General features: G+C 55.5%; 48 protein-coding genes (1 of these 48 cut by a window edge). 18 read left to right on the plus strand and 30 right to left on the minus strand.

Annotated elements, in window-relative coordinates; genetic code table 11:
• Positions 1-37 precede the first annotated feature (37 nt).
• Positions 38-685 carry an AP2 domain-containing protein gene (locus K239x_RS15500; protein WP_145419157.1) on the minus strand — a complete coding sequence of 216 codons (648 nt, stop codon included), beginning with the start codon at positions 683-685 and terminating at the stop codon, positions 38-40.
• On the minus strand, positions 682-1,062 hold the full coding sequence (locus K239x_RS15505; RefSeq protein WP_145419158.1) for a hypothetical protein: 381 nt from the start codon (positions 1,060-1,062) through the stop codon (positions 682-684). The genes K239x_RS15500 and K239x_RS15505 overlap by 4 nt, the downstream gene beginning before the upstream one ends.
• 1,359 nt (positions 1,063-2,421) lie before the next feature.
• Between K239x_RS15505 and K239x_RS15510 the strand changes: the two genes are divergently transcribed.
• Positions 2,422-2,724 carry a hypothetical protein gene (locus K239x_RS15510; protein ID WP_145419159.1) on the plus strand — a complete coding sequence of 101 codons (303 nt, stop codon included), beginning with the start codon at positions 2,422-2,424 and terminating at the stop codon, positions 2,722-2,724.
• A gap of 49 nt (positions 2,725-2,773) precedes the next feature.
• Complete coding sequence (locus K239x_RS15515; protein ID WP_145419160.1) at positions 2,774-3,232, plus strand: hypothetical protein; 459 nt, start codon at positions 2,774-2,776, stop codon at positions 3,230-3,232.
• Between the two features lie 958 nt (positions 3,233-4,190).
• Here K239x_RS15515 and K239x_RS15520 read toward each other — a convergent pair.
• The 6 genes from K239x_RS15520 to K239x_RS15545 all read right to left on the minus strand — a co-directional run bounded on the left by K239x_RS15520 (position 4,191) and on the right by K239x_RS15545 (position 12,104).
• Complete coding sequence (locus K239x_RS15520) at positions 4,191-4,898, minus strand: recombinase family protein (RefSeq protein ID WP_145419161.1); 708 nt, start codon at positions 4,896-4,898, stop codon at positions 4,191-4,193.
• Positions 4,899-5,706: 808 nt separating this feature from the next.
• Positions 5,707-6,978 (minus strand): 5-methylcytosine restriction system specificity protein McrC, encoded by a 1,272-nt coding sequence (locus K239x_RS15525; protein WP_419189002.1) that lies wholly within the window; start codon positions 6,976-6,978, stop codon positions 5,707-5,709.
• Positions 6,979-6,997: 19 nt separating this feature from the next.
• Positions 6,998-7,912 carry an McrB family protein gene (locus K239x_RS28705; protein WP_419189003.1) on the minus strand — a complete coding sequence of 305 codons (915 nt, stop codon included), beginning with the start codon at positions 7,910-7,912 and terminating at the stop codon, positions 6,998-7,000.
• A gap of 623 nt (positions 7,913-8,535) precedes the next feature.
• On the minus strand, positions 8,536-9,702 hold the full coding sequence (locus tag K239x_RS15535; RefSeq protein ID WP_145419164.1) for a DNA cytosine methyltransferase: 1,167 nt from the start codon (positions 9,700-9,702) through the stop codon (positions 8,536-8,538).
• A gap of 98 nt (positions 9,703-9,800) precedes the next feature.
• Positions 9,801-9,983, minus strand: a complete 183-nt coding sequence (locus tag K239x_RS15540) for a ribbon-helix-helix domain-containing protein (RefSeq protein WP_145419165.1) — start codon at positions 9,981-9,983, stop codon at positions 9,801-9,803.
• Between the two features lie 681 nt (positions 9,984-10,664).
• A complete protein-coding gene (locus K239x_RS15545) occupies positions 10,665-12,104 on the minus strand; it encodes a hypothetical protein (RefSeq protein WP_145419166.1) in 1,440 nt (479 codons plus the stop codon).
• A 198-nt stretch (positions 12,105-12,302) separates the two neighbouring features.
• Between K239x_RS15545 and K239x_RS15550 the strand changes: the two genes are divergently transcribed.
• Complete coding sequence (locus K239x_RS15550) at positions 12,303-12,722, plus strand: glutathione S-transferase family protein (protein ID WP_145419167.1); 420 nt, start codon at positions 12,303-12,305, stop codon at positions 12,720-12,722.
• 449 nt (positions 12,723-13,171) lie between these two features.
• Here K239x_RS15550 and K239x_RS28710 read toward each other — a convergent pair whose 3' ends face one another.
• Both K239x_RS28710 and K239x_RS15555 read right to left on the minus strand, forming a co-directional pair.
• A complete protein-coding gene (locus K239x_RS28710; RefSeq protein ID WP_419189004.1) occupies positions 13,172-13,333 on the minus strand; it encodes a hypothetical protein in 162 nt (53 codons plus the stop codon).
• A 258-nt stretch (positions 13,334-13,591) separates the two neighbouring features.
• The gene (locus K239x_RS15555; protein ID WP_145419168.1) at positions 13,592-14,293 is read right to left on the minus strand and encodes a transposase; all 702 of its coding nucleotides are present in this window, start codon (positions 14,291-14,293) and stop codon (positions 13,592-13,594) included.
• Positions 14,294-14,660: 367 nt separating this feature from the next.
• On the opposite strand from K239x_RS15555, the gene K239x_RS15560 reads away from it, so the two are divergent.
• Complete coding sequence (locus K239x_RS15560) at positions 14,661-15,227, plus strand: hypothetical protein (RefSeq protein WP_145419169.1); 567 nt, start codon at positions 14,661-14,663, stop codon at positions 15,225-15,227.
• A 491-nt stretch (positions 15,228-15,718) separates the two neighbouring features.
• Here the strand turns inward: K239x_RS15560 and K239x_RS15565 are convergent, their stop codons facing one another.
• The 3 genes from K239x_RS15565 to mntR all read right to left on the minus strand — a co-directional run bounded on the left by K239x_RS15565 (position 15,719) and on the right by mntR (position 18,283).
• Entirely contained in the window at positions 15,719-16,603 is an 885-nt protein-coding gene (locus tag K239x_RS15565; RefSeq protein ID WP_419189005.1) for an alpha/beta hydrolase family protein, read from the minus strand.
• A 700-nt stretch (positions 16,604-17,303) separates the two neighbouring features.
• A complete protein-coding gene (locus tag K239x_RS15570; RefSeq protein WP_419189006.1) occupies positions 17,304-17,741 on the minus strand; it encodes a transposase in 438 nt (145 codons plus the stop codon).
• A 134-nt stretch (positions 17,742-17,875) separates the two neighbouring features.
• Complete coding sequence (gene mntR, locus K239x_RS15575; RefSeq protein WP_145419171.1) at positions 17,876-18,283, minus strand: manganese-binding transcriptional regulator MntR; 408 nt, start codon at positions 18,281-18,283, stop codon at positions 17,876-17,878.
• Between the two features lie 273 nt (positions 18,284-18,556).
• Between mntR and K239x_RS15580 the strand changes: the two genes are divergently transcribed.
• Both K239x_RS15580 and K239x_RS15585 read left to right on the plus strand, forming a co-directional pair.
• Entirely contained in the window at positions 18,557-19,690 is a 1,134-nt protein-coding gene (locus K239x_RS15580; protein ID WP_145419172.1) for a DUF1559 domain-containing protein, read from the plus strand.
• Positions 19,690-20,052 (plus strand): hypothetical protein, encoded by a 363-nt coding sequence (locus tag K239x_RS15585; RefSeq protein ID WP_145419173.1) that lies wholly within the window; start codon positions 19,690-19,692, stop codon positions 20,050-20,052. Before K239x_RS15580 ends, K239x_RS15585 begins: the two co-directional genes overlap by 1 nt.
• A 115-nt stretch (positions 20,053-20,167) precedes the next feature.
• Here K239x_RS15585 and K239x_RS15590 read toward each other — a convergent pair whose 3' ends face one another.
• Positions 20,168-20,356, minus strand: a complete 189-nt coding sequence (locus K239x_RS15590; protein WP_145419174.1) for a hypothetical protein — start codon at positions 20,354-20,356, stop codon at positions 20,168-20,170.
• A 960-nt stretch (positions 20,357-21,316) separates the two neighbouring features.
• Between K239x_RS15590 and K239x_RS15595 the strand changes: the two genes are divergently transcribed.
• Both K239x_RS15595 and K239x_RS15600 read left to right on the plus strand, forming a co-directional pair.
• Entirely contained in the window at positions 21,317-21,733 is a 417-nt protein-coding gene (locus K239x_RS15595; protein ID WP_145419175.1) for a hypothetical protein, read from the plus strand.
• A 270-nt stretch (positions 21,734-22,003) separates the two neighbouring features.
• The gene (locus K239x_RS15600) at positions 22,004-22,540 is read left to right on the plus strand and encodes a hypothetical protein (RefSeq protein ID WP_145419176.1); all 537 of its coding nucleotides are present in this window, start codon (positions 22,004-22,006) and stop codon (positions 22,538-22,540) included.
• Positions 22,541-22,791: 251 nt separating this feature from the next.
• Here K239x_RS15600 and K239x_RS15605 read toward each other — a convergent pair whose 3' ends face one another.
• Complete coding sequence (locus K239x_RS15605; protein ID WP_145419177.1) at positions 22,792-23,346, minus strand: hypothetical protein; 555 nt, start codon at positions 23,344-23,346, stop codon at positions 22,792-22,794.
• 256 nt (positions 23,347-23,602) lie between these two features.
• The gene (locus tag K239x_RS15610) at positions 23,603-23,968 is read right to left on the minus strand and encodes a DUF2513 domain-containing protein (protein ID WP_145419178.1); all 366 of its coding nucleotides are present in this window, start codon (positions 23,966-23,968) and stop codon (positions 23,603-23,605) included.
• A 409-nt stretch (positions 23,969-24,377) separates the two neighbouring features.
• Here K239x_RS15610 and K239x_RS15615 point away from each other — a divergent pair, with 409 nt between their 5' ends.
• A complete protein-coding gene (locus tag K239x_RS15615; RefSeq protein ID WP_419189007.1) occupies positions 24,378-25,172 on the plus strand; it encodes a pirin family protein in 795 nt (264 codons plus the stop codon).
• A 108-nt stretch (positions 25,173-25,280) separates the two neighbouring features.
• On the opposite strand, the gene K239x_RS15620 is transcribed toward K239x_RS15615, so the two are convergent.
• The 4 genes from K239x_RS15620 to K239x_RS28715 form a co-directional block, all read right to left on the minus strand.
• Positions 25,281-25,478, minus strand: coding sequence for a hypothetical protein (locus K239x_RS15620; RefSeq protein ID WP_145419179.1), 198 nt, complete (start codon positions 25,476-25,478; stop codon positions 25,281-25,283).
• Positions 25,479-25,907: 429 nt separating this feature from the next.
• On the minus strand, positions 25,908-27,821 hold the full coding sequence (locus tag K239x_RS15625) for a S1 family peptidase (protein ID WP_145419180.1): 1,914 nt from the start codon (positions 27,819-27,821) through the stop codon (positions 25,908-25,910).
• Between the two features lie 236 nt (positions 27,822-28,057).
• Positions 28,058-29,065 carry a DUF1571 domain-containing protein gene (locus K239x_RS15630; RefSeq protein ID WP_145419181.1) on the minus strand — a complete coding sequence of 336 codons (1,008 nt, stop codon included), beginning with the start codon at positions 29,063-29,065 and terminating at the stop codon, positions 28,058-28,060.
• Between the two features lie 129 nt (positions 29,066-29,194).
• On the minus strand, positions 29,195-29,362 hold the full coding sequence (locus K239x_RS28715; RefSeq protein ID WP_419189008.1) for a hypothetical protein: 168 nt from the start codon (positions 29,360-29,362) through the stop codon (positions 29,195-29,197).
• 180 nt (positions 29,363-29,542) lie between these two features.
• Here K239x_RS28715 and K239x_RS15635 point away from each other — a divergent pair, with 180 nt between their 5' ends.
• Positions 29,543-30,766 (plus strand): serine hydrolase domain-containing protein, encoded by a 1,224-nt coding sequence (locus K239x_RS15635; protein WP_145419182.1) that lies wholly within the window; start codon positions 29,543-29,545, stop codon positions 30,764-30,766.
• A gap of 46 nt (positions 30,767-30,812) precedes the next feature.
• Here the strand turns inward: K239x_RS15635 and K239x_RS15640 are convergent, their stop codons facing one another.
• The 4 genes from K239x_RS15640 to K239x_RS15655 all read right to left on the minus strand — a co-directional run bounded on the left by K239x_RS15640 (position 30,813) and on the right by K239x_RS15655 (position 36,514).
• Positions 30,813-33,095 (minus strand): efflux RND transporter permease subunit, encoded by a 2,283-nt coding sequence (locus tag K239x_RS15640; protein WP_145419183.1) that lies wholly within the window; start codon positions 33,093-33,095, stop codon positions 30,813-30,815.
• A 317-nt stretch (positions 33,096-33,412) separates the two neighbouring features.
• Entirely contained in the window at positions 33,413-34,231 is an 819-nt protein-coding gene (locus K239x_RS15645) for an alpha/beta fold hydrolase (RefSeq protein ID WP_145419184.1), read from the minus strand.
• A gap of 280 nt (positions 34,232-34,511) precedes the next feature.
• On the minus strand, positions 34,512-34,865 hold the full coding sequence (locus K239x_RS15650) for a hypothetical protein (RefSeq protein WP_145419185.1): 354 nt from the start codon (positions 34,863-34,865) through the stop codon (positions 34,512-34,514).
• Positions 34,866-34,915: 50 nt separating this feature from the next.
• Positions 34,916-36,514 carry a hypothetical protein gene (locus tag K239x_RS15655; protein WP_145419186.1) on the minus strand — a complete coding sequence of 533 codons (1,599 nt, stop codon included), beginning with the start codon at positions 36,512-36,514 and terminating at the stop codon, positions 34,916-34,918.
• Positions 36,515-36,900: 386 nt separating this feature from the next.
• Between K239x_RS15655 and K239x_RS15660 the strand changes: the two genes are divergently transcribed.
• A complete protein-coding gene (locus K239x_RS15660; protein WP_145419187.1) occupies positions 36,901-38,349 on the plus strand; it encodes a TolC family protein in 1,449 nt (482 codons plus the stop codon).
• A 181-nt stretch (positions 38,350-38,530) separates the two neighbouring features.
• On the opposite strand, the gene K239x_RS15665 is transcribed toward K239x_RS15660, so the two are convergent.
• The 5 genes from K239x_RS15665 to K239x_RS15685 all read right to left on the minus strand — a co-directional run bounded on the left by K239x_RS15665 (position 38,531) and on the right by K239x_RS15685 (position 44,077).
• The gene (locus K239x_RS15665; RefSeq protein WP_145419188.1) at positions 38,531-39,184 is read right to left on the minus strand and encodes a DUF4332 domain-containing protein; all 654 of its coding nucleotides are present in this window, start codon (positions 39,182-39,184) and stop codon (positions 38,531-38,533) included.
• 178 nt (positions 39,185-39,362) lie between these two features.
• Positions 39,363-40,121, minus strand: coding sequence for a polyprenol monophosphomannose synthase (locus tag K239x_RS15670; protein ID WP_419189009.1), 759 nt, complete (start codon positions 40,119-40,121; stop codon positions 39,363-39,365).
• A gap of 138 nt (positions 40,122-40,259) precedes the next feature.
• The gene (locus tag K239x_RS15675; protein ID WP_145419189.1) at positions 40,260-40,703 is read right to left on the minus strand and encodes a hypothetical protein; all 444 of its coding nucleotides are present in this window, start codon (positions 40,701-40,703) and stop codon (positions 40,260-40,262) included.
• A 171-nt stretch (positions 40,704-40,874) separates the two neighbouring features.
• The gene (locus tag K239x_RS15680) at positions 40,875-43,052 is read right to left on the minus strand and encodes an ExeA family protein (RefSeq protein ID WP_145419190.1); all 2,178 of its coding nucleotides are present in this window, start codon (positions 43,050-43,052) and stop codon (positions 40,875-40,877) included.
• Positions 43,053-43,369: 317 nt separating this feature from the next.
• Positions 43,370-44,077 (minus strand): hypothetical protein, encoded by a 708-nt coding sequence (locus K239x_RS15685; RefSeq protein WP_145419191.1) that lies wholly within the window; start codon positions 44,075-44,077, stop codon positions 43,370-43,372.
• 26 nt (positions 44,078-44,103) lie between these two features.
• Here K239x_RS15685 and K239x_RS15690 point away from each other — a divergent pair, with 26 nt between their 5' ends.
• From K239x_RS15690 to K239x_RS15715, 6 genes are all read left to right on the plus strand, one after another.
• A complete protein-coding gene (locus tag K239x_RS15690; protein ID WP_419189010.1) occupies positions 44,104-44,883 on the plus strand; it encodes a phosphoribosylanthranilate isomerase in 780 nt (259 codons plus the stop codon).
• Positions 44,884-45,143: 260 nt separating this feature from the next.
• Positions 45,144-47,060 (plus strand): calcium-binding protein, encoded by a 1,917-nt coding sequence (locus K239x_RS15695; RefSeq protein ID WP_145419192.1) that lies wholly within the window; start codon positions 45,144-45,146, stop codon positions 47,058-47,060.
• Between the two features lie 389 nt (positions 47,061-47,449).
• Entirely contained in the window at positions 47,450-48,796 is a 1,347-nt protein-coding gene (gene ahcY, locus K239x_RS15700) for an adenosylhomocysteinase (protein WP_145419193.1), read from the plus strand.
• A gap of 590 nt (positions 48,797-49,386) precedes the next feature.
• The gene (locus tag K239x_RS15705) at positions 49,387-49,869 is read left to right on the plus strand and encodes a transposase (RefSeq protein ID WP_145419194.1); all 483 of its coding nucleotides are present in this window, start codon (positions 49,387-49,389) and stop codon (positions 49,867-49,869) included.
• Between the two features lie 1,005 nt (positions 49,870-50,874).
• Positions 50,875-51,621 (plus strand): ParA family protein, encoded by a 747-nt coding sequence (locus tag K239x_RS15710; protein WP_419189011.1) that lies wholly within the window; start codon positions 50,875-50,877, stop codon positions 51,619-51,621.
• The gene (locus tag K239x_RS15715; RefSeq protein WP_145419196.1) at positions 51,614-52,576 is read left to right on the plus strand and encodes a ParB/RepB/Spo0J family partition protein; all 963 of its coding nucleotides are present in this window, start codon (positions 51,614-51,616) and stop codon (positions 52,574-52,576) included. Before K239x_RS15710 ends, K239x_RS15715 begins: the two co-directional genes overlap by 8 nt.
• Before the next feature lie 288 nt (positions 52,577-52,864).
• Here the strand turns inward: K239x_RS15715 and K239x_RS15720 are convergent, their stop codons facing one another.
• Entirely contained in the window at positions 52,865-53,476 is a 612-nt protein-coding gene (locus K239x_RS15720; protein WP_145419197.1) for a sigma-70 family RNA polymerase sigma factor, read from the minus strand.
• A 411-nt stretch (positions 53,477-53,887) separates the two neighbouring features.
• Here K239x_RS15720 and K239x_RS15725 point away from each other — a divergent pair, with 411 nt between their 5' ends.
• On the plus strand, positions 53,888-57,671 hold the 5' end (the start) of the coding sequence (locus K239x_RS15725) for a beta strand repeat-containing protein (RefSeq protein WP_419189012.1). 3,998 nt of this gene lie beyond the right edge of the window; 3,784 of the gene's 7,782 nt are visible here — the first part of the coding sequence; its start codon is at positions 53,888-53,890; the stop codon falls past the right edge of the window.

The following is a 57,671-nucleotide window of genomic DNA, read 5'->3' on the forward strand; positions in this document are numbered from 1 at the left end:
TGCGGCTGCGAGCATATCAACGAAGTCATTGGTGAAGCTAAGCATTGAACACCTCCACCAACGCGGCTGCAACGTCTCGGGCGTACTGGTCGCAGACTTCGCGGCATCGGACATTACGACTATCAACATTGGGTTGGAACACGACAACGGCTGTCGTCGCGTCGATGTCGTGGATGTCGATTCGGTGGTCCGCAAAGTTGATCTTCGCTTGGTCGCCGTACAGCTCGCGTGCGGCTGCGTCATACGCCTGGGCTGCTTGGACTTCGTTGTGGAAGAGACCAAGGTAAAGTTGCTTGCCTGATGGATTCCGGATTTCAGCTTTCCACTTGCTTGACTGCTTGTTCCACGACACCCCACAAAATCTTGACGAGCCGCTGACGCGTTTGCCCCGTAGATTCTGGCGGTGGGTCATCGGTTGCAAGTTGAAGCCGCAATTATTGAGTCCATCGCCGTCGCGATGATCGACGTGTTTGAGACACTCGACCCCTCTCAGTTCCAATATCAAGCGGTGCAACTTTTGCATTTTTCGCTTGCCATCGATCGTCACGACGTGAACCGCGTAGGTCGTGCGTGGTTTGACAGCCGGATACCATCCGCCACCAATCGCATCCACCAAGTCGATGTCACAGTACGTCACAAGATCAGGATATTTTTTCGATGACAGTTCTATTCTTGCAATTTTCATCGTGACACCTCCGACAACATGGCTACGGTTTCGCGACTCAGTTGATGTCCAAGTTCTGTCAAGATCTTGAACTGATCTGCTGGCCGTTCTTGACGATCGTAATCGTGGTGGTAGACGAAGCCACAGCCGACACGGAACACGTTCAGGCGTCCGGTCACAATCGAATGACTCATACCGATACCCGGTGCAAAGTCGCGTTCAGTCACGTCGATGGCGGTCACGTACAAGTAGCGGTCAGCCGGACGGCTGGCCAACGTGTGGACACGTGCCAACGCACGCGGCGTCAACTCTGTCGTATCGGTGACGCGATCAGGACGCGGACGGTGAATCTGGGCGAGGGAGCGGGCGGTCAGAGGTGTGGTGTCTGAGTGGGCCAATCTGGAGGGTCTGGAATCCGAAAAGTGCCTCATATCACCCCGCAAATTACCGGGTGAAATGTTACACAAATCAAGAGATACCCTATCGGGAGTCGAGTCGTTGACGGCTTCCTGCTTTTCTTCCCGGTACGCCTGCAACCTTTCCCGTGCGATCTCGAAAAGCGGTCGGGATTGATACGCCCGTTGATACTCGCGGATCTTGTCGCGGTTGGCGTTCTGGTACTTCTGTGTCGACAATCGAACGCTATCAGGGTTCGACTGACGATATTTTCGCCCGTCCTCGCGTTCGCAGACTATGCAACGAGAGCGTGCCCCGTCCTTACTCTTGGTTCGCTTCCCAAAGTCGGTGACGGGTTTGGACTGATGGCACTTGGTGCAGATTTTCAATGGATCGGCAATAGATAAGAGGAACGGCAACGACATCTGTCGTTGTTGGTTCCTCCCTTCCGATTCAGTCTGACAACCAGTCAGTACGCGGGAGAAATTGAAGCCGTGTCGACGGTTCAATAGTCAAAGTCTGGCCGACATCGTGTCGGACGCCGCAACTTAATTTGCGGTATGGCGGGTGAGGGTGATTTATCCTGGTGCTCGGCGATGAAGCAGTTTTGCTACTTGAACTCTACCACACAAACTGGGTCGGGTCAAATGATTTGGCACAAATTTTGCATAATCGCTGAGACCGATTCTAAGCGACCTTGGCTACCGCGTGCAATGAGTTCCAATGATTGTGATCCGATGCCCTTACGGGCGACGTGAGGTGCCTTTCTGGGCACGCAGGCGTGTGGATTGACGATTGCTTTTCAAGCTAAGCCAAACTCGTGTGGTGCCTGGGCACCTTTACTCCGCCGCCTGGGAAATGCTGGATTGGTCAAAATCCGTCGAATGTTATGAAAATTCCACCAAGCAGTGAACTTGTGGCCCCTATGGTGTCCGTTCGCACACCTAAAAGAGGGCCTTCCCGGCCAGGTCCGCTCAATCCACACCTCTGGTGGGTGGTAAGGTAGCGAGCACTTCTGCCAGCAATCCCCTTCAGATCGCGTGAGACACGAGAGTTAGTGCATTTCGCACTCGCGACCTCCAATCTACCTTCTATACCTAATCGGGTGAGATCAAAGAATAATAAAGAAAGGAAGAAAGAAAGGTACATTTGTGCCGCGAGTGGTGAAAGTGACTATTCCTCGTGTTTGAGGCGATCTGAAGGGGATTTCTGGCAAAAGTGCTCGCTAGCACACCACCTATTATGGGGTGCCGCAGCATTATTTCGACAATTCTTTTGCAGACGGTGACGAAATCCTTTCGCGACGAACAAGTTACGGATAGGGAATCGAATCAAACCAATCCGAACGAGGAAAACGACCAATGTCCGAAGAACAAACCGACGCAGCCGATCAACCGGCAGCCGAACCAGATCTGAACAAACTGGTCGCAGACCACGAGCGAGTCCTGGCAGAGAATGCAGCTCTCAAAGCCGAACTGGCCAGCAGCCAAGACATCACAGCCACGGTCACAGCCACCGTCCGCGATGCCATCGCGAATCCACCACAACCGCTGTTCAATCCCAAGACGATGACCACGGAAGAGTACATCGCGAACAAGGATGCTGTGCGAAAGCAGATGGGATTCCAGCGTCGGTCAAACGGTCAATTGACCAGCAACCAGTGACCGGATTCCGGCAACCAGTAGTCCAACGATCCCAACAGAGAAAAACAGCATGACAGAACGACGCCGCCCATACCCCGTCACACATGAAGGTGAGACCCTATTCTTGGCCGACTGGTCCGAGCGTCTAAAGATTTCGTACCATACCCTTTATGGAAGATTGATTCGAGGCTACACGGATTCAGAGATCATCCTGGGGAAGCATAACGAAGCAGACCCATTGATTATTTTGGGCGCGTGGAAAAGGCCCATGTCCTGGTGGTCGAGAGTGTTCCGCGTCAAACCAACGTTGATGCGAGAGCGTCTCAAGCGAGGCCTCCAGCATGAATTTGTTGTGTTCGGAAAGCCCCGATCCAAGCCCGTCAAACCGGTCTACCTGCGTGTGGGCGACGTTGCCAAGACTTGCGGTTGGTGGAGCCTCCGAACGTCACAAAGAGCCACAACAATCGAGCGACGAATCAAAGACGGTCTCTGTCCAGTGGATGCAATCTTCGCGGTCGACCCAGAATAAGCCGGACTCGTTGCCGCTGTTTCCGCATTGGTCCGTAAAGACGGCGGCAGCTTTGAGTCCTGATAGCAGCACCGTCGTCGGTTTCAATACTCCCGGCGACGGTGCTTTTTAGAACACCGACTTCGCGTTATGTGATGCTAGCCGAAGTCGAGCCCGTCAAAAACGGGCACTTATACAAGTCACTTGAATCTTTGAAGCTGGATTCAGGATCGACGTTTTCATTCCGAAAATTGACGACTTGAAACCCTGCATTTCGCCATTTTTGAGACACGCTGTAGCCATCGTGCAAAATGATCTGGCGAAGCTGGACGGGAGGTGGTGAGAGAACACACGAAACCTGTCTGCCGTAGCCGACAGCTTGGCTCCGTCGCTATCGGCTGCGGTTTTGTCACACATTGAAAATTCCGCATTGATCAGCGGCTATCCATAGACACGGCTTTGGTGTGCGGTGTCTAAGAATCCAAGCACTAAAATGCCATCTGTGATGAATTGACATCGTCAATAATCAAATCAATCGCCGAGCGTTGCGATATGATCCCAACCATGATGAAAGAGGCGTATCGAGTGTGTAGCATGGTTCAGTAGCGTTGCAACAACCCGAGGTCCAATAATGTTAGCAAGTGCGTTGGACGCGGTTTCAATGTCTGCAATAGTTGAGAATCATTTGAGTACTTCGTTGCAGCCATTGGCCTGATTCAAAGTGTTTCCCATTCGATCGACAAAGTGGACAACCCCAATCGATACGGCTCGTGTATCCGACGATGGGAAACGAAAAAACAGCAACAAGCAAACCGGACAAGAGTCCGTTTTGTTGAATTCCACCCCTTGGAATTATCCCTATGGGCATTGTCGGAACGTGCTGGAATTTACGTTGAGAATTTACGTTGCCAGCTAAATAATGGACAGTGCGTTCCCCCGCCCCTCACCGGTCGCTACGCGTCGACCAGCATTCAGGCGGCTATGCTGCCTGTTCTCTTGCTGCCTGTTCTCTTGCTGCCCGCTTGAGAATGCCGCTAACAGCCGTGTGCGTCCATTTCAGCCGCCCCTCTTTGGTGACGATTCCACGGTCGGTCAACGCTGCCGCAATCTGGCGAAGCGTCAAGCCGTCGCCCCGTAGATCTTGCATCCAAGCTATTGCGTCTTGCTCCGATGCGTTGGGTTGTAGCGTCTTGCCATCGTCGCCAAGATCGTAGCCGTATCGGATCTTGCCCACACGCTCGCCATTGTCGATCTTGTGGCGTAGGGCGTCCCGTGTGCGTTCCCCAATCGCTTCGCGTTCCCACTGGGCAACCGATAGCAGAATGTTCAAGACCATTCTGCCTGCGGCTGTCCTGGTGTCAATGGAATCGGCAACGCTGAACAATTGCGACCGGCTACCGAAATGGTCGTCGATAAGCGTTTGCCAATCGCCCACGCTTCGCGTCAATCGATCCAATTTGACGACGGCTAGGCCTTCCGCTTCGCCGCTGCGTAGCATTGCTAGGGCACGTTGTAGACCGGGCCGTTTAAGGCTCTTAGCAGACTCGCCAGCGTCTTCAATGACCGCAACGACTTCCAAGTCGTAAAGGCTTGCGTATGCTTCTAGCTTCGCTCGCTGGGCGTCCAGTGAAAGACCGCTATCGGCTTGGTCTTTGGTGCTAACTCGGATGTAGAGAATGATTTTCAAGGTGCGTCTCGCGTTGGTGTTGTCTTACACTCAACACTATGCCGACACGCAAAAAGCGCAAATCGTTTTCGTCGATTCTGGACACAACCGGTCGTCTGTAGACACGGGCGGTTGAATAATCGTCACAAGCCGAAATCCATCGAATGCGCCATTTTGGCAGTCTGCCGGAATCCGGTTGCAAACCGTTGGGACTCGCCATCGTCCGCCCTCGCTGCGTTGTGCTTGGCTGCTGTTGAGCGTGACCGGCTCCGCTTGTGTTTGGGAGACCGCTGCCTGAATCCGGCAAACACGTGTGGACAACGTGTTCACGCACTGTCTAAGGATGTACGCTGCCGGAATACGGTCACGCGTTGGGCGAGTGTTGGCGTGTGGGTATCGGGTCCGAACAAGAGAACGCGGTGGGCCGTTGCGTTGTGGTAGTCGTGCGGGTCGTGCTGGCTGTTAGGCCGGTAGCAGTGTTATCAGTCGGTGGGGTCGGTTGGGGGTGCAGGGTTTTAACGGTGCGGTGATGAGCAGGGGTGCTGCCGATGGTGACGGGTGCCCTATCCTAGCTGCCGCCTATCGTCAGCCGGTCCGGTGTTGGGGTGGTCGGTTTTCAACTGCAACACTGTGGGCGTTGATGGGTTCCCGTCCAACGCTCACACAACGCGGGCGATAATCCTGAAACCAGACGCCTCTGCGGCGACCAGACGGCGTGTCAGCTCACGAAAGGCCTTTTCTTCGACTGGTGTGGGATCGCTCGTCGCACGAGCCTGGATTCCGGTCGGCTGCTGGTAGCTTAGCACGGTAGAACGGGGATTGCAGGAGACTACGTGGGCAATGTTGCTAGGCGAGCTTCGACCGTCATGCGAATGTTATTCACAAATTCGGACTCGGCTGATTCGATATCTCGACGCCCCAAATCGATTTTCAATTCGTGCAGTTCCACACCTCCCGCCGTAACGCCCAGAAATCGACTACCGGACTCCGATCGATTTGATGGCGAAATGAAGATGGCGAGCTTCGATTGTAGAGCCTCACAGAACGCCAATACTTCGTACCGGTCCGCAGCCTTTAATTTTGGCTTGTACTTGGCGTCAAGTACGATTGGGCGGACTCCAGGTTTCCGAATATAAATGTCAGGTTTCACTTGGTTGTCGCCGCCATGAACGTACAGCGGCACTCGGTGAACGTTCCCGTCGAAAACTTGACCGCCCGGCAAAATACCCGAGATTTGCTCTTGGATTAGTTCTCGCACATAAGCCTCAAATACATCGTCTAAACGTATCACCAAGGACTCGATCTGAACCTTTCCAAACGATTCGAGCGAAACACCTTGTTGCGTAGCGATCAAATAGCAAAGCCATAGCAGACGCTCGTATGCCCTGTGGCTACCGGGAAGCTTGACTATTTGCCCTGCAACCTGCCGAGACGCTTTCTCCGCATTTTCCGCAAGAGGACTGACCGTGTCGAAAAGCTCAACGAGACGCGAGGCATGCGTGGCAAGCGATATGCTGTCCTTGCCGGTGAGTTGCTGGAGGTAGCGGACCAGATGTTCCAATGTGTGTTTGACTAATCGATTCTCTGGTAAATCACTCGTGAGGAAACTTACGTCACGAACATGCCTGTATCGATATCCTTTCGCGATGAAACGTGAGACCGATTTTCCGAACTGGATTCTTCCACGAAAACCGTGCGTCGTCTCTTTTGTAACATACTGTCGCAGTAGGCCGTCGCGTTGCACTACCGATAGAGCCTCAATCACTGCTCGACCGAAAAGGTCTTCCGCACTTCCGGCTTTCAGTGGTTCGGCTGCGTACTTCCTCAAATGGCTGGGCAGTGCTCCTAGCGATTTCTTCGCCTTCTGCACAAGGTACAAAGCATTTTCGATTGGAAATCGCGGGCGGACGTGAATCGCAACACGCGAATTGATTGGAATTACACCAATGTAGCTCTTCGCGATCAAACGCAACTCACCACCACGGTAGTCGATGTCGAAGTATCCCCGTCCGGTGATCTCTGGGAACACGTCAATCTTGCCATCAACAATCAGATTTTCGATTGGGACAACGACTTCCCCATGTTCAAGGCATGGGTACACGTTTTTTGGAAACGGTGTGCTAATCATCGGATTCTTGCTGACCAGACAAGCGTCTCTCTAGTGCTTTGAAGCTCTGGCTAACGTGTCCCAATTTATCTGGCTCAAACTCCAATACACTTTCGCAGAATGGAAGAATTCGATACCTCCACACTTGAGCTAGTCGACCATTATCGCCCACGTTGAGGAAATATGTGTGCCCCATGCCAAATGGAAGCAATTGCTGCATCTGCTCGAACCACTCAGTAATTTTGGAAGCATCAGTGGCCACCATGCCAGCGTCAATAAGAAATTGATTCGTAAGATCGGATGAAGGATAGATGTCGATGTGATCGAAACGCCGTAACATCGCCATGTCTAACTGTGTGATGCTCCGGTCATGTTGGTTCATGGTCGCGAGTAGAATAAGGTTTCGTGGTATCGATACCGGCTCTCCTCGGAATGGAGTAGTGAACTGTACGCCCCTCCATCCGTCTTCAATGTAAGTAAGGAGTTCACCGAACACTCTTGACGGATCGCCGCGATTTATTTCGTCAATGATGAAGACGACCGGCTTGTCTGTTCCGTTCGCAAGTTCGACGGTTTGCAGAAACGTTTTGGGGACAACTTCGAATCCTGACTTCGAATTTTGAGTCGGCTTGTATCCTTCGACGAAATCCTCGTATCCCATCGACGAATGAAATTGCACGCGGACGATCCGTGAAGGATCGTTGTCAGTCAGTTTAAGTGCAACTTGCCATGCGTACCAAGTTTTGCCCGTTCCTGGACATCCTCTAAAGATAATCCCTGATGAACCCATCCCAAGGACCGCACTAACTTCCTGCATCAGCGAATCGTCGTCGGATAACACTGACGATTGCGATTCTTGTGTCGGTGAAACTGGCAACTGTTTCGGTGTCGAATCAATGACAAGCGATGCGATGATTTCGTCAGCCACTTCATCCGTGAGTGGACTATCCGAGAACAGTTTCTCCGCTGGCTCGTCTCGAAACTCAAAAAGACGATTGTAAGCGTCGTCGGCAATGGGGAATTCATCCCGGAATTTGTTCTCCAGGGTGCGGGCGTCAGCTCCGTCGTCAAACTTATCGACTCGGAAAAGCCAAGCTGCACAATCGACAACGTTCGGTCGGTTTAACTCTCCACCCTTCGTCATCACCCGTTTTGCGAACGTGTCTACCCAGTCGATACCAAGTTTCCATTCCGATTCGTTATCGTCGGTTCTACGGCTCTCGACTGCTCCCCAGCGATTCTCTAGCGTGTTTTTGCGTGCGGTGGATATGTTGCTGTGAGGGTGGGAATGAATCCGCATCTTTCTAAGCAATGGATCGAAATACGGATTCTGTTCGTCGCGTCCAGCACGAAAATACCTGTCAAAGAAGGCGAAATCGTCCTGCTCTTCGTAGTGGGTCCAATCAGAAGTGTTGACGCCCGCCGCGATGATCGAAAGCGTAGGGAAAAGATGAGCAGACGCCTGCGACTGAGCCTTTGCTCTCCACTCGGATAGGTTAATTATCGCGGACTTAAGTCGATCCTTCGATATGTAACGCGACATGCCGTGTCCTAGCCAGAGGCAGTAAGCTCGCCTTGATATTCAGGGTTGAGCAATTGGTTGTAAATGTGCCCTCCCACAGCCTTGGCAAGCAACGGGGGCACAGCATTGCCAATTTGTCTTGGCAATCCAGTGCCTCGGAACTTGTATCGATCCTGAAAGGACATCAGTCGTGCCGCTTCCCGGTGAGACAAACTTCGATCCTCAAGCGGATGTGCGAAAGGTCCAGAGGCAACGTTTCGATAGTAGCAGGTGATTGTATAAGCCGGGCGCTGTCGGTGTAAACGATGGTAAAGCGTCGTGCAGTCTTGACGAAGCTGACCATTGCTAATTCGACGCATCTTGCGAAATCTCGCTGGCAAATGCTCCGTCGGAACGGACCTAAGACCTTCACCTTCGCCAACGTGACGAAGGACGCCTGCCGACATTTCAGATACACCGTTGGCCTGATGCAACGTTAGCTTTGGGTTGTACCGTCTTGCGTAACGTTGAAAGTCGGACTTTGGTCGCGATTTGTAGATCCACTCATCACAGTTCAGCTCTCCCTTAAGCAGCGGTAGATCGCCGATAGCGTCGTCAACTGTGACGTACGGATTGGCAAGCCATTCGTCATCGCCGTGAGTGGGCTGCGGGAATGTAATCGGGCATCCAATCCGATTTGCTAGAAAGAAAATCCGATGTCGTAACTGCGGAACACCGTAATCGGCCGCACATAGTACCTTGGCGTCTACTTCGTATCCGATGGACTCTAAAGATTCCGTAATGAGATTGCGAAAATGCCCTTTGCGAAACGTTAGAAGCCCTCGAACGTTTTCGATCAAGATCCACTTTGGACGTAGCTCTTCGCCCAGTCGAATCATGTGTCGGAAAAGAAAGTTACGCGGGTCGTCTTCAATTCGTTTTCCGTGCGTGCTGTAGCCTTGGCAACTTGGGCCACCTGCGAGTAAGTCAAGCTCTTTGCCCCCCAGTAACTCACGAACGCTGTCGCCTGTGATGTTAGCGATGTCTTCACACGCTGTTGCCGTGTCTGGGTGGTTCGCTTCATAGGTCGCGATTGCATTGGCGTCATTGTCAACCGCCAAGACTGGGTTAAAACCCGCTTGACGTAAACCGTCTGAAAGCCCACCCGCACCGCAAAATAGATCGACACACGTGGGCTCGAATGAACTTGATGACATACGTATTCCTCAGACTACTTTTCGTTGTGGTATTGATGAAAGTCGTCTTTGCGTCCGCTCAACGCAGCTGTCTACGATGTGGACAATTTCCGGACTTCTCATGACTCGTCTCGCGATAAAAGCGGGCGTTTGTTTTTGAGATATTGCTTAACGGCTTCACGAATCATCCATGACATGGAAACCCGATGTTTTCGGGCCATTGCTTCTAATTCCCGATAGTCGTCCGGATCGATTCCCACCGACGTGCGAACCTTCCGCTTGTCTCGACTTGTAGCATTCATGTCTGGTCCTCCAAGTTGCACCACGTTACACCACTTTGGTGCAACTTCGCAAGATGGCGAGCCATGTACGTGCTATCATTCGCTGCGTGAATGACACGTGTGGTCAATAATTTGTTTTTACCGCTGATTCCGTCTCGCCTTGGCGTTTGCCTTTCGTGCGGCAACCGCTTTACCGATCGAATCCGCCCATGGCTGACCATAAATCGGCGAAATCTCCGCCCAGTCAAACCGCCGATACATTGCTTCATTGGGACAAACCCCGTGCAACGTCAATCAGGTCAGCCCGTGCGTCGGTGTCCAGCGACCGCCACAACTTCACCAACTCTGACAATGACACCACCGATGACACCACATTTTCGGAAATGTTGCTCAAGCACGGTGTTTCAGGCGATTGTCGCTGTCCTTGCGGGGTAGCTAGATAAAGCCCGCGTCTGCGTAAGTCAGCCGCGGGTTTTTTCGTTGGTGCGACTGTTCTCCCATCGGGCCCTGGCGGAACTATGTTGCCATATCAGGCCTCGACGTGACCGAATAACAATCCGTGCACATCGGTCTCTGTCCAACATCACAGCGCGTCAACGAAACGGCCGTCAACTATGGCGCACTTGGTCGGCGGCTAGCGTCACCAGTCGTTCGGTACTATGCGACTTGTTGGCTCGGCTGTAGAAGGTGACATCGGAGCGGTTACTTCATCTGGTCTTCCCTCAATCCCATCGCCGCAGACATTGTTCGCTTGATGGAACTCTTCTTCGGAACGAGGCTTTGCGTATAGCTAGTCGCTACGACACTAAACCGCATGAAGCAGAGCGAGTACCAGAAAACCTTCATGAAGTCGTCGGCGATGCTTGGCTTATCTCCCTCGAGCGCTGGCGATCCAGATCGCTTCCATAGATCGCGGTGAGCAAACAAGCCCAGTAGGTGTCCCGTACGCGTTTCCTCAATCGTCACGAGTTGTTGCTGGTTGTTCAATAGAGCAGGATTCCAAATCGCGATGCCAAAAACGTCACCCAGCTTTGCCTTGTGAAGGCGTTCAAAGAATGCTTTTGTTGACGGAGCTGCCTCCGGAGTGCATCGCAAATTATGTTTTTGAACAAAATCCGACTGTAAAAAATCAAGGTAGCTCACGAAACCGGTCGCTCGATTTAGATAAACAACTGGCAGTGGCGATTTCGATGGGAAATCGAATGAGTCCGGGTTTTCTCTCTGTTGTTTCCTTTGCGTATCGCTGAGCCCTGCGACCGCGATAGCTTGCTGGATATCGTGAACCGGCATAGCAAATACATAGTTCAACGCATTTGACGAGGCGTTGAGCAGCATCGTTAGGCACGCGATGAGTGCAAGGTCTGGTGGATTGGACGAGTTCAGAAGCTGAACGGTCGGAACGGTCGCGTCGGTATGTAGTATTTCCAAAAGGTTTAAACCAAAACGCTCGGTCATCCACCCAAACAATGCAGTGCTAAGTGCGCTAACACTCGGAACGGCAACCGTAAGACGCAATCCGCGAATTCGCGCGGCCGCTGAGACAGCTTCGTGTGAAGCGATCGCTAATTGTTCAGGCGTTCCAAACGCATCTGCTCCGTACCACGGGCGGAAATAGTCCGTCGGTTGTTCGCGGAAACACGCTTGAAGTGCCTTCTTTGTGTCAACATCTCCAAGACCGAGTTCACGGTGTTCACTACTCGATAGCGACGCGACGTGTGCAGAGATTTCTGCCATCCGGGAATGGGCCTGCTGGCACATTTCAAAGGACGTGCGTGAAGAGAAAAAAGGACTGGAAGGGTCAACATGTGGGCCACTGGAATCGCAAACTGGTGAACTTTGCATGTCACGCGTTAGCTGTTCACCGGCCAGAACGACAAGCGAATCGACCACAGGCACATTGAGCTTCTTCGCCAACAACAACAACTCGTCTGAACACTCATTGCGCTTCGTCGCTGAGATTGGCACCGGTTCGCCAGCCGTACTTCGAGCGATCCACTTTTGAAGCGTACGAGCGTGGATGGAAAGACGTTGTGTAACGTACTTTTGCTTCAGCGTTTTCTCGGCGATCGCCTCCCCAATGGCAACAAGGAGTTGCCTTAGCTCTCCATCGCTTATCTCGGTCAAACCTTTTTTCTCGCTCATACTGGTCTCTCTGGATGTGAATCACACGGAGTAGATAACGAAATAAGCACAAAACACAATAGAAATAGCCTGACAATCGCTCGGGAATGCTCTCTAGTGAAATAAATCGGCACATTCGTGCGTCTTTTGTGCACATTCGTGACTATTTCGTGATACAGTGGTGCCGCTTTGGATTTCTTACCCCTTGGAGACGATTTGATGTGTAAAACGATTGCTTCACTGAAATTCTGGATTTGCACGTTGGCTTGTGCCGGCGCGATTTTCACGACGTCAACGCTTGAGGCTTATGTTTCGAGCGATCCGAATGGAAGTGGTACGGATTATTTCAGCGCGAACGTGCTGCTGAACGGAAACGTTCCCTACGACTGGTACCTGTCGCCCAATTGGGGGGGGCAGGGAAACCTAGTGCTTTGGGCTTCGGGCTTGCCAATCACGGGCACCTACTACGATGTCGGCATTTACCGAGTGGTCGAACTCGACCAGTTCGGGGCGTGGTTCGTCTACTACGTGGAAATTGACCCCAACACACAGGCACCTTCGGCGGTGCTGCTTCACTTCAGCGATTCATTTGGGAATTTCGTGGTTCCTGGGCAGAATGTTTTGACCGAAGCGCTCTGAGCGACCGGGGATTTAGTCGACCGGCAGCGACGAAAGTCGGTGCCGGTTTTTTTGCATTTCGCCAGGGTCTGGCGAAACTTCGATCACAGCTCAGTGACAAAGCCAACGTCGCACTACCGACAAGTGGTTGAAAGCGAACGGGCTGCCGCCTGCGACTTTCTACATTGACAAGGCAACAGTCGATAACACTGACGATGCTGCGCTGGCACGACTTCAGCGAGACGTTTTCGATGGCAAGTGAAAGAAACGGTGTCAGGTACCGTTTCTCTATGCGATCAACGGTACCTGCACCTTTCTCTCGCGATTGATGCTGTCGGTTGAAAACCGAAAACCTAGTTTGACCCCGGCGAATGCCGCCCCCACTTTCAAAAGACATGCAAGCCGTCCTTCCGTGCATGTGATGGTTCTGTCTTCGGTCTTCACAGCCTCTGGTGAGACTGTTGGTGGAGTTAGCTGTTGAGCCCAAACGCGTCTCCGCGTACGTCGTACATGGCGCTATCCAGAATCTTCTGAATCGCAATGTTGAGTTCGTCGGGAGTCCGTCGTTCAGGCGGTAGGCCCATCCAAATGAGATACAACAGAATACGGAGCTGCTGCTCACTTGCCCTCATGGTTGTCGCAGGATCTGCGGTCGACTGGTCACTTGCGTCTGTAGACGCTTAAAAGGGGTCAGACGCTCAAAAGGGGTCAGACGCTTAAAAGGGGTCAGACGCTTAAAAGGGGTCAGGCCTCTTTGTTTGCTCCTGATGGCAAGTTGCGCAGACGCTTAAAAGGGGTCAGGCCTCTTTGTTTGCTCCTGCAGACGCTTAAAAGGGGTCAGGCCTCTTTGTTTGCTCCTGATGGCAAGTTGCGCAGACGCTTAAAAGGGGTCAGGCCTCTTTGTTTGCTCCTGATGGCAAGTTGCGGACTCGCGGTCGGCCGCGTGGTCGCATGGTGGATTCTAAATTCAGCCGACGTGCAATCGACTCGACCCAACCTTCGTCACCAAGTGGTTGACCTCGTTGCGCACAAAGCTGCACGGCTTCGAGCTCAGGCTTTGACAATGCTTCGTTGACGCGGCGGACCCAGTTCGGCAATCTTGCTAGCGGCCATGTCGAAAGCAGCTTTGGGGCAGGCTCCGGCTTTTGCAACCAGCGCCACAGCGACCCCCATCGCCAGTCTTCCGCTCGCTTGACAAGTCCAGCACGGAGTGCATTCCGCTCAACGTATCGACAAACGACGAAAAAGTGTTCGTCATCTTGAATCGGGAAGCTCTTGTATCTTTGCTGATAAACGTGCCCCATTCCGCTGGTATGATAGTGAGCGTGATAACGCATCGTGTGCGTCCCTCCAACCCAGCCCATGAATCGACTCATTTCTCCATCGACAAGAGGTCGCAGGACAAGGTGATAGTGGTTATCCATCAACTGATAGCTGTAGAGCTCCACTTGGTGGATAGCAAGTCCTTCATGAAGAATCCGCTCGAACGCTTCGAAGTCCGCTTCCTTTTTGAAGATCTTCGCGCGCAGGTTCCCACGGTTGAGTGCGTGATACAGTCCGCCTGCTTCGTCAGCTCTTGGTGGTCGTGGCATCCTGAGAGGATAGCACAGTCAACTACCGCAACAAAGAGGCCTGACCCCTTTGTTGTGTTCAACTACCGCAACAAAGAGGCCTGACCCCTTTGTTGTGTTGACCCCTTTGTTGTGTTGACCCCTTTGTTGTGTTGACCCCTTTGTTGTGTCCTGACCCGTTTGTTGTGTCCGGTCGTCGCGTCTTGCAACGAAAGCTTGCCGATTCAACGGTCCCTGATTCGTTTTCGTACAAAAGCGATCGTAGCCAATCGAAACCCGTTGGTTGCGGTCTTTGTGTTGTCTATCCTTGATAGTCCGCGCACGCTTGGACCATCCCATCAACGCCACATTTCTGCTTCGGCCCCTTTTTTAAATTGAGCAACGCACTGTGAAACGCATCATCGGTTCCCTGCTGGTTCTTTGCCTATTGAGTGGATCGCTAGTTGCTGGTGACTGGGATCCGAATGACGATACGTTTGATCCAAGTATCAAATCGGTTGTAGTTGAAAACACGACCTGGCTGGGCGACCCATCTCCCTTCGTTCATCTGGGGATACCGCGAACTGGCTATACCCACGTCAACCAGACCAACTGGGATGGGTTCGATCCGTCCGTCCAAATCTCTTTGATGGTTCCGCTGAAACCGGGAGAGACCAAGCCACGCGCAGGCGGAATGCTAATGATGAATCAAGCCCAGACGACGGAACTGATTCAGGTCATTGAGGGCGCGCTGAAGTCCGAGCCAAAAGAAGAGCGAATTCAGATCAAAACAGGAATGAAGGATGCTGACTGGGCGTTGACGTTTGCGACAGACAAAGAGAGCCGATTTCTTCAGCTGGAAAATAAGACCAAAGACAAAGTCGACGCCTATCGTTTCTCGATCAATGCATCAAAAAAGCTGCTCGGAGCCATTCGCCATTCGTTGAAACAGCTGGAGTCGACGATCAAGAAGTAAACGTGCGTTATGCACGAATCGTTTCCAAAGACACCGCAGATCAGCATCAACCTGCGCCAACGCCGTTCGATCACACCAGCGTCCGTCACTAGCAATTGCGTCCCTTCAGCGATGCGTCGCACTTTCATCAGTCCGCCTTCCACGAAGTCGCGAGCCAATCGGAAAACAAACGCGGGTCAGGTGCGCTTCGGCCTCCCCATGGCACTCCCCAAGCTCGAGTGAGCCAAAGATTCAATAGTTAGCCACCAAAAGAATAAATGAAACGGTACCTGCACCTTTTTTCTCGCGATTGATGCTTTCGGTTGAAAACCGAAAACCTAGTTTGACCCCGGCGAATGCCCCCCACGCCTTGCGATCGTTCCAGCAGCAATTCCGCGTCAGCGGTAACAATCATGCGAGCATCTCCGCAAGATCGAAGGCAGGCCGTAAGGTCAAAAGGCCGGCCGATTCGCCTTTCCAAAATGTGATTGTGCTTTGAGCACGAAGGCGGCCTACTTTTTCAACAACTGGATCTTGTCCGCAATTCCGCGTTCGTACTTTCGAAGACTCGATTCACTTAACGATACGCTTGGCTGCTGCTTGAGGTGCTGATCCAAGAAGAGTAACGTGGCCGCGCGCGAAATGCGTTGAACGTCCTCACGTCGTGAAGCCAACGCTTCGGAAAGTCGGTTTGATCGGCGTGACTTGCTCCCGGTCGAATCGGAGAACGAAAGGTGGTTCGCGTTGTTGATCCACAAAAGGTGATGTGGGCCATCTGGCCACCATTGAAATCCGACTTTGCGGTGTTCTGGCTGAAAGTTTTGCTGTTTATCTTTGCTGCCGGATATTCCTAGCAACGGAACACAAATCGACGCATAGCTCTCTTTTAAGAAAAACGGATCACCTGGTCCCTGAGGTGAAAGGGCCACTCCGCATCGAATCCGTTTGTCGTGCAAGTCCGGTCCGAGTCCCCGGCCGTTGACGATTCGTGGCCGCATCCAATCCAGTGCTGGGCGTGCGCCACAAACGACTAGCGTCGTAAATGCACCAAATGAATGCCCCATTGCCCCGATTCGTTTCAAGTCAAAATGATTGTGGAGCTGCGTGTGTTCACCATTCCATCGCATCACCTGATCGATTGCGAAACTGACGTCTTTTGGACGGTTCAAGACTTCGTCAGAGTCTCGAGTCATCGCGGCGATCGTTTTTCCGATGCGCAATCCCCCTGCCAAAGCCTGCTTTGTGTTACTGCCGACATGTTCGATGCAGACGACGATGTAACCATGTGTCGCTAGGTGCCGTGCCTGTGCGAAATTGGCATCTCGGTTGCCACCGGCGCCGTGTGAAACGATCACGACGGGAAAAGGTCCCGGTCCATACGGAACGTGAACCTTCAACGGGACCGTTCGGTTATCACGTTCTGGATCGACTATTGAAGGAAAATCAATCTCGGATGAGCTAAGGCTTCCGTGCGCAGAAAGATCTATTGTCGTGCCGCTCCGAACATCTTGTGCAATGCCTGCCGAAGCCGTTGAAAATAGCGCTACCGATAGCACGAATCGAATTGGGATCGTTTGCATACTCATCGCATCCACTCGTGTCGTCGACTTTATCAGCTTGAAGAATCCTATCGACGATCTATTCGGTCGCTGCCTGAATTTCTTGGGAAGAAAAAGTACTTTCGTAGTCACAAGTTTTCCGGAGTCCTAAAAAGGGGACGAGTCCTAAAAAGGGGACGGGGGCAATAGTGTTCGGCACGGCGATTGCTGTGCTGCGTGCTTTGCGATGATATCAACTTTGCAGAATTTGAAACTGTCGGTGCCCGTTTGAATTGTTGCCCGACTGATTTATCAATCCATGAAACTCCGCCGACTTGCTCGATACTCGAAAGCAATGAGGGCACCGAATGTGAAACGCGAAACGCATGCATGAACTCTTTTCAGTTTGCGGTCTGGTCAGGCATTTGGTGGACGCGATGCTTGGGGTGCTATGCCCACGAAAACAAAGAAAACATCGAAACGCTCCAAGAAACGCTTAAAAGGGGTCAAACGCTTAAAAGGGGTCAAACGCTTAAAAGGGGTCAACGCTTAAAAGGGGTCAGGCCTCTTTGTTTGCTCCTGATGGCAAGTTGCGGACTCGCGGTCGGCCGCGTGGTCGCATGGTGGATTCTAAATTCAGCCGACGTGCAATCGACTCGACCCAACCTTCGTCACCAAGTGGTTGACCTCGTTGCGCACAAAGCTGCACGGCTTCGAGCTCAGGCTTTGACAATGCTTCGTTGACGCGGCGGACCCAGTTCGGCAATCTTGCTAGCGGCCATGTCGAAAGCAGCTTTGGGGCAGGCTCCGGCTTTTGCAACCAACGCCACAGCGACCCCCATCGCCAGTCTTCCGCTCGCTTGACCAGTCCAGCACGGAGTGCATTCCGCTCAACGTAGCGACAAACGACGAAAAAGTGTTCGTCATCTTGAATCGGGAAGCTCTTGTATCGTTGCTGATAAACGTGTCCCATTCCGCTGGTTTTGTTGTTCCACACAGTGCGCGTGTTCTGCCGCGCGTGCGTGTCTTCGTCGGGGACGAAGGATCACCGCGACGGGTTCCAATTCCTAACCGGCGGCGAGTTTGCGATTTTGGAAAGGCGTGCGGCGGTGGCTCAGGAACTTTGTGCGCTTAGCTTGGATAGCCGTGGTCGATGATGCGTTTCATTGCGGCGAGGGTTTCTTTGCTGACGTGGTGTTCGATGCCTTCGCTGTCGATTTCGGCGGTTTGGGGGCTGACGCCGATGGCTTCTAGAAATGATCGGACGATTTCGTGGCGTTTACGCGACGCGGTTGCCAGTCGCTTGCCGGCCGTTGTCAATTCGATCGGCTGATAGGGTTTCGTCGTCACTAGACCATCACGCTGCATTCTCGCTACGGTGTTGTTGACCGTCGCGTGCGTGACCGCAAAATGATTGACCAGGTCCATCGATCGGCACACGCCGCTAGCGTCGATCGCCTTCGCGATCGCTTCTACGTAGTCCTCCGCCACCTCGCTCGCGTGGTCATCGCGTGTTCGCTTATGAACTCGTTCGGCCAAAACTGAATCTCAAGCAGGGAAAAGAGGGACGATCGAATTTCCCTGCCGCTGATTGGCTGGAAAACTAACGGCTCCCATCTTAACGAACCGAGAATTTCCCCAGTACCCCTTCCTAAATACCGCCGTGCCTCTTATTCTTGCCGTAAGTTAGCCGCAGCTAACTTACGATCCGAAGCGAATTCGCACACCGAGGAGCGACCGCTTTGGTTTTTACTTGGCCCCTTAAGTTAGCCGCGGCTAACTCCAAATAGCCCCTTGTCATCTGGAGAAGAGATGAATCACGACGAACTGTTTCGCCAACCAAGTCGATCGGTGGCGGGCGTGCGAAAGCACGTGCAAATCCAACCGCGCGGTTTTACGCTGGTCGAACTGCTGGTCGTGATTTCGATCATCGGCATTTTGGTGGGACTGATGCTGCCCGCCGTGCAAGCTGCCCGCGAAGCCGCTCGGCGTATGTCATGCAGCAATAACCTGCGGCAAATCGGACTTGCCAGCCATAACTATCATTCGGCATTCAAACGGCTTCCCGCTGGATACGTTTCATACGCAACGAACAGCGGCATCGCTCCACCGAGCGTGATGATGGATGCGGTGACCTGGGATGCGGGGCCAGGATGGGGCTGGGGAGCGGGAATTTTGCCTTATGCAGAGGGAAACGCGATCGCGGGCGGGCTGCGCATGGATCATCCGATCTGGTCCTCGGTCAACGAGGACGCGATAGGCTCTCGCGTGCCCCTGTTTCTGTGCCCCAGCACGACGGGCGGCGATGATGCATTTCTGATCGCGGACTCTGCCAACAATCCGCTGTCGATTGATGGACGCCAAGTCAGGGTCGGACGCAGTCACTATGTGGCCAGCCACGGTCAAGAGAGCTGCTGGGGCGAATGCGGTTCCGTAGCCACCGGCGAAGTCTTTACGAACATCTACACGTCGGCGACCAAGATCGTCCCAATCGACGGGGATGCCGGACGCGTCGCCGATGGTCCGTTCTTTCGCAATTCCCGCACACGTTTTCGAGATGTTCAAGACGGTCTGAGTAACACGATCTTCTTTGGCGAGCACAGTTCTGCCTTGAGCGACAAGACTTGGGTGGGCGTCGTTCCGGGGGCGTTTACCCATCCGCGGTTTTCGTCACCCGAGAACGGACCGGACGCCGCGGCGACACTGACGCTTGTCCACGCCGGACCGTCGGGTGGCGAATTGGATATCACCGGCAGTCCCATTATTCATCCGGTTAACTTTCCGACTTACCACGTCGGGCAAATGTATTCTCAGCATCCCGGGGGCGGTTTCGTCTGCATGGGCGACGGGTCCGTGCGTTTCGTCAGCAACTTCGTCGATCTGTACTTGTGGGCCGAAATGTCCAGTATGGATGAACACGAAATCATCGATTGGGAGCAACTGTAATGGAACGCAATCAACCACCCAAGTCTTTTGCACTGAAGCGGTCGAGTGCTGGGAAAATGATCGTTGGGGCAACGGTCATCGCCGCAATCATGGTCGCAGGTGCTTTCTGGTTCAGTCGATCGAAGGTCGAGCTAAGCAAGGACGACTACGCGATCACATTGGCGCTCTACCGCGTCTGCAATCAGCGTAGCGAACAAGGCCTAATCGAACTCGAAGCGGTTTGGCGCGAGTCGGAACCGCCCGAGAAAGACACGGCGTCTGGGCGAGTCATTCGATCCATCATCGCTGATGCTCGGTCTCAACAGTGGCAAGACGCCGCGCGAGCGTGCCGGCAAATCCTTGTCGACCAAGTTAAGCATTGACGGGATCGATCGACATTGCCTCTACGAGCAAACGCTCGCCCCTTCAGCACCGCTGAGACTGGCACCACTCTGTCGGGACCAGCTCGTGATGATTGTCCTGACATGTGACGTGGTGCTACCAGCGATACCAAGTATGGTCATCGCTGCATTTGTGTTTTTGAGCAGTATTGTGCTCGCGAACGCATTCCTTTCCACAGGTCGGGCACTTTGACGTGCAATCCCATTCGGGCTTATTTTCGGGACGCTTAAAAAGCGTTTCCCCTTCTTCTGAATCGTCGTCGGACTGAGGTTTGTCATCGGTCATGATCGGCTCTCTCAACGTTTCGATTAGGTAGTCGGATGGTGCAACTAGTCTTAAAAGAAGCTCGGATACCTTGGGTCACCTGCGGCTACGCCGACGCCAAGTGACTTCGGCATATTCTCATGCGTTGGAGCTGGCGTGTCAATTTTTTAGCACAGCCGTTCAGGGCAAACCACTTTGTGAAACGGGGCGGTTGGGATCGCCGAGGATTGCGGCCCAGTGCCTCGCATTTCAGGCCATCGTTTGTCTGGTGTTGGATCGGCGGAACGATCGACAACACTGTTTACACAAATGAAAGACTGATTTTCCCAGCACTGCTGTTTGAGCGCGGACGCCGCTGAACGCACTGCCACTATATTTCAGTCGCTCTTGGACGAACGAAGCATCCACGGCGGGACGTTTGGCCGCAACGCTCGGTGACTTTCTTGACCGCAAGTTGGGTCCAGATCTGGAACGAAGCTGAGCCTAGGTTTGCGTCGGCGAGTGCTTGCTTTGCGCTGGCCCAGATTTTGTCACTGACAAGGTTGTCGGCAAAGATTAAAAGGGGTTAGGCCACTTTGTTTTCTTCTGCCGTCAAGTTGCGGACTCGCGGTCGGCCGTGTGGTCGCTTTTTGAAGAATTTCGCGCGCACGTTCCCGCGGTTGAGTGCGTAATCCAGTCCGCCTGCTTTGTCAGCTCTTGGTGGTCGTGACATCCTGAGAGGATGTCACCGTCATCTGTGACCCTTGACCACGTCATTCTGCGTCAACCCGTAGCTCCAACTGTGCGAAAATGTCGCTCTCTTGCGCGCTTATTTGCGCGTCACCCAATTGACGGTTCTTAACGCCACGCTCGCAAGCGATGAATCGCCTGTCGACACCGTATTGGTACACGCCTTGCATCCCGTTACTCATTCTATCTCTAGCCGAGTGTAGTGAGTTCTTTTGTTCGCGTTTCATTTTCATGAAAGTGTGAGGAGATGTTATGAGTAGTGACCAAGCTGGCAAGATAATCCGGTGCACATCTGATGGTGACGTAACTACGAACACCGAAGATGCCGTGTTGACGGAAATAGGAGGCGAGAAGGAGTCAGGCACGATTCAGGCGGCAGTTGCTTCTCATATCAACTGGTACTTCTCCTCCGGCGATGGCGACGAAATTTTGTTCAAACAAGGCGTGAAAGCCATGAAGAATTGTGGGGTCAACGTAGTCAAAGAAAAGTATCCTTTTGCCTTTGGGCGGGTGTCCGATCATCTTGTGACGTGGTGGGCGAAGAAGACACGTGGCAACGGGCAATACACCCACCAATGTGTACTGCAAGTGTCTGGTCTTCGTATTTCTGTTTGCATTGAAAACAGGGATCAAATTTGGGATGAGCTAAAGCGTTTGATCGGCGCATGAAGAATGTACCGAAGCTTGGAATCGAAGTATGATGATTCAAGGCTGTCGCGGGGTAGCTGAACAGCCCTGCTCGGTTAGGCGAGTGGTGCCACTTCCGGCCTGCGTATGCGTTAGCATTTCGTCTACACCGCGAAATGCTAAAAAGGGGCAAAGAGGCCTGCCCGCTTTGATGTGTTCCCTCTGAGCCAAAAGGGCCCACAAAATGCGCCCCTGATTTAGTCCCATTCAGCCTAGAGAATGGAAACCGCAAATCACCCAAAGGACGCTCAAATGAAATTCGACGAGTGGATATTGGTCGGACAACTAGTTGCAACTGCGTTTACTGGAGCCGCCGGCGCGATCTTGGCTCTTGCAGTCTACCGTCTGACATCTCGCCAAAGAGAAGACGCCTGGGACCATCATTTCGCTTCGATTCATCATTCTTTTTGGGATGATCCGGACTACCAACAAGTGCGAGAGTGGGTCGCTTCACCAAAATCGTATGTTGAACTTAGCGAGGTGCTGGCCAAGCGACGGTCGGCAGAGGCACAACAGCAACTAACGAGCGATGAGTACAAGAAGCTGGACCAGCTAGACAAGTTTCTAAATCTACTGGCAAGAGTGGTTGCCTTGAACCGTAAAAAGGGCGGCAAGAACGATGGGCTCGTCAACGCATTGTTCTTCGTCTACTGGGCGAAACGTGTCACCGATAGCAGTTCGATGGGGTCGGAGGATGCAAATCAGTACGACGATCTTTATTGGTATGTCGAAACCTACTACCGCGAATTCTGGAGCTACTTTCAGTCGCAGGCCAAGTCTGTAACGTAACCTAAGAACAGCTCTTTATCGAATCCTAGCGAAAGGCAAGACTGAGACAGCTTTCACCTTTGGACCACAACGCAATCGACACGAGCGTCGAGGGGGTCTCTGTGACTACTCGCCACGACATCGTCATCGGAAGTAAAGGCGACGCCGATCAGGATTCTGCCCCAACTGTCTGGCGTCTGTTGGCACATCACGACCGAGCGTGACGTTGTCGCAAGCCGCGTTACAAGTTGGGTGCTTCCCGGGTTGCGTTCTTAGGCGTTGCTCTTGTGGGGACTTGGGCTTGTCGGATTGGCTGCCGTACCGCTGCCGATGGCGATAAACGACTTTGGCGTTGGTTGCAGAAAGGCCCAGGATGCTTTGTCCGAACCGCCGGCGGGTTCGTTGATGCCGTAAGCGATGTAATAAGTACCTGCGGGGGTCTGTGTCAAAACAAACTGCCAAAACGCAAACGCCGCAATGGGCTGGGGGACTTCCAACGTGTCTTCGCCGTGGTACTGGCGAATTGTCGGCACGCCGACGATCGTCTGATCGACGAACTTGATCAAAGCATTCTTGATAGTTGCGTTGCAGCCAGTGGTAAGGTTGTCGAAACCCAAAGCGGCAAGACTGCCATCTGCGTTGGTCATGGACTTGGCCAAGTCGTCATGTTGAACCTTGCATTCATTTTTATCGACCGAGCTTCCCTGGATCCAAATCACGGCGCCAAACGTTTGACACGGACCGCCGCTAGGGTAGTGATTGTGAACGGCCTCGATACGAAATTCTCCGTCAAGGGTGATCGAACCGCTTCGTCTTTGATGAGTCATTTTCGTCGCTCGAGGATTGAAAGTGCTGGAACGTTTTGCAGTCGTGCCACTGAGATCGACTGGAATTTGAAACTGGCAAAACCGAATGGCAAGTCAATAGATCCGCCACCTCTCTGAAAAGTACTGTTGTCAGTTCATCGCGGTCACCGAGATTATGTTTGAACAAGAAACTGGATCACTTCTCTGCCGGATTGCTCTTTGCTCCCCGGGCAGGTGAGCCCAGCGGTCGACGGTGGTTTCGAGAGCGATTAGCAGCTTAGCCACAACGCTGGGTGATTTTTTTGATGGCCAGCTGGGTCCAGATTTGGAACGAGGCGGCGTCTAGATTGGCTTCGGCGAGCGTTTGCTTTGCGCTGGCCCAGATTTCGTCACTGACAAGGTTGTCGGCAAAATCTTGCCCCGCCCAGGTGAGTGCCAAGTTGGCTTTACCGTAGCGGTCTTTGCGAGGACTGGTGTCGACCGCGGTGATCAGGTCGCCTTGGATCAGCAGTTCGACGTGATAGCTGTAGACTCCGTTGTCTTCATCGCTAATCAAAGCCTGCACCTCACTGGCTGACGGCCGGCCTTCGTGTTGGCGAATCGCAAGCACCATTGCGCGAATCAATTCCATGTTGCGTATCATCGGTTGGGCTCACTGGATGCTGTTGTTGATGCTTTGATGCAGGTAGAGGAACACAATCGACTGCCGGCGACAACATCAGTCCGTTGGCTTAGCGTCCGCTTTCGCGATCGCGGGATGACGATCCGATGACGAATGTCAACTGAGGGACACCGGGTCTTGAGAGTCAGCGATCAGATTGCCCCGGCTTAATTTGTGCTTGGCCGGTTCATAGAAGTACGTCAGAGTGAATCTTTCAGACAGGCTGGCTGGCTACAACGCTGGCTGACAGAACTGCTGGCTGATTGACGGCAACACAGTGGCGACGCCACCCCTTCCGCGTAGGAAAACAAACAGAGAAAGCACCATGCCCAAGAAAATCCAACACATCATCCGCGATGTACCGCAGCACTGAGTCGGCGACGGCTTTCCGATGCGAATTTTGTTTTCGTACGCCGATAGGAACCAGTTTGATCCGTTTCTGTTGCTTGACTACGCCGGTCCGCACCAGTTTGCTCCCGCCGAAGCCAAACGGGGTGTCGGCAAACATCCGCATCGCGGGTTTGAGATCGTCACGATTCTTTACTCGGGCGAACTGGAGCATGGTGATTCCAACGGTCGTCGTGCCAAGATCGGGCCGGGCGACGTGCAATGGATGACGGCGGCGTCGGGGATCGTGCACGAAAAATTCCACAGCGAACGGTTTGCCAAAGAGGGCGGGATGCTGGAAATGGTGCAACTGTGGGTCAACCTGCCCGCAGCGGACAAGATGGCACCGCCGAAGTACCAGGATCTGCTGGGTGATCAGTTCCCGTCCGTGACTTTTCCGAGCGACGCGGGCACGGCGTGCGTGATCGCGTGCGAATTGCTGGACGCGAAATGCCCTGCATCGACGTTTACGCCCATCAACGTTTGGGATTTGCAACTCAGCGCCAGTGGCGTGGTGGACCTGCAGCTACCAGTTGGACACATGTCGCTGTTGATTGTTCAGTCGGGCGATGCTCGCGTGAACGATAAACGGGTCAAAGCGGTCGAACTGGTGTTGTTCGATCGAGACGGATCGGGCGTCCACGTTGCAGCGGATTCCGACACACGCATGCTTGTGCTGATGGGCCAGCCGATCCGTGAACCGGTGGTCGGGCAAGGACCGTTCGTCATTGCATCGCGAGCAGAAATTCAAGAAGCAATTTGCGACTATCGAGCCGGCAAAATGGGAACGCTTTCTTGATCGCAGCGTAACGAAGACAACACTACGGCGCGGAGTAGTTGAGAAAGAATCCCCCGGTGGCTGCGGGCTGTCGATGGCGGCTGCAGCTTGTCGCTAGGAACTTGGCGTTTAAACGCCAGGGGGTGCCAGCGTTTGAATTTGCTGTTCGTCCGTAAAGGGGACAAACATCGGGCAGCTTGGTTCTTTGCCGGTTTCGTCGCGAACGACGCGTGCTAAGTCCGGAGCCGTTTTGCGATAGACACGGTATTCGTAGATGAACACGTCTCCTTCATCAAGCGTTCGAAAGGCGTGTGCGTGCAGGGCCATGGTTGCTGACTCGTGATAACGCAACGCAACTTCTTGTCACCTTGCTTCGTATGAACATTGCAGAACCCGCACCTGTTGAAACGTACGTCACGAACTGGCTTGATGCATCCAAATTATTCCGCGCATGCAAACAAATTTCGTTCACAAACAAAACGCAGGCGTGAATAGGTGAACAGTAGATAAAGAAGTTTTGGTAACTAGCGTAGTAAGTGGCGATCAGAAGCTTTCCCGCACATGGTCGCCGGCCCCTCCTGCCCCGCTGCGATTACATCCCGTTTCGCAGTGGGGTTTTTCATGCGCGAGCGGCAGGCTCTCTTCGATTTCACGTGCGCATCGCTTGCTCGTTAGAACCGTCTCGCATCATTGCAACGATGCGACAAAGCGGGCACAGAAGTCACGGAGCTAAAAACAATCGCCAGACTTCTAAAATTACTTCAGCCGACCGTCCTTACAGTGCGGACAGATTTGACCACCTTTTCCACGGCAGTGATCGCACTTTTTGGGCGTCGGCAGCCTTCCCATCACTGTTTTTCCATTACGAAGTTTGGCAAGTTTGGTCGGCACTCGCACGGTTACCGTCCCATCCTTGCAGCCTTTGACGGGACAATCGATAAACCCTCGCCCTTTGCATGCGATACACCAGTTGTCGCGGACGTATACAGTCCCGCTTGAACGACTGCCGTCAGCGACTTTGCTGAATACGGACGAGTTACTGGGCTGACGCAAACCCCAACAGAAGACAGGGATCGTCGCGTTGACCAGAGTGGCGTGCCGCTCTTCGGGTGTAGCGTCGGTGTCTGGATCAAGGACGGAGGCGGTCTGATTGTTTTTGTAAAACCAATTTCGCAATTCAGACGCACCGAAGAACAACCCCTTGGCTTTGTCACCTCCTGTTGGAGTCGAAAATGCGATCCCAACCAGTTGATTTTGAGCATTCACGATTGGTCCGCCACGATTGCCACCTAAGACTCGGGCGCTAGTAAAACTGACACGCGATGAATCGATCAATCCGTCCAGCGATACGCCTCGCGCAACAAGCGTCGAATCCAGCACCACGCCTTCCTCGAAGTGCAGCCCCTGTCTCACGGCGTTTTTGCTACGGCCAAAGCCGCAGATTTTGATGGGTGTGTTCCGTGATGGGCTTTCTTTCGTCACGGCGACCGGTTTGATCCCCAAATTGGGAACGCGCAACGCCGCCAACTCAGCACCACTGTGCCCATCGGGCGATCGAACATAATCGTAGTTCGTGTAAACTTCACCAGTTGGAATGTTTCCAAACCGCCCCGTAGTGACTCGTCCTGACGAAGCAACCGTGCGAGTTGCTTGAATGGTGATCCCGTCGACAATCTCTCCTTTCCAAACGCGGTCGGTCGGATTGGTGAGAACCGTGACCAGCTTTGGCCCGCGATAATTCGTTGTTTCGACGACTCGGCGACTTGTTAATACGATCCCTGGTGCGACGACGAAACCGGAGCCCTGCGCAAGCAGCTGCAATTCGGCTCGCGGCGCGTCGATGCCTTCTTCTTTTTCTGCTCCGGCTGAATCTCTTGGGACGTCAAAGTCCAAAGAATAGTGCCACCCCGCCGGGAGTTTCGTGCCAGCTCCCGCAGAATCTCCCAACGCGAGCGCCTCCAATAATCGCGACCGCGTCGACGACGAAAAGTTGATGAACGAAGCTTCTGTCGTCAACTCATTAAGAAGCTGGGCATTGTGACGAATGACCGATGGGATCTGCGGTCTAGCGTTGATCGCTGCAACCATTCGCGCCGCCGCTGCATCGCCGCGACGGTCCTTGAGTACACACACGCTCATGTTGTTGCTTGCCGAAGCAAACGTCATCGTATGGCGAGATGGGTCGAAAGCCTGTTGCTTTTCGATCCGGCGAATTACATCCCGCAAAACGACTTCGGCGCGAGAGTATTCGTTGGAGCCCTGACTAAGCGCGACCGATGCCCAAAGCCCCGCGTAGGGACTCTCCGGCACAGCATTGTGAATTTTCAGCAACAACCCAACGACGGTCTTAGGTCGTTCTTGAAGTGACCTGAGATTTTCGACCACCATTGAATACTGGTATGCGTCACGCCGATCGAACCACGCTCCTTTGACGATCGCCTGGTCGGCTTCGACAAGGTGTTCAAGCTTTACGACGACTGGTGCATTACGGCCGGGAATTTGCAAACTGACGGTATCCGCCGTTTGGTCAATCATCTGGCCCTGGACCTTCTGGCCCCCCTTGGCCTGCCATTCACGAGCAGTCGCGAGCAGTCGCGAGCAGTCGCGACTGCCCCCGTAAAGAACACCAAAAATACAGCCGCAAACCCGCCGAAAGATTTCATCTGTCATTGCCCAACAAGTACTAAAAGAGACTTTTGTCCGCAATTGTACAGAGCAACGGGGGGGTGCTCAACGGCCCGCAAAGGCTAGATGGCAATGAAAAGCTATATTTCGCGGGGCCAGTTTCGCCGCTGCGAAATTGGTTTCGCAATGAGCTACCAATATCGGCAACAGCGCTATCGCGGCGACTCGCAAATCGTCACAGTCGACGCATCAAGAGGGACTTCTACGCGCGCCCTGGGCCGTTACCGGAATCCGTAGGCGGGGTTGTCGATGTCGAAATCTTGGTCGGTCAGGCCCGCGTTCGCTTTGACTCGCAAGTACGTGTACTCTTCTTCCAAGACCGGTTCGCCGCCGGCGGTGGTGGGCCAAGACCACGATGCGTAGCGGATCGGCAGGTTCAGTTCTTTGTCGATGTAGACGCGGGCGCGGTAAAAATCGAAGTGTGGTCGCTTGTTGGGATGAACGACTTCCAGCATGCGGCATTCGCGTTTGGCGATCTTGGCGTCGTTGTAGAGTTGGAAATCACATTCGTCGTGTTGACGATCACGATGGCAACGTTCGATCAACTTTTTGGCTAGGTTTTCGATGCCGATTTCGGTGATCGGATAACGCTGATTTCGCATGGCAAGATAGCCGTTGGGATCCAGCGTGACGTTCACCATTCCTTTTAAACCGGATTCGTGAACGATCATGTTGCCGTTGTTTTGGTTTTCCACCCAAACGACTTCGCGACCACTGACATCGGTCGGTTTCAGAAATCGCAAGTAGACCGACATCGGCGTTTGGATTGCCCCACCAAGTGTCTTGCGATTACGAATTTTTACTTTGGCGTATTGGGGTTCTGGCAACACACCCCCTACGCGACAACGCTTGACCAAAATCGCTTCGTAGTCTTGAACATTGGCGCGAATGTGCTGCAGGCTGGTCATCGCCAATTGGATGGCGGGATCAATGATGTGGGGCGTGTGCAGTTTGTGCGACACAGGCGTCAGCGCAGGCGGATGGCTGGGTGACTGCCGTGCCATGGGAGCCTGAGACGAAGCCTGCGTTTGCGCGACTGATTGAACCGGCGGAGTTGTCGTCAAAGTTGGTCGGGGTGCTTGCCGTCGTGTTTGCGATGGCAAATCAGCCTGTGTTTGCGTGAGTGCCTGAGGTGGCAATTGGATTTGCTGGCATTGTGCGTCGGTGACCAATACGTGCGCAATCAAAGCGAGCAGGGTCGAGCAAAAAAGGGCAGACTTGGAGGGCATTGATGGGCGCTCGCACAAACGTAGGAAAAGATAAGAGGCGTCGGCCGGATCATTTTTGGCAGCAAACCGCTGTGTGCGGCCAAGGATCAATGCGACTGCAGGACGCTAACAAATGGATCGCCTGCGACGCTATGTCGCCTTGGGGATGAAGTTGGGGAAAAGACAGTAAATTCGCGCTGCTGAGTCGCCGACGGCAAGGCCACTACGTGCGATGTCGACGTAAATGTTCACCATGTTTTCAGGATCAACGGCCATGTGCCGAGCAACCATCGCAGAAGTTCGCAATGTCTTGTGCACTCATCGTCTTGTGCACTCATCGCGCGAGTTCGCAAAAGTGAAAGCAATTTTCACGGTTGGCATTGAGCTTGCTTTGTTGAGGGGGGCCTACCTAGCATTGAAACGGTAGGGCATTCGCACGTTGGCGCATTCGCACGCAGCTGATCGACATTGCTAGCGTCGACCCGGAAAGGAAAACTCATGCCATCCAGTGACTTCTGTTTCGCAGGACACGCCGCGCCCGGATTCGAGCGAGTCCAACGCGTCTTTGAAAGCAATTTCGTCGATCGCGGTGAAAAAGGAGCTGCGTGCACGATCTTTCATCGCGGTGTGAAAGTTGTTGATCTGAGTGGTGGCTACCAGTGCGTCAAGAGTCGCACTCCGTGGAACGACCAAACTTTGACGCTGTCATTTTCGGTGACGAAAGGCATGGCAGCGGCAGCCATGGCGGTCGCGCACAGCCAAGGTCTGTTCGAGTTTGATGAAGCGGTGGCGACGTACTGGCCAGAGTTTGCCGCGAACGGGAAGAGCGAAATCACGGTGCGTCAGTTGTTGTCGCACCAAGCCGGTGTGATCACCGTTGACCGTCCTTTGAACGCCGACATTTTGGCGGACCACGATCAGCTTGCCAGCGTCATCGCCAAACAAAAACCACAATGGGCTCCCGGGACGCGGCATGGATACCACACGCTGACGCTGGGTTGGTTTCAGAATGAATTGATCCGCCGCACAGACCCGCAAGGACGTTCGTTGGGCACATTTTTTCAAGACGAGATTGCGACGCAGCTGGACATCGAATTTTACATCGGACTGCCGCCGCAAATCGACGAGGACCGCGTCAGTACGATCAAGGGTTTTCATCGTGCCGCCATGTTGGGTCACTTGCATGAATTGCCGCCGTTGATGGTGTTGGCTGGCATCTGGCCGTGGTCGCTGGTATCAAAATCAGTAGGCATCTTGCCGGTCAACGATCCGGCAGAGATTGGCAGTGCACCATACCGCAATGTCGAAATCCCCGCGGCCAACGGGTTTGGCCAAGCGAGAGCGATTGCCAAGGTCTACGACGTTTTGGCGAGAGGCGGCAAAGAGCTGGGAATCAAAGCGTCGACTTGGCGAGAACTGAGCGCACCGGCCCAGTCACCCGAGCGCGGTGATCGCGATGCGATTTTGACGTTGGACACCAAGTACAGTTTGGGTTTTTCGCGTCCAAGCCGTGGTTTTCAATTCGGCGTCGACGATACGGCTTTTGGTTGTCCCGGTGCCGGTGGGTCGTTTGGCTTGGCCGACCCGACCGCCGAAATTGGGTTTGCTTATCTGACCAACCAAATGGGCTTTCGCATCTTTGATGATCCACGCGAGCGGGCGGTTCGCGAAGCCTGTTACCAGTGCGTCGCGGAAATGCGATCCAAGCGGATGGCGGCGTAGTGCGACGTGTCCGCTAACGGCTGGGCATTCCGATTAACTGGTTTGCTTAACTAGTTTGCTTAGCACGTGGATTGCTGGCAGCGGATCGTTTGCTTTCAAAGCCACGCCCCAACGGACCGGCCAGGATCGCGGGCAGCAGGACCAAGTCGCCGACCAGGGCTGCTAACAACAGGAATACCATCAGCCAAGCGAAATGCAGGATGGGCACAAACGAGCTGATCGCAAACACCAGTAGTCCAAGCGAACAGATCAGCGTGGTATGAACCATCGCGCCGGCACATCGGCGAAACGCATCTTGCAGGGCAGCTTGCCGCGGTAGTCCGCGATCAATCCCGCGGCGAAACCAAGTCAGGAAGTGCACAGTGTCGTCCACGGCGATCCCCAGTGCGGCACTGGCAGTCATGACGGATCCGATCTGGATGGGAATGTCGATCCATTCCAAAGCCCCAAACACCGTGATGGCTGGAAACAGATTAGGAATCATTGCCAGCATCGCGGCGGTCAAACTTCGTAGCACAAACACCAGCACGACCGCGATGACGGCAAAGGCGGCCAGAAAACTGCGGAATAGATCCTGCAACAGTTGGCGTTGAGCTTTGTAGATCAGCGGGATCAACCCGGTATAGGTTCCTTGTACGTTGTTCTGGTCCAACAACGGCTGGATGTCTTCGCGAAGTGTTTCGGCGAAACGGCCGTAGTCCAGTTCGCCGATGGCATTGGCACGAACGGAGATTCGCCAAAGCTGTTCGGTGTCGGTTTCGGCCAAGAACTTGGCATCGATCAATCGGTCACGGACGCGTTGGCTGCTGAGTAGTTTTCGCCGCACGACGTTGCCGACGGTCCGCCCGCGTGGCAGCGATGGCGAAAGGTTCAGCGCGGACATTGTGGCGACCGGTTCAGCCGATGATTGAATCTTGCCTTGGATGGCCGCGATCACACCCATCCGCTGCGCCGCATCACGTGGATCTTGTTGGTCAAAATGAATGACGACTTCCAGCGGAACCATCGGGCCGATGTTTTGCTCCAGCCAGCGATAGTCGCCAATCGCATCGCTGCCGGGCAGAAAGCGATCTTGTAACTTGACCGTCGATTTGATGTACGGCAGTCCCCAACCGCAAAACGCCATCAGTGCCAGACACACCAACATAAGGGCCAGATGGTGCCGACTGATAAACGCGATGACAGCATCACTAAGCGTGGTGTCGCCCTTGTTTTTTGCCGGATCGGATTTTGGCCGTTTGGGCGGGAACAGATACAACGCCGCCGGCAGGAACAAAAACAACACGCCGACGCTGAGCAGGACACCCAGGGCCGAGTAGAGTCCAAAGGTGCGAATCGGATCAATCTTGCTCATCACCAACGACGCCAAACCGATCGCGGTCGTGACGGCGGCCAGCGTGCACGGCAACCAGCCATGCGTCACAGTGGTCTTGATGATGCCGACCGGCAGTACGCTGGCTGAGTCCGATGATTGGACGCCGGATTCCAACTGGGCTTCGTCGGTCGCGTCGCGGTAGTAGTTGGCCAAGTGAACGGCCGACGAAATGCTGAGCACATAAATCAGGGGTGGCAGCATGGTCATCAGCAGGTTCATGGTGCCGCCGCTGAAATACATGATCGCCAGCGCCACACCGGTGCTGTACATCGCAACAACCAGCACCATGATCGCCAACGAGATACTTCGCAGCCGAATCGACGCGATAAAAAACGACACCAACGCTGACAAACCGGCGAGCTGAAAGAGCAGCCGGCGGCTTTCGATATCGATCGCCGCGGCGTCCACGGTTGGTCCCGCCAAATGCAGTTCGCTGGGGTCCAGCCCGGTTTCGCTGGCGGCGAGCTTTTCGATTTCTTCGATGGCTTGGACACGTTCGGATCGACCGGCAGCGGAAGTCGAAAGCACCAGACACGTGGTTTCGTTTTCGGGACCGATCACGATTCCCGTCAGTCGGCGTTTGGCAGCGCTGCGGCTCAGTTCCAACGGCGGAGCCATCAGTTGTTCTAACGCGCTTTTGCCGGTCAACACCCGGTCATAGAACGGCGAAGCGACCAACGCGGCGGAGAGTTGTTCGACGCGGGGATCGTCCAACGTGCAATCGGGCCAACTGACGACGGCGATTTCGTCACTACCAAATTGCTGTTCAAACCAGTCGTAGGTATCGGTCGCGGCAAACGATCGCGGGAGCCATTGCCGAGGATCGTTGGAGGTACTGCGAAGTGCAAAGAGGGCGCCGTACATGACCAGCGGAACCGCCAGGGCCATCAGGAGCAACGTTGCTTGAGCGTAACGCTTTTGCTGTTTCACTGAAGAATCAGACAGTGCATTCATGTCGCCAGTGGCCAAGGTCAACGATAGAGGAGGTCACTGCCCGGGAGGGAACAACAGTGATGTGCAGCAATGCGTGTGCAGAAATAGGTGTGCAGTAAAAGGGGTTGCAGTGCCTTAGCGGCGGGGAGCGACAAGGGAACCGTCAAATCGAATGAAACGCACTTGCCTTCTTCGGTCCTGAGAGACCGGGATCGCCCGAAACGGGCCAGTGAAGCGAGTGGCTGTGGTTGCAGCATGGCGGTTGATTCCGCGATCAAATGTTGCCGCGGGTTTGCCAAGGCATCTCGTGTTGCCAAAACAACGACTCCGAAACGTGACTACTCGGAGAAACAACTTGGCACAAATTTGCTCAGCAGATCAGCAAACTCTTCGGGGCACTCCCAGTTCGGTGCGTGTCCGCAGTCTTCGATGAATTCCAATTTCGATCCTTTGATCAAACGCTGGAAATCGTCGGCGGTCGACGGCGGAGTGATTTCGTCATCGGCACCCCAGATGATCATCGTCGGAACATCCAAGTCACCCAGTTCGTCTTCGACTGTCCGGTCACGTGTCGCACGCGAGACTCGCAGCAGAAAGCGAACGTAATCACGATCGCATACCGAACGATGCCAGTGATCGACCAGTTCGTCGGTGACCAGCGATTGATCTTTCAAGATGCCCGATACGGTGCTGCGAACCCACTTCTTGGTCGGTCGTGCACGGAGACCACGAATCGGACTGCGTTCGAACAGCCCCGCACTGCCAGCCAGCACCAGGCCTTTTGCCATCCCGGGATTTTGAATGCACAGATCCAATGCGACCAACCCACCGAGCGAGTTGCCACACAGGACGAACGAATCCAGTTCTAGATCTTCGATCAGCTGATGAACCGACGCGGTCAAATCGCCGATCGTTTTGATTCCGTTTTTGCGTCGACCGGGTGCGGGATCGATCGGCAACTGGGGTGCGACGACTCGAAAGCGACTGTCGACCCGGTCCATCACCGTCCGCCAGTGATCGGGCGACCCAAACAGACCATGCAGGAACAAGATGGTGTCGGGACCTGAATTCATGTCCACAACGTTGCTGAGTTCAATCGGCGAACACAAATCTGCTCGATCCGGTGTCGCTTTGTCGGGAAATTGCGATTGAATCATTCGGCGGCGAACTCGTGGATGAACAGGGGGAGACACATTGGTTGCGAAACCAGCGCTTCCCAAAACAGTGTCTTCACAAAGTCGGCTGGATCGTCACAGTCAGTGCTACTGACTGCAATGCTGGCTTCGCACAGTGTAGCTACGAACACCGGGATGTCGAACAGCCTATCTCGCTCGAATTGAGGGCTACTCGTCAGCATTGGGGAGTGATTGAACCGCCCTACCCGCTCGTTTGGGGGCTGGTCCGTCAATTTGCTGTTCTGGTGTGCCCCAAAGCGTTTTAGACGGTTAAAACGACCAGCAGCAGCACAACCCCTACAAAGCTTATCCAAGTCATCACGACGGCGGTTCCACGCTTTCGCCGCATGCTGAAATACGCGGCCAGGAACCAGATCGCTGCAAACAACCCAAATACCAAACCGACGCCCAGGCCGGTGGCGGTGTCAATGTTAAGCTTAAAATCCTGTCGCTTGGCCACGGACGCCGTTTCCAGCAGCACCAAAACAGCCAGCCCCAACGCGGTCAGGCCCAGCACTGACGCCAAAAAAGTCACGACGGGTGAACGCCGTGGCAGCGTGCCGGGAACCAGCTCGGTCGCGGCCGTTGGCTCGTAAGGATTGACGGGGGTAGTCATGATCGGGGGGCAAGCAGAGCGACGGCACAGTGGAAACCATGCGCGGTTTTTTACTGAGATTGATGGGTGGCTTGTTTGACTTTGCCGGTTGCCAAAATTTTTAGCCGGTCGCGATCGCGTGTCAGCTGGTTGATGTCTTGCTGGATCAAACGCATTCTGGATTGGATCGCGCTGAGCGTTTCTTGCTGAACGGAACTGCCGGCGGCCGAGAATGACTGACGCAGCTGCTGCACGGCCGCTTTCTTTTCTGCTTGCCTGGCTTTCGCATTGACCAAGTCTTGTTCGATCTTTTCGACCTCGGCCGTCCCGATGTTTTCGTCGGCAATCAGCGGCGCGAGATCTCGAAGCAGCTTTTGCAGTTTTGTTACTGCTTGCGAAGCTTCCGTCAATTCGGACTTGGCAGCTGCCAACTGCCCTGCCTTTTCCGCTTGGGTCTTTTCAATCGCACTCGCCTGATCGGCCAACGCCGATTCGCGTTGCTTGGTTAACTGAGCCAACTGTGCCTGTGCTCTTTCGATGCGACGTTCGGTCCTTTGCATGCTGGCCTGATCCGCGATCGTTGGCATAACGGGAACGTCCACGTTAGTCGGTGCTGCCTGCGCGACGGACTGCGTTGGCTGGCGCCGATTCGCGGGAGTCTCCGGTGACGTCACGGATGTTGCCTTGGAGCCGGCATCCGGAGCGTTGTCGTGCGTCGGATCCAGTGCAGGGTCATTGGCCGTAGCGTGCGCCGTAGCGTACGCAGCGTCTGGTGTGGTGATTTGGGAAGTATCCGCGCGGTCTTGTTGCCGCGTCGGAGTCGATGCCAGCGACTGCGGCGCTGTACCGGTCTGCTGCTGTTCAGTTTGCTGCTGATTGGTCGCTGCGAGCTTTTTGTCTCCGCCTCCTCGAGCGAACAACAATCCGACGACGGCCAGAGCAATCAAACTGGCCAAGCAGTAGCGAGCTAGGTTGGAACGCTGACTGGCTGGCGGATGCGCGGGCGGTTTGCCATCGGGAGCGAGGGAAGATTCCGAGCTAGCTGCCGCAGTTGTGGCCGTTGCTTGCGACGCGTCAAACTGGCTGGCAGCAAAGACTGCGTCGGCCGACTGTTGGGCGATCGGCGCGACAGCGGGTGCGTTTTCGGGTGCCGGGTTTGCAGGCAACTGGGTTTTGGAAATGTCGCTCTCGGGCACCGGTGTGGTTGCCGACGCAATCGCCGACGCCTGCGCGGCAGCGGCTTTCTGATCAGCGATCTGCTGAGCTTTGGTCAAACGTTCGATTTCGGCTTGCCGCTCTTGCTCCCGCTTTCGCCTGGCCTGTTGGGCTCGTTTTTCGGCCGCGCGCGCCAGGGCGGATTGCCAAGCGGAATTGAGCCGCTCGATCCGTTTGGTTTTTGAATGCGAAAGGGCAGCCAGTTGGCAGCGAGCAAATTTCTGGTCCGTGCCACAGACTCGGAACAAGACGGCGATGTCTTCGCCAAAATCGCTCATCAGTGTTCCGTTCATCACCGGAGCCAGCTGATTGGGATCGTGGCCGCGGACCATCGATTCGCAGCGGACGACAAACTGCTTGGTGGACAGCGACCGGATGGGGAAACGCTGTGATTCCCAAAGCAAGCAAAGTTCGGGCGCGGGCGGAAGCGGGCGTCCAGAATCATTAGCAGCCATCGTCAAGCAGCGTCCGTGTGGTTGGCGGATTTTAGCGTTCGCAATATCAGATCAAGCGCGCGGAGTATGAGGCCCGCTATGGTAGCAAAGTACCCTAGCAAGATAACTTGGTTGGACAATGTCCAGCGAGATCGATCGCGAAAAACAGGGGACTTCTCAACAACGTGGTAGGGAAAGAAGGGAAGCGATTGGTTGGTCGACCGCGAGGACCTGCTGGCGACTTTGCTGGTTATACCGGTCGAATCACTGGTTCGGTCTTTAGCGTTTTTGCCGCCCGGAATGGACGAAACGATAGTAGCGGCTCTTTCGATCATCCGCTTTACCGATCGTAACCAAATCGAGCCCTTTTTACACGCACCCGTTGGGCAAAGAAGAACGCTTCGACCATGTTGAATTCGGATCATCCTCGCAAATCGGTCGCCATCTACCTGCCAGTCACGCTCGGTTCGGCGCTGGCGGGTTCGTTGCTACTGGGCGGATGCCATTTTGGAAAACGCCAGTCTGCGCCGACGTATCACCCCGAACGTGGCCAGTCCAGCGTCATTCCCGCCAGCGCCAATCTGATCGCCAACCCCATGCTTGGAAACGGAAGTGTTTTGGGCGGAGCCATCAGTGGCCACCAAGCATCCACGTCCAGCACGTCGTATCAGGTTGCTCCACCGGCATCGCCCGCGTCGATCACCGCCGCGCTGACTCCGCCATCGGTTCAGTCACCCAAACAAATGCTCTCCGCTTGGGAACTCCTGGGCGGTTCGCACTTGCGCCTCCTGCAAAGCAGCGCGTTGCAATCGGGCAGCGGTTCTCGCGCCTACGCAGATGGTGGCAATCAGGTGCTGGCAGTGGGCGGTCCCAACGTCGCAACACGTCAAACGCTAAAACAAGTCGCCAATGCTTATGTCGACGTGCGCTACCACTTGGAACGCATGCAAGACTTGTACGACAACCTGGCGATTCAGGAACAAGCGGTCGCGCAAGCAAAGCAACGCCGCGCCGATGGCAAAGCCGGACGCATGGATGTGCTGCAATCCGAAAGTGCGGTCGGACTGACCAAATCCATGATGGCACCGATCCGCAACGAACTGGAGACTTCCGTCGCACGTCTCACGTCGCTGACCGGCCGCGAAGTGTCGCCTGCGATGCTGAAGGGGATCGCGCATTCGCCGCAACTTCGTTTTCCGGATCTCGATCGTCGCTTGCCCGCCGCCGTCCTTCGTCAACGGCACGATGTTCGTCAAGCCGAACAGCAAGTGGTTTCGATGGGCGTGCAGTCCGGCATCCCCGAAGTCACGATGATGCCTCATCTGTCGCTGCAGGGCGAATTGACGGCCAAGAACCCAACGGGCGGCAGTCAGCCATCGACGCTGAACGAATCGCTGGATTTCAATTTGGGCGGTGCCGAGACGTGGAGTTTTGCGGCGGTGGAAGCGGATTCGCAGAACGGAGTCGCTGGCCTACCGGGTGGATTACCGGGCGGATCTGGGCAAGCTTATAGCCCCATCGGACAATCGATGAAGGGGTTTCAATCGACGGTGTACTCGGCCGCTGACCACGTCGAATCGCTACTGACGCAGTACCATCAAGCGTTGTTGGACGTCGAAATGTTGCAGCAGACTCAGGAATCGGCCAGCGAAGCGGCTCGGTTGGCACTGCAACAATTCAAGGTCGACCGGATCGAAGGTAGCTACGTCACCAACGCTCAAATGCGGCGTGTCGAAGCCGGCCAATCGCTGGCACAATCGCGAGCCCGTTTGGCTTCGCTCGCCATCGATCTGCTGGTCGCGACCGGGGGCGAATGCTACCCCGACGCCGACCCATCCAAGCTGTACGGCAAGTAGTCGTTCGGCGTGATTTGCTTGGCTGAGCGTGACTTTCGCTGCCGCAAAGCAAGTCGCGTTTTAGAACCGGGGCCGACGGTTAGCGCAACGGCGCGAGCCGTCCAGTGCGATAGATACCGGTACGCCAGAGACCAGATGCCTGGCGCCATTCCGCTATAAAGAAACGTTCTTTCTTCTCTCGCTACGCAGCCGCACGCATTGGTGCTTGATTGCCGCCCTGTTCGCGGCAGTTCTTGACCCAGCTCTTGACTTTCCGCAAGCTTGGCAAGCGGCGCTCGCGAACCAAACGGCGCCCGGCGGTGCTGTGTGCGAAACGCTGCAGATCTTGATACAGACATGTGGGCGAATCGATCGCGATCGCGCGAACGCTGTGCCGGTGGATGCAGATCAACAGTTGGGCGTCGCGAGGCATCATGCCGGGGACCGACGCCGCCAAACGGATCGATGCGCTGTACCGACGCAGCGACCGGACGGCGCTGTGCGGGGCGTTCATCTGTTGAACCAGATGTTCCGCGTCGACTTTGGCCAGATCACCCGCGGTGACGATGCCGTATTTAGCAAGTCGCTCGCATCGTCGCGGACTACAGATTTTGATGTGTGTTAGGTCTTTGCTTAACAACCACGCTCGGTGGTTTGCCGCTGGCACGGGTGGCTGCGACACTTCGACGATTCCGCCGGCGCCTATTTTGCCCGCGATCATCGGCCCGTCACTAATTGACCGGCTATCCGTGTCCGAACCAGCCGGATGCGATGCCGTTTCCCCGACCGGAGGCACGTCGTTGACCGCGTCAACGCTCTCTTGATTCTTGATCAGCTTCAGCAGACTTCGCAACATGACGACTTCCGTGTGGGAATAAGAGTAGGCACACGCGTGGGCAACACGACCAATCCCCTGTAACCGACCAAGCAGACTGGATGCTAGAGCGAATCTTTTCTCGTTCGACTGAAACGGCTCGCTTGCATTGCGACCCAGCAACGTGCACCACGCCAGCAGGAAGCACCAACCGGCAAGACTATTTGCTGGCAAACGCGAGTCGAACCATAAACCACATCGACCGCACGGCTTCGCGAAGCGTCAGTTTGCTCAGCCCGTCCTGGCGTTCGGTAAACGTGATCGGGACTTCGGCAAACTGGCTCCCGCTGCGATGCAGGCGCACCAGCAGTTCTTCCAGCAACGCGTAGCCTTGGCAACGCAGCGTCGAAAGGTCCAATGCTCGCAATGCACTGACGCGGTAGCATCGCATCGATCCACTGCAATCTCGCAGTGGCAATCGCAAAAACAACGTCGCGAACCGATTCACAATCCAGCTCATCACTCGCCGCCGAAACGGCCAGCCGACAATCTCGCCGCCCGCGACATAGCGGGAACCCACCACCACGTCGACTTCGGGTGACGCCATCGCCAGCGAGAGCAAAGCGGGAAGCTGGGCCGGATCGTGACTGAGATCGCCGTCCAGGTTGATAAAGAAGTCGTAGTCCGAATCAATCGCGACTTGGGCGGCCGCGACAATGGCGCCGCCCAGTCCTCGCTGGTTCTTGCGAACGTGAACGTTGACGCGAGCATCGTTTTCGCTGATCTCGTGCACCAAGTCAGCGGTGCCATCGGGCGAATCATCGTCGATCACCAACACGTCAGCTGTGGGCAGCGCCGATCGTAGACGTTGGACCATCCGCTGGATATTGGCGGCTTCGTTGTAAGTGCACACGCCGATCAAAGCGCGCGAGTGGGTGTCGGGCTCGGCAGCGGACACGCCACGGGAGGAAGCATTCAATTTCGGGATCGACTCGTGAAAACAGTCAGAGGGACCGCTAGACGGTGACAAACTGCCGCCGGAGCGTCAACACGTCCCACACGGCAGGTCCTGGTCTGCCGATGGTGCAGGCGAATTCGATATAACCCGGCAGGCGGCTTAGATGCGAAGCGTAAACGTTTCGCTCCACGGAGGGAGATCCGATCCGCTCGTGCTGATCCCCAGCGGAATGCGTGACCGCGTGCCGTTGCTGCTACGAGGATTCGGCTCCAAAGAACTCGACTCAACCGGGTGACTCAGACGACTGGACAGTTCCATCGTCGCGGCACCGAGCGATTGCTGCAGCTTTCGGTTGATCCGCCTGATCGAACGTCGCGTGTTCCAAAACCGCGCGTACGCGGCGGGATGGTTTTGCAACATCCGGTCGTCGACCAACCAATCGAATCGAACTTGACCGACTTCGTGTCTGGTCAACAGTTCACTGGCAATGGCAACGAAGAACGCAGGCCGAAGTTTCAAGTTGGCCGGAACCAGCAGCACAGGAGTCCGCCGAGATGCGCCGCAAACCTGGATGATCTCGTCGGCGATCGTTTTCATGGACATGATTCAAGTCCGCCAAATGAGTTGATCCATCGAATCGTGCCGCAAATTTTTGCTGGCATTCATCTGCCGCCGATTTTTCGCAGCAAACTGTTCTCTAAGCCGCCATCAAGATCCCGCGACCAAGCTTCCGCTGGCGACGATCGCAGCAGCGGAATCCAACCCGCTGGGTGCTCAAGTCCCGGTGCGCATCTTGGACAACATCGCTTGAAAGTCCACGTCGATCGTCGTATCGCGTGCTTTCACGTCGGCAACGTGAGGGCGTGGCACAACGTCCAGTTCGTCTTCGATGATCAGCAGATCGCTGTCGTCGTTCAGGATCTGCATGTCGTCTAGCTCTTGGACCACGCATGGCTCTGGCATCCGCTCAGGCTGATCAAACTGGCGAGTGTCGCTAGCGTTGGGCTGTCCTGTGGGCTGCCCAATCGATTGCTCGCTGTTGTCAATCGCGACCTGTTCTTCGGCCAACCAGATTGGCGGCTGTTCGTGCGACGACATCGCCGGCTGTTCTGGATTGGCGAACGTGTTGTCTTGGTCGATGCCACCGAAGCGAGCCTGAGTGGCCATCTCGTTGAGCAACAACACTTCATCGTGCAACGACGCTTCAAAGTCGATCGACTGAGTGTGACGCATTTCGGCGGGAGGTTCGTGAGAAGCATCCACGGCACTGATTTCTTGCAAGTTGTCTTGCGGCAAGGCGGCGACCGACAAGATCTGCTCGGACACTTCCGCTTCAAAGCTCACGACATCTCGCGAAACCGTGTCGTCCGATTCAGCAACTTCCTCGGCGATGATCTCAACTGCTTCAACTTCCGCGAACTGTTCTTCAGCCGCCGCTTCCTCAGCCTCCGCTGTCAATTCGGCTTCGATTTCGTCTGCCGGTGCGATGACTTCCGATTGGGAAACCAACGACGGTTTTTGCGACACCATCTCGGCAACCGACAGGGATTCTTCCGCATCAAATTCGCCAAACAATTGCGTCGTCGCGGGCGTCATTTGGACGCTGACGATCGTGGGCTGTTCGGCTTGGATCGCGGGAGCTTCTTCGACGGCTGTTTCCTCGACGGCTGTTTCTTCGATAACAGCTGCTTCAACTGCAGCTTCTTCGGCCTGTTCCATCATAGCGTCGATTTCGCCATCGGCCTCGCCAGCTGACTGGGTTTCGCCCGAGAGAAGACGCATTTGTGGCGACATCTCGTCGGCTTCAGCGTCGATCTCGCTGTCCAAGTCATCCGCCAGCGTGCCGGCAGCAAACGCCAGCTTGGATTCGTTGCTGGTGTCGACGACGTCAAGCTCTTCGTCGGTGCCGATCTCGCCCAAGCTAGCAACTTCCTCGTCCTGCTCGTCATCGAACGCGTCATCCAGCGATTCGGTTTCGACGGAACTTGTTTCAACCGTGTCTGTTTCGACGGAGCTTGTCTCCACTGCCGCAGACTGGCCGGAGACGTCCGATATCGTTCGCATCTCCGACAGTTCGCTCAAGCTTCCGAATTCGATCGGCGCGCCTTGGCTGACGATCTTTTGTTCTTCGACCATTGGGCTGGGCAATTGTTGCAGCGTTGCCCAGGCGCGATCGACGACTGATTCGTCGATGATCGTTTGCTCGGCGTCCGCCGCACAATCAATCGCTTCGGTCATCATCTGATTGATCAAACGAGGCACCCCGTTGCACGCGTGATGCACCGCGCCCATGGCTTCGTCCGTCATCGTCGCATCGGGATCGCTTCCGCAGGCGCGGATGGATTCGCTGATGTACTGACGTGTTTCGGTCGCATTCATCGGGTGCAAATAGCAGCGTGTGGCGACTCGCTGCGTAAACGCTTCCATCGATGACGACGCCAGCGTGTCTTCCAATTTCACGCCTCCGCAGACCACCGCTGAAACCCATGGCTGCTGGTGTTTCATAATGTTGGTCGTCGTGCGGATCGCATCCAACACTTCGGCAGACAACATCTGTGCTTCGTCGACAATGATTAGCAAACCATTTTTGTCGGCAGCGTTGACGGTGATGCGATCGACCAGCGAAACGTACAAGTCTCCTTCGGCGATCGATTGATAGTCCACGCCCAAGTGATGCAGCACGGCGCGGTAGTACGACGCAGCGTCGGTGATGGGGATTTCGCCCAACATGACGACGTCCAACATTTCGGCAAATTGCTGTGCCAAAACATTGCAGACCAGCGATTTGCCAACGCCCGGAGGGCCGATGACCAGTGCCAAAGATTCGCCGCTATTGATCGCGCGGCTGACGCGAGCCACGGTGTCTTTGGTGGAACCAAAGTCGACGTAGCGGGCGGCACTCGGGAAAGGTGGAAACGGTGGAATGGATGCATTGGAAGGAGAAGTCGACATCGGCAAACCAAATCACTTTTGGAGGACGTTCACGGTGGATTCGCGCCGGCGAAGGAAGGCACCGGCAAAGTACGCATAACCCACTTAATCGTTAACATCGGCACAACCCGAATGGGATCTTGAAGCAAAATTGCCCCCGTTAACCACCGTTAGCCGCTGGCGCTAGCCACGGGCACTCATCGGACCATCCCAACGTTGCTAATACCAGCAAAAAACACTTGGAACGCACACGTCGCCACCGCAATCCGCAATGGCCAATGACGCGTAAATTCCCGTGGCTAGCGCCAGCGGCTAACAACAGTCGCCACACCAGCGGATTACAGGACCAAACTTGCGAGGGCCCAAATCACGACGCTGGCCAACGTGGCTCGCCTGGCCGTGACGGATTTGCTTGGTTTCAGCGTGCCCCATTTTGGATCAAACGCGACGTGGGTCACTTCGTCCTGCGAATCGTGAAATTCGATCGCGACCGGTTTGACCTCCGGTGTTTGCCGAGACCATTCCAGGTACCCCAGCGCCAGCAGTAGCCCGCCGCAAATCGAAAAGAAGAAGGTCATGGGCACATGACGGTCTTGCAGAACGACGCCAAAATGAGTCTTGGGCAACGACTGAGCCGAAGTGCTGGCGGAGGACGTTTTTGCGACGGGGAGACTAGGCTTGGGCGATGCCGCCACGTCGTAACTGACGGTCTGGACCGCGGAAGTCGTGGTCGACTCAGGCGATTGCAATGTCTTCGCCGCGTCACGCTGCGTGTGCTGGTCTCGACGAGCGTAGAATGTGTCCACTTCACTTTGCCAGCGAGCCACTGCGACTCGCGGATCCGCGACCACTTCCGCAGCCCGCTTGGTGCGTGGCAATTCAACCGCCCCGCGGCTTGCAGTTGCTAGCTTTTGCGGCGTGCCGTCAATCGCCGAGTCCGCCATTGGGGATTGCTGCTTGGCGACAAGCGGCAACAATGACAGCAAGATTGTCGTCACGGCGAGCGTGACGAGCAGGAAGTCGATGCAGGCGGCTGAACGTTTCATCTTCCTTGCATCGGAAACGCTCGGGCTTGAACCGAAATCCAAAGTGGCGAAATTTTACGATTCAATCGATTGTCCGCAGGAATGCTGTGTTTGAAATCAAAATCTGCGGCGTCCGGCTCAAGTCGGACATCGACGCGGTCCGCGCGGCCTGTGACGGAATCAGCAGCACGCACGATGCGTCCCCCAACGCCGATGCGGCGCGACGCAACCACTCCGTCGCGGTCGGACTGAATTTTTATCCGCCCAGCGTTCGCTTCATTGAACCTGCCGACCCGTCGTCCCGGTCGCTGTCTACTGCCGCCCAAGATGCCGGACTGCTTCGCGTGGGGGTCTTTGTCAACGAGACGGCCGCCGCGATCCAAGCGGTCAACAGTGTCGTGGGTTTAGACGCCGTGCAACTTCATGGCGACGAGCTAATCCAAACGGCCATCGAACTGATCGCCAGCGGACACTCAGTCATCCGAGCGATCAAGTTGCCGACGGTCGATCTATCGGTCGACTTGATCGAGCAACGAGTCGCGCCGTGGACCGAGGTGGGCTGTCATCCGTTGCTGGACGCGGATGCCGGAGCAGCACACGGCGGCAGCGGCAAAACACTCGACTGGAGCATCGTTTCCGCCTGGGCCGCCAGCCATCCCGACCTCGCTTGGACACTGGCTGGCGGACTGAACCCCGACAACGTGGCCGCCGCGATTACGGAATCGACGGCCAAGAGTATCGACACGGCCAGCGGCGCCGAAGAAACTCGAGGCATCAAATCGCCAAGCAAGATCCAAGCGTTCTTCCAAGCCGCCTCGCGCCTCTGATGGACGGATGCATTTCGCCGGTGCTATTAGCCGCTGGCGCTAGCCACGGGCCTTTGCCTGCATTACCCATCGGCCACCAAACCGCATTTGCTCGTGGCTAGCGCCAGCGGCTAACAATCTCTTGCGCATCCGGCCATCCTCCAAAAAGTGGGTGTCGAATCCGAATTCCTTTTGCGACAATGGCGTGACACGGTGCGACGCCACGATCGGCGATCCGCCCTGCTTTTCTGACGCCCTCCTCCAGCTCGATCGAACCGACCATGCTTTTTCAGCGAATCCGTCCACCGCGAGTTTCCGCAAAACGTCCGCGGCTAAATCGTTCGCCGAATTACCGTCGTTCACCGCGCGTCAGTGGCCGCCGCCGGCGACTGACGGCCGAGACGCTGGAGACGCGGATCAACTTTTCTGTTTCCATCGCGATCGACTATTCGCTGGACACCCAAGGTTTCTTTGGCAACACATCCGCCCGCGATGCCTTGGAAGACGTCGCGGCGGACATCAGCTCCCGGCTCAATGACAGTTTCAATGCCATCACACCGTCGGGCAGTAATTCGTGGGACCTGCGGTTCTTTCATCCCGCCACCGGTGCTTACGGAGCGCACGTCGTGAATCCGACGATCGCCGCCGACGAGTATCGAATCTATGCCGGCGGTCGCGAACTGGGCGGCAACACACTGGGCTCGGCGGGGCCCGGAGGTTTTTCGGCCGGCGGCAACCAGGCGTGGTTTGATGCGATTCGGCAGCGAGGCCAAACGGGCGTCGCCACCGACACGGACTTTGCTGCCTGGGGCGGATCCGTCGCGTTCGACTCGGTCGGCACGACTTGGCATTACGACGAAACGACCACGGGGCTGGTCGGTGGCGAATCGGATTTTCGAAGCGTGGCGTATCACGAATTGATTCACGCTCTCGGGTTTGGCAGCGCCGATTCGTTTGATGCTTGGATCTCGGGCGGCCAGTTCACGGGACCGGCCGCGCTGGGCGAATATGATTTCGGCGGCAATGTCCCGCTGTACTCGGACTTGAGTCATTTCGCGGACGGCACGACCGATGGCGGACAAGAAACCGCGATGGATCCGATCATCACCAGCGGAACTCGCAAATTCCCGACGCCGCTGGATTGGGCCGTGATGACGGACATTGGCTGGGAAGTCACGGCAAACCAAGTCTATGTCGCTGGAAATGACTTGATCGTCGACGGGACCGAAGACGCCAACGTGATCACGGTCAGCCAAGTCGCCGCGGGTTTACAGATTGTCATCGATGGCCAGGATCAAGGAATCTGGGCCTTGCCGGTCGGCGAAATCATCGTCAACGCGTTGGGCGGAAACGACGACGTGACGTTCCAATCCAGTGTGACCGCAGACGCGCGATTGTTTGGCGGCGCGGGCAACGACCTGCTGCGGACCGGCGCCGGAAACGATTTTTTGTTCGGCGGCGATGGCAACGATTCGCTGTACGGTCGCGACGGTGTGGACGAACTTTTTGGCGAAGCCGGCGCGGACCGAGTATTTGGCATGGACGATGCTGACTTCCTGTACGGCGGCGACCAAAACGACACGCTCTCAGGTGGCGCCGGCGACGACCAGCTCTGGGGCGACAACGGAAACGACCGCGTCTTGGGCGGCGCGGGCTTTGACACTTTGCACGGCGGCGCGGGCAACGATGACATCGTCGGCGGAAACGATGATGATTCACTCCTAGGGGACGGTGGCCACGATCTACTACGCGGCGGCCCGGGCAATGATTTTCTGGATGGCGGCACCGGCAACGATCAAATGATTGGCGGTGTTGGTGACGATTCCATGGTCGGCGGTTCGGGCAACGATACGATGCTGGGAAACAGTGGCAACGACACGATTTCGGGAGGCGGCGGCAGCGATAACCTCAATGGTGGATCCGGAACCGATTCGCTGCTCGGTGGCGCGGCTGCCGACACGATCTTGGGCTCGCAAGGCGACGACGAACTGTTCGGCGGCACCGGCAACGACTATCTCAACGGGGGCGCCGGAAACGACCAGCTTCGCGGCGAAGGAGGCGATGACGATTTGTACGGCTCGCTCGACGACGATCTCCTCACCGGCGGCGCAGGTCTGGACCTGCTGCACGGAGGAGGCGGAATCGACACCGCGACCGACGCGGGAGAACGAGGCTATTTCCAAATCGAACTGCCCTAACGGCCGTGTCGTTTTGACTCCGCCAACGGTAGCCGAAGTCTTCGATGCAGCCGCTGAGAGAACGGTCTCCGTCGTGGTCAACCAATCAAGCGGCAGCGCGAAGTCGGCTTGGTACTTTGTCGTCGGGCAAAAGCTAGGGGCCTCTCTCCCACGCTAGCATCACCCCAAAGCCGAGCGATCCGAATGGCAGCCAGATTGCCCCTGTCAAAACTTGACGCATTGCCTATGATAGGGACGAACTGAGAGTTCTGCTCTCTCCCCCTTACACTCGCGTCGGACGCAGTGCGTTTGGGGGATTGCGAACCAGCGGGAGTCCCCGTGTTGGGTTTGTAGCCCCTTGGGCGCGTGCTGATGCGCGTATTACATCCCTTCATTACGGAGTGACTTGAATGTCGCAAGTGGATACTGATCGTCTACCTTATAAGGTAAAAGACATCTCGTTGGCCGAGTTCGGCCGCAAAGAAATCGAACTGGCCGAAAACGAAATGCCAGGTTTGATGTCTCTACGTGAAAAATACGGCAAGACCAAGCCGCTGACGGGCGCTCGCATCGCCGGCTGCCTTCACATGACCATCCAGACCGCCGTGTTGATCGAAACACTGGTCGAACTGGGTGCCGAAGTGACCTGGAGTAGCTGCAATATTTTCAGCACCCAAGATCACGCGGCCGCTGCGATTGCCGCCGCCGGAATTCCTGTCTTCGCTTGGAAAGGCGAAACGGACGAGGAGTTCGATTGGTGCATCGAGCAAACCCTGCACTTCAAAGACGGCAAGAAACTGAACATGATCTTGGACGACGGTGGTGACCTGACCGCCATGGTTCACGAAAAGTTCCCAGAGCTGCTGACCGACATCTACGGCATCAGCGAAGAAACCACCGCTGGCGTTCACCGCTTGGACGTCTTGGTCAAAGAGGCCAAGCTTCAAGTGCCTGCGATCAACATCAACGACTCGGCCACCAAGTCCAAATTCGACAACCTTTACGGTTGCCGCGAATCGCTGGCTGATGGTGTGAAACGTGCCACCGACGTCATGTTGGCCGGCAAAGTCGCTGTGGTCTGTGGCTACGGCGACGTGGGTAAAGGCTGTGCACACAGTTTGAAGAGCTACGGCTGCCGCGTCATCGTCACGGAAATCGACCCCATCAATGCTTTGCAAGCTGCGATGGAAGGCTTCGAGGTCACGACGATGGACGAAGCTTGCAAAGAAGGTCGTTTGTTCGTCACCACAACGGGCAACAAGGACATCATCTTGGGCGAACACATTTCGCAGATGCCCAACGACGCGATCCTTTGCAACATCGGTCACTTTGACACCGAAATCGATGTCGCTTGGGTCGAAGCTCAAGTCGCAGCGGGCAAAGCAACGTGCAGCGAGATCAAACCGGCGGAAATCGGCTCGGTCGATCGTTACACGTTCGCCGACAGCGGCCGCAGCATCATCATCTTGGCCAAAGGCCGTTTGGTGAACTTGGGCTGTGCAACGGGACACCCATCGTTCGTGATGAGTACTTCGTTTACCAACCAAGTGTTGGCTCAATTGGAGTTGTGGGAAAACCGCGAGAACGACAAGTACAAGGTTCAGGTTTACCTGATGCCAAAGGCTCTGGACGAAGAAGTCGCGCGTCTGCACTTGGATGCTTGCGGCGTCCAGCTAACCAAGCTGACCGAGACTCAAGCCGCGTACATGGGCGTCCCCGTCGAAGGCCCTTACAAGCCAGACCACTACCGCTATTAATCGGTAGCCGCCATGACGCGTCTTGGCAAAATGTTTCACGAAACCCGGTCCGGATCAATCGATCCAGGCCGGGTTTTTTCATGCACCCGCATAACCGTCAAAGTTTGCGCAAACCCCCAACCACGTCAGCCGCCTCGTTAGCCGCTGGCGCTAGCCACGGGCCTTTTTCCGGCCGCCCCAAACCAGCCCAAGATACGCCATCAACGCCTCGGCTCAATCAACGCCTCGGCTCAACGAACGTTTTCCCTTGCCGTCGCGCGGATTCCCATATTCGATAAATGCCCGTGGCTAGCGCCAGCGGCTAACAGCACCAACGGTCCTCCCCACCAAAAACCGGCTCACGCTCCACCAACGACGCCACGTCATTACCATTCCTTCTCCTGATTTCGCACGCGCACCTCAGCCGCTGGCGCTAGCCACGGGCACCAATCCAGCAACCCGAACCAGCCCAAGATACGCCATCAACGCCTCGGCTCAACTAACGTTTTCCCTTGCCGCCACGCGGACTCCCAAACCCGATAAATGCCCGTGGCTAGCGCCAGCGGCTAACGAGTCCGATATAATTTTGCCCAACTCTTGAGGGCACTTCGATGACGACCACGCATGTCTACTTCATCACTTGGACGACGTACGGCACCTTCCTTCCGGGTGACTCACGAGGCTGGCGCAAACGTCAATCCGGCCCTCAACAACCTCGGCCTGCTCTAGAGCAATGGTCGCAAGATCACATGGCGCACGAAGCCGTTCGACTCTCCGACGACGATCGAACCACCGTCCAGCTTGCCTGCCAACAGCACTGCGAATTTCGAGGCTGGACGTTACTCGCCGCCAACGCTCGGTCGAATCACGTTCATGTCGTCGTGATCTCGGATCGCGAACCCAGCACCACTCGCAACCAACTGAAGGCCAATTGCACACGAGCATTACGGCAACAGCGGACGCCGCTGCACGTGCCTAAAACCTGGTCCACCGGCGGCGACACCAAAGTCCTGAATACCGACGACCAAATCGAATCGGCCATCCTCTACGTCACCGAAGCCCAAGACCAAAAAGGCATCGAGTATCCCAGTTAGCCGCTGGCGCTAGCCACGGGCACTTATCCAGCACCCCAAAACGGCCCGCACCCACCATCAACTGCGCGCTCCATCCAACATCCCCCAGTCGCCACGCGCATTCCCATTCCAGACAAATGCCCGTGGCTAGCGCCAGCGGCTAACAGAACCAATCCCATTCCCCCGCAACGGCCAAGCCCAATTCGAGAACACCAAAACCACGCCCGCCCATCAGCCAGCCCATCAGCCGCTGGCGCTAGCCACGGGCACCCACCAAACATCCCAAAACGGCCCGCAACCACAATCAACTGCGCGTCCCATCCAACATCCCCCAGCCGCCACGCGGATTCCCATTCCAGACAAATGCCCGTGGCTAGCGCCAGCGGCTAACAGAACCAATCCCATTCCCCCGCAACGGCCAAGCCCAATTCGAGAACACCAAAACCACGCCCGCCCATCAGCCAGCACATCAGCCGCTGGCGCTAGCCACGGGCACCCACCAAACATCCCAAAACGGCCCGCAACCACAATCAACTGCGCGTCCCATCCAACATCCCCCAGCCGCCACGCGGATTCCCATTCCAGACAAATGCCCGTGGCTAGCGTTAGCGGCTAACAGAACAAACCCCATTCTCTCGCAACGGCGACACGCAATTCGTGCACACCAAAACCACGCCCGCCCATCACCCAGCACATCAGCCGCTGACGCTAGCCACGGGCACCCACCAAACATCCCAAAACATCCCGCAACCACAATCAACTGCGCGTCCCATCCAACATCCACCAGCCGCCACACGGCTTCCCACACCAACCAAATGCCCGTAGCAACCGCCAACGGCTAACAGGGCCAATCCCATGCGAACTCCCTTCCCATCTCCCCTCGCTTCGCAAACCCCCTCTCAACGCCCAGTTTCTTGTGAAACCAGTCTTGTTTCACCGGAAACATATCTCGTATTGTCGCCCTGGCTGGGAACGGAACTCCCGCCGAGCGGCAATTGAGCTGTTCCTTTAATGGAAACAAACACTGTGGGAAGGATCCTCTGCGTGGTGAATCAGAAGGGAGGCGTTGGCAAAACAACCACCGCCGTCAATCTCTCTGCTGCCCTGGCCCTCTCCGGCCAGCGAGCGTTGCTGTTGGATATGGATCCACAGTGCAACGCCACCACTTCGTTGGGCTGTGAACCCACCGTCGGCCACGCCCTGATCAGCAACAGCAACCTGAACGAAAACATCGTCGACACGGACATCGAGCATCTTTCGCTCCTACCAGGCAGCCGCACCTTTCACGACGTCGACAAGATGGCCAGCCCGGGCGACGAAGAGTCCCAGCAGATCCGAACTCACTTGGACGAAGTCATCGACGAATACGATTTCGTCCTGATCGACTGCCCACCCAGCGTCGGTGCGTTAACGCAAACCGCTCTGACCGCCAGCACCGAAGTCCTGATGCCAATCCAGTGCGAGTACTTCGCCATGGAAGGCCTGACGCAGCTGATTCAAACCATCAAGAAAGTCATCGTGGCCACCGACGGCCGGCTGACCTTCGGCGGGATCCTACTGACCATGTACGATCCCACGTTAGAACTGACACGCGAAGTTGACGAGGAAGTACGAGACTTCTTTGGCGACATCGTATTTGATTCCGTCGTGCCTCGGGACGTTTCGCTCAGCGAAGCACCCAGCCACGGCCAAAGCGTTTTTCAGTACGCTCCGCGATCACGCGGTGCGTACGCCTACACCCAGCTGTGCATGGAGGTGCTCCAGCGTGACTAGTACTACTTCGACAAAAGACCGACGTCTAGGCAAAGGCCTGGCCGCACTCTTGGGTACACCGTTGGATGACGAAGGCAATCCGTTGCCTGAGGATTCGCCCGAGCGTTCCGGCATCCAAGCTCTGGAATTGCGCGTCGACCAGATCGAAAACAATCCCTTCCAACCACGTCGTGAATTCAGCCAAGAAGAAATCGCTTCGCTGGCTGAATCGATCAAAAACCATCAACAGCTGCAGCCGATCATGGTTCGCATCGTTGACGGTCGCTACCAACTGATAAGCGGCGAACGCCGTCTGCGAGCGACCATCCATGCGGGTCTGAAAACGATCCGTGCGGAAGTTCGCGAAGCCGACGACCGCTTGGTGGCCGAACTGGCCATCATCGAAAACTTGCAACGCAAAGATCTCAACCCGATCGAAAAAGCCCTTTCCTTCAAACGCTACATCAGCGAACACCAATGCAAGCAAGACGATCTTGCACGGCGTTTGAGCATCAATCGGTCGACGATCGCCAACCTGATGCGACTGCTCGAATTGCCTCAAACCATCCTGGATTGGTTGACCTCAGGCGACGTCAGTGCGGGACACGCCCGCGCCCTCTTGCCGCTGGGCGACGAAGAGATTCAGATCAATACAGCCAAGAAGATCATGACCGAAAACTTAAGCGTCCGCGCGACCGAGAGCTTGGTCGCCGAGATGTTGAAGTCCGAAGAGGACTCCGAGACGGGCAAAAAGATCGTCAACGCGACACGTCAAAAACGTCGTCAGATCTCGCCACAAATCGAAGCGATGCAGCAAGAGATGCGAATGATCTTCGGCACCAAAGTCGAGATAAAAAGCTCCGCTCGTGGCCGCGGCAAGATTACGATTCACTTCAGCGATCCCGATGAATTTGATCGACTACGTGAGACGCTGTCCGACGCCGCACGCCCAGCACCGCTCCGCGTCGCTGGCTAAAAACGTCAGCTAAAAAGGTTGGCCAGGTGACTCCACCTCGGCCATCTCGTTGGCGTCCAAGCAGAATCGCATGCGCTGTTCTGCTACGAAAAGATCGCGACGCGGTATCCAACTACCGCGTCCAGATGGCACCGCGGCCAACTTCTAATCGAGAGTCGAACCCTAAATTCAACGCTTGAAGGGCTGCGACTGCCGGTCCTCCTAATCGCTAAAGTTTAACAGCGACCTGAGTTTCACAGTGCGACTGACTTTTTGAAACTGAGTCGGAAAGCTGAGCGTCACGGCTAGTTAGTTGGTCTGAATTTGCTGCCGAAGTTCGTGAATGGTTCGACGCCAAAGCTGACGCGCTGCATCCGGCGTAGTCCCCATCTTGTTAGCAATCATGGCAAAGCTCAAACCATCGCTGTATCTCAAACGGATCAGTAACTGCCGCCGCTGACAAAGCGACCGAACGGCTTTCCGAAGCTGCAATTTTGATTCTTGTCGTGCTAGGTTTCCGCTGGCACTGCAGCAGCCATCAATCAAACTCGGATGATGGTCATCGTTTTGGCCCAACGGCACCTCGCGAGCAACATCGCGTTTGGCCGCCGTGGCGTGCCGACGCAAATCAATCAGGTTGCGTTGAAGGATCCGGCGGAGCCAACTTCGAAGCTCCGCCTCGGTCGTTCCCGAGAAATTTGGTAGCCCCTGAAAAGCGTCCAACAATGACTGTTGCAAAAGATCCGACGCATCACTTCGCCGCGTCAGATCGGCCGGAAACTCCTGGCGAGCCAGCTGGTTCAGGAAATCAGTGATCTGAAAAAAGTTAGGTCGAAACCTCCCAGCCAACGCGCTTGGGCTGCACGCCGAAATCGGCAGAAGACATTCGCTGCTGTCTGATTCAGGAGTGGAGAGTCGCATCGTGAGCAAATTTCAGGAGAACCAACTTGAGCACCCATCGGGGGCCTGTCGCACCGCCGCAGGAGTGCCCCGCTTCCGGCAATGGTAGCGATTCTCATTTCAGACGCAAGCATCTTAGCGTTCCCTTCCGCAAGATTCCTTTGCGAGGCCGCTGAACGGATCGAAGCAAGCATTTTGGGGTGCAAGGTTTTTGCGACGCAACCAGTGGATGCCTCTAATTCGCTGGTTTTTGAGAGTTTGCGGCCAAACGACCAACGGCAGAATATTTCCTGTAAACCTGCGTCACGATTCCGGATACCTGACGCCCCTATCAGAGTAGGAGGTCCTGTATCGCACACCCCCCAAATTTTATTGGCTGGGAACCGACGGGCCTCGACTACCTAAATTGCCCCTCCTGAGCGAATGATCAATATGTCAACTGGATCCCAGAAATTCCGCCGTCAATGCCGAAGTGCCCAGCAGAATTCACAGCGCGCCAAAGAACAACAGCAACAGGCGATTCATCGCTGCGCCAAGCAAGAAAAATGCAAAGCAACTTGGTTGATGAGGCAACAGCAACGAATCGAGCGTTACCGAGATTCCTTCCGCGGCGCGTGGCTCACACGCTTGGGCTTGGGCTTAGCCGCCCTGATCAAATTCGTATCCGCTCCCTTCCAAGGCGAACCTGTCCGCCAAGACGTCACCCGTCGGCGGCTCTTCGGCGAAGGCTTGGAAGCGCGCCAGCTACTGGCCGGCGACAGTTTCGGCCCAGTTGTGACTGAGGACAGCTCATCGACGCCCGGAATCGTGAGTGTCCTTGAGAATGACGATCCCGCTGCGATATCGGTCACCCATGTAGAAGATTCGACCAGCCTAGTTGGCACTGCCGTCACGCTACCGCTTGGCGGCATTGTCACCATCAACTCCGCTGGCGAAACGACATTCGATCCCGCCGGCAACTATCAGTTTCTAAACGATGAAGATGCGGTCAACGAAATCGTCAGCTACACCAATAATCTGGGTCAAAGCTTCGACGTGACGATCCAAATTGCGGGCGTAAACGACGACGCCACGATCGCCGGTGACTTATCCGATGAAGGCAACGAGACAACCGGCCCGCTGACGCTGGGCGGAAGCTTGACCAGCTCCGATGTCGACAACATTGACAACCAATTTATCCCCCAAACGGATGTAAACGGCACGAACGGTTACGGCACGTTTTCGTTTTCAGACACGGGCGTCTGGGGATTTGTAGCGAATGATCCGTTCGATGAGTTGGCCGCAGGCGAGGCATACACCGATGCGTTTGAGGTGGCAAGTGTCGACGGAACAAGTGCAACGGTCAGCGTAACGATCTATGGGACAAACGACGCGCCAACGATTTCCACAGCATCAGCCGACCAACTAGAAGCCGATCTGGTCGAAGACGCCCTGACCACCGCATCGGGCACGCTGAACGTCGAAGACGTGGACTTGAGCGATACGGTCACGGCCACCGTCAGCGCCGAGCCAACGGGTTTGGGTGCGGGGATGTTGACCCTCGACACCGCGAATGTAATTAGCGATACCGCAACAACGGGTGACGTCATTTGGACGTTTGACAGCGGTGGAGAATCTTTCGACCACTTGGCCCAGGGCCAAGAGCTAGAGTTGACCTACGAAATCACTGTCACCGATGACAGTGCGCCCACTCCCGCAGCCGTCACCGAAACGGTCACCGTCACCATCACCGGAGCAAATGATGCTCCAACAATCCTCGTCGCTTCAGCCGACGAACTAGAAGCCGATCTGGTCGAAGACGCCCTGACCACAGCATCGGGCACGCTGAATGTCGAAGACGTTGACGTGAGCGATACGGTCACGGCCGCCGTCAGCCTGGAGCCAACGGGTTTGGGTGCGGGAATGTTGACCCTCGACACCGCGAATGTAATTAGCGATACCGCAACAACGGGTGACGTCACTTGGACGTTTGACAGCGGTGGAGAAACTTTCGACCACTTGGCCCGGGGCCAAGAGCTAGAGTTGACCTACGAAATCACTGTCACCGATGACAGTGCGCCCACTCCCGCAGCCGTCACCGAAACGGTCACCGTCACCATCACGGGAGCAAATGACGCTCCAACAATCCTCGTTGCATTAGCCGACGAACTAGAAGCCGATCTGGTCGAAGACGCCCTGACCACCGCATCGGGCACGCTGAATGTCGAAGACGTTGACGTGAGCGATACGGTCACGGCCACCGTCAGCGCCGAGCCAACGGGTTTGGGTGCGGGGATGTTGACCCTCAACACCGCGAATGTAATTGGCGATACCGCAACAACGGGTGACGTCACTTGGACGTTTGACAGCGGTGGAGAATCTTTCGACCACTTGGCCCAGGGCCAAGAGCTAGAGTTGACCTACGAAATCACTGTCACCGATGACAGTGCGCCCACTCCCGCAGCCGTCACCGAAACGGTCACCGTCACCATCACCGGAGCAAATGATGCTCCAACAATCCTCGTCGCTTCAGCCGACGAACTAGAAGCCGATCTGGTCGAAGACGCCCTGACCACAGCATCGCGCACGTTGAACGTCAAAGACGTGGACTTGAGCGATACGGTCACGGCCGCCGTCAGCCTGGAGCCAACGGGTTTGGGTGCGGGGATGTTGACCCTCAACACCGCAAATGTAATTAGCGATACAGCAACAACGGGTGACGTCATTTGGACGTTTGACAGCGGTGGAGAATCTTTCGACCACTTGGCCCAGGGCCAAGAGCTAGAGCTGACCTACGAGATCACTGTGGACGATGGCAGCTCATCCGAAACCGCGACGGCCACGAAAATGGTGGTGATCACGATCACTGGGACCAACGATGCTCCGGTGGCGAATCCCGATTCAACGGTCACGGCGGAGAACATTCCGACGACCAGCGCAGTGGTGGCGAACGATACAGACGTGGATGACGGCACCGGACCATCTGACTTCATGGTTACGTCCGCTTCAATTGCTAGCGGCGACGGCTTTGCCGTCGCACTGACCAACTCGCTGGTCTTTTATGACCCGAGCACTTTCTACGACTACCTCGATTCGGGTGATGTCGCCACCGTTTTGATTGACTACACGATCGAAGACACCGAAGGAGCTTCAAGCAGCAGTGTTTTGACCGTTTCGGTCACGGGCGAAAATGATGCCCCCGTTCTCTCGGGCGGCACGACCGTTTCGCTGGATGAAAACGCAGCAAACGACGCGATCGCATTTGACGGACTAGTTGCCACGGACGTCGACGCGGGAGAGACGTTGGAATGGGCGATTGATTCTGGTAACGACAGTGGTGCCTTCGCCATCGATAGCAATGGCGTGATCACAGTGGCTGACTCGTCCCAACTGGACTTCGAATCCGCGCCTTCGTTTTCGCTCGTCGTCAGCGTGACGGACGGTGACGCGACTGCGACGAACACCGTCACCATCAACCTGAACGATCTCAACGAGTCGCCCACAGTCTCGGGTGGTGGTACGGTCGCAATCGACGAAAACACGGCGGATGACACCGTAGTCTTTGACGCGCTGAGCGCGGCCGATCCTGACGGCAATACGCTGACTTGGGCCATCGATTCGGGCAACGAAAGCGGAGCCTTCGCCATCGACAGCAATGGCGTGATCACCGTCGCCGATTCATCACAGCTGGACTTTGAAACCGTCGAATCCTTTACGCTAGTAATCGGCGTGACCGATGGTGGCGAACTTTCGGCCACCGACACCGTCACCATTAACCTGAATGACTTGAACGAATCACCGACGCTAGCCGGCGGCGACACTGTCTCAATCGATGAAAACACCCCAGACGCGACCGTGGTCTTCGACGCCCTAGTCGCGGACGATCCCGACGGCGACACATTGATTTGGACCATCGATTCGGGCAACGAAAGCGGAGCCTTCGCGATCGACAGCAATGGCGTGATCACCGTCGCCGATTCGTCTCAGCTGGATTTTGAAACCGTCGAATCCATTACGCTAGTAATCGGCGTGACCGATGGTGGCGAACTTTCGGCCACCGACACCGTCACCATTAACCTGAATGACTTGAACGAATCACCGACGCTAGCCGGCGGCGACACTGTCTCAATCGATGAAAACACCCCAGACGCGACCGTGGTCTTCGACGCCCTAGTCGCGGACGATCCCGACGGCGACACATTGACTTGGGCCATCGATTCGGGCGATGACAGCGGAG

The sequence above is a fragment of the Stieleria marina genome, assembly GCA_007741555.1.
In the GTDB taxonomy this organism is placed as follows: domain Bacteria; phylum Planctomycetota; class Planctomycetia; order Pirellulales; family Pirellulaceae; genus K23-9.

Excerpts from the sequence above, each read along its gene's own strand:
- K239x_RS15540 (WP_145419165.1), bottom strand. The coding sequence starts at position 9,983 with ATGAATGCTACAAGTCGAGACAAGCGGAAGGTTCGCACGTCGGTGGGA.
- K239x_RS15685 (WP_145419191.1), bottom strand. The coding sequence starts at position 44,077 with ATGAAACGTTCAGCCGCCTGCATCGACTTCCTGCTCGTCACGCTCGCC.
- K239x_RS15555 (WP_145419168.1), bottom strand. The coding sequence starts at position 14,293 with ATGCCACGACCACCAAGAGCTGACGAAGCAGGCGGACTGTATCACGCA.
- K239x_RS15585 (WP_145419173.1), top strand. The coding sequence starts at position 19,690 with ATGGAACGCAATCAACCACCCAAGTCTTTTGCACTGAAGCGGTCGAGT.
- K239x_RS15705 (WP_145419194.1), top strand. The coding sequence starts at position 49,387 with ATGACGACCACGCATGTCTACTTCATCACTTGGACGACGTACGGCACC.
- K239x_RS15695 (WP_145419192.1), top strand. The coding sequence starts at position 45,144 with ATGCTTTTTCAGCGAATCCGTCCACCGCGAGTTTCCGCAAAACGTCCG.
- K239x_RS15660 (WP_145419187.1), top strand. The coding sequence starts at position 36,901 with ATGTTGAATTCGGATCATCCTCGCAAATCGGTCGCCATCTACCTGCCA.
- K239x_RS15680 (WP_145419190.1), bottom strand. The coding sequence starts at position 43,052 with ATGTCGACTTCTCCTTCCAATGCATCCATTCCACCGTTTCCACCTTTC.
- K239x_RS15720 (WP_145419197.1), bottom strand. The coding sequence starts at position 53,476 with ATGCGACTCTCCACTCCTGAATCAGACAGCAGCGAATGTCTTCTGCCG.
- K239x_RS15510 (WP_145419159.1), top strand. The coding sequence starts at position 2,422 with ATGTCCGAAGAACAAACCGACGCAGCCGATCAACCGGCAGCCGAACCA.
- K239x_RS15580 (WP_145419172.1), top strand. The coding sequence starts at position 18,557 with ATGAATCACGACGAACTGTTTCGCCAACCAAGTCGATCGGTGGCGGGC.
- K239x_RS15550 (WP_145419167.1), top strand. The coding sequence starts at position 12,303 with ATGTGTAAAACGATTGCTTCACTGAAATTCTGGATTTGCACGTTGGCT.
- K239x_RS15595 (WP_145419175.1), top strand. The coding sequence starts at position 21,317 with ATGAGTAGTGACCAAGCTGGCAAGATAATCCGGTGCACATCTGATGGT.
- K239x_RS15600 (WP_145419176.1), top strand. The coding sequence starts at position 22,004 with ATGAAATTCGACGAGTGGATATTGGTCGGACAACTAGTTGCAACTGCG.
- K239x_RS15620 (WP_145419179.1), bottom strand. The coding sequence starts at position 25,478 with ATGGCCCTGCACGCACACGCCTTTCGAACGCTTGATGAAGGAGACGTG.
- K239x_RS15615 (WP_419189007.1), top strand. The coding sequence starts at position 24,378 with ATGCGAATTTTGTTTTCGTACGCCGATAGGAACCAGTTTGATCCGTTT.
- K239x_RS15605 (WP_145419177.1), bottom strand. The coding sequence starts at position 23,346 with ATGACTCATCAAAGACGAAGCGGTTCGATCACCCTTGACGGAGAATTT.
- K239x_RS15610 (WP_145419178.1), bottom strand. The coding sequence starts at position 23,968 with ATGATACGCAACATGGAATTGATTCGCGCAATGGTGCTTGCGATTCGC.
- K239x_RS15645 (WP_145419184.1), bottom strand. The coding sequence starts at position 34,231 with ATGATTCAATCGCAATTTCCCGACAAAGCGACACCGGATCGAGCAGAT.
- K239x_RS15650 (WP_145419185.1), bottom strand. The coding sequence starts at position 34,865 with ATGACTACCCCCGTCAATCCTTACGAGCCAACGGCCGCGACCGAGCTG.
- K239x_RS15665 (WP_145419188.1), bottom strand. The coding sequence starts at position 39,184 with ATGTTGCGAAGTCTGCTGAAGCTGATCAAGAATCAAGAGAGCGTTGAC.
- K239x_RS15655 (WP_145419186.1), bottom strand. The coding sequence starts at position 36,514 with ATGGCTGCTAATGATTCTGGACGCCCGCTTCCGCCCGCGCCCGAACTT.
- ahcY (WP_145419193.1), top strand. The coding sequence starts at position 47,450 with ATGTCGCAAGTGGATACTGATCGTCTACCTTATAAGGTAAAAGACATC.
- K239x_RS15640 (WP_145419183.1), bottom strand. The coding sequence starts at position 33,095 with ATGAATGCACTGTCTGATTCTTCAGTGAAACAGCAAAAGCGTTACGCT.
- K239x_RS15625 (WP_145419180.1), bottom strand. The coding sequence starts at position 27,821 with ATGACAGATGAAATCTTTCGGCGGGTTTGCGGCTGTATTTTTGGTGTT.
- K239x_RS15535 (WP_145419164.1), bottom strand. The coding sequence starts at position 9,702 with ATGTCATCAAGTTCATTCGAGCCCACGTGTGTCGATCTATTTTGCGGT.
- K239x_RS15630 (WP_145419181.1), bottom strand. The coding sequence starts at position 29,065 with ATGCCCTCCAAGTCTGCCCTTTTTTGCTCGACCCTGCTCGCTTTGATT.
- K239x_RS15545 (WP_145419166.1), bottom strand. The coding sequence starts at position 12,104 with ATGAGCGAGAAAAAAGGTTTGACCGAGATAAGCGATGGAGAGCTAAGG.
- K239x_RS15590 (WP_145419174.1), bottom strand. The coding sequence starts at position 20,356 with ATGACCGATGACAAACCTCAGTCCGACGACGATTCAGAAGAAGGGGAA.
- K239x_RS15635 (WP_145419182.1), top strand. The coding sequence starts at position 29,543 with ATGCCATCCAGTGACTTCTGTTTCGCAGGACACGCCGCGCCCGGATTC.
- K239x_RS28710 (WP_419189004.1), bottom strand. The coding sequence starts at position 13,333 with ATGAGGGCAAGTGAGCAGCAGCTCCGTATTCTGTTGTATCTCATTTGG.
- K239x_RS15500 (WP_145419157.1), bottom strand. The coding sequence starts at position 685 with ATGAAAATTGCAAGAATAGAACTGTCATCGAAAAAATATCCTGATCTT.
- K239x_RS15515 (WP_145419160.1), top strand. The coding sequence starts at position 2,774 with ATGACAGAACGACGCCGCCCATACCCCGTCACACATGAAGGTGAGACC.
- K239x_RS15675 (WP_145419189.1), bottom strand. The coding sequence starts at position 40,703 with ATGTCCATGAAAACGATCGCCGACGAGATCATCCAGGTTTGCGGCGCA.